The following is a 55,153-nucleotide window of genomic DNA, read 5'->3' as shown; positions in this document are numbered from 1 at the left end:
CGGACAGCAGAGCCTCGTCCGGGAGGCGGCTCACGGGGAACCGGAAACCCGACACACCTCTGTATACGGTCGAGGGCCGCCACGGGATTGCCCGACCGCCTGCCCGCCCGCCGCGGAAGATCACATTCCCATTCTGCGCCGACCGGCAGGCCGCCGCATGCGGGGTCAGTGACCGTTCTGCGCCAGCCGCAGCAGATGATCCGCCAGGGCCTGCCCCCCGGCCGGCTCGCGGCTGATCAGCAGCAGCGTGTCGTCACCGGCGATGGTGCCCAGGATGTCGTGCAGTTCGGCCTGGTCGATGGCCGAGGCCAGGAACTGGGCCGCGCCCGGCGGGGTGCGCAGGACCACGAGGTTGGCGGACGCCTCGGCGGAGATCAGCAGTTCCTGGGACAGGCGCCGCATCCGCTCCTCCTTCGCGGACTCCCCCAGCGGCGCGCGCGGGGTGCGGAAGCCGCCCTCGCTCGGCACCGCGTAGATCAGCTCGCCGTCCGTGTTGCGGATCTTCACCGCGTTCAGCTCGTCGAGGTCGCGGGAGAGCGTCGCCTGGGTGACGCTCAGCCCGTCGTCGGCGAGCAGCTTCGCCAGCTGGCTCTGCGACCGCACCGCCTGCCGGTTGAGGATGTCCACGATCCGGCGGTGCCGCGCGGTACGGGTCTGCGGCACGGCTGGTCCGGCACCCGCCGCCTGCTCGTGGTCCTGCGCCTGGCTCATCGTCGTCCTATTCTCCGGATCGTCCGTCCCCATCCACTGGGTTCGCTGTGTCGAGGATTCCGGGCAGCGCCTGGAGGAAGGCACCCACCTCGTCGTCGTGGAGGTTCAGCGGAGGCATGAGCCGTACGACGTCGGGGGCAGGCGCGTTCACCAGGAACCCGGCCTCCTGGGCCGCCTGCTGCACCTGTTGCGCGCGCGGCCCGGTGAGCACGATACCCAGGAGCAGGCCGGCACCCCGCACATAATCGATCAACGGGTGGCCCAGCCCCTCGATCGACTCGCGCAGCCGCTCGCTCTGCCGCTTGACGTTGTCGAGCAGGCCCTCGTTCGCGATGGTGTCGAGGACGGCGAGTCCGGCGGCGCAGGCGACCGGGTTGCCGCCGAAGGTGGTGCCGTGGTGACCGGGCTGGAGGAGGTCGGCGGCCCGGCCGAAGGCGACCGTGGCGCCGAGCGGCAGTCCGCCGCCGAGCTGCTTGGCGAGGGTGACGACGTCGGGCAGGACACCCTCGTGGGCCTGGTACTCGAACCAGGTGCCGGTGCGGCCGATGCCGGTCTGCACCTCGTCCAGGACCAGCAGGGCGCCGGTGGCGGCGGTGATCGCACGGGCGGCCTTCAGATAGCCGGCCGGCGGCACGACGACCCCGTTCTCGCCCTGGACCGGCTCGATGACGACGAGCGCCGTCTCCTCCGTGACCGCCGCGGCGAGCGCCTGGGCGTCGCCGTAGGGCACATGGGTGACGTCGCCGGGCAGCGGCCGGAACGGGTCCTGCTTGGCGGGCTGGCCGGTGAGCGCGAGGGCGCCCATCGTGCGGCCGTGGAAGCCGCCGGTGGTGGCGACCATGTGGGTGCGCCCGGTGAGCCGGCCGATCTTGAAGGCGGCCTCGTTGGCCTCGGCGCCGGAGTTGCAGAAGAAGACCCTGCCCTCCCGGCCGAAGAGCTGCAGCAGCCGTTCGGCGAGGGCGACGGTGGGCTCGGCCATGAAGAAGTTGGAGATGTGGCCGAGGGACGCGATCTGCGTGCTGACGGCCTCCACGATCGCCGGGTGGGCGTGGCCGAGGGCGTTGGTCGCGATACCGCCGACGAAGTCGTGGTACTCCCGGCCGTCGGCGTCCCACACCTTCACACCCTCGCCGCGGACGAGGGGCAGGCGCGGGGTGCCGTAGTTGTTCATGAGCGCGCCCTGCCAGCGCTCGGTCAGCTCTTGGTTGCCCTGGTTGCCCTGGTTGCCCTGGTGACCCTGGTGGCCCGTCACGGTGCGTCCCCCTCGCGTTCGTCGGGCACGACCATCGTGCCGATGCCCTCGTCGGTGAAGATCTCCAGCAGGATCGAGTGCTGGACCCGGCCGTCGATGACGCGGGCGGTGCGCACCCCGTTGCGCACGGCGTGCAGGCAGCCCTCCATCTTCGGCACCATGCCGGAGCTCAGCTCCGGCAGCAGCTTCTCCAGCTGGGAAGCGGTGAGGCGGCTGATCACCTCGTCGGAGTTCGGCCAGTCCTCGTAGAGTCCCTCGACGTCGGTGAGGACCATGAGGGTTTCGGCGCCCAGTGCCGCAGCGAGTGCCGCAGCCGCCGTATCAGCATTGACGTTGTAGACATGTCCGTCGTCCTGACTGCGGGCGATCGAGGAGACGACCGGGATGCGGCCGTCGGCCAGCAACGCCTCGATCGCGCCCGTGTCGATGTCGGTGATCTCGCCGACCCGTCCGAGGTCGACGAGTTCCCCGTCGACCTCGGGCTGGTGCCTGGTGGCGGTGATGGTGTGCGCGTCCTCGCCCGTGAGGCCGACGGCGAACGGCCCGTGCTGGTTGAGCAGGCCGACCAGCTCGCGCTGCACCTGCCCGGCGAGCACCATCCGTACGACGTCCATGGCGTCCTCGGTGGTGACGCGCAGGCCCGCCTTGAACTCGCTGACGATGCCGTGCCGGTCGAGGGCCGCGCTGATCTGCGGGCCGCCGCCGTGCACGACGACGGGTTTGAGGCCGGCGTGCCGCAGGAAGACGACGTCCTGGGCGAAGGCGGCCTTCAGCTCCTCGTCCACCATGGCGTTGCCGCCGAACTTGATGACGACGATCTTGCCGTGGTGCCGGGTCAGCCAGGGCAGCGCCTCGATGAGGATCTGGGCCTTCGGCAGGGCCGTGTGCTTGCGAGTGCTCATGACGAGTAGGCGCTGTTCTCGTGGACGTAGTCGGCGGTCAGGTCGTTGGTCCAGATCGTCGCGGTCTCGGTGCCCGCGGACAGGTCGGCGACGATGTGCACCTCGCGGTAGCGCATGTCGACCAGTTCGCGGTCCTCGCCGACGCTGCCGTTCCTGCACACCCAGACGCCGTTGATGGCGACGTTGAGGCGGTCCGGATCGAAGGCGGCCCGGGTGGTGCCGATCGCGGAGAGCACGCGGCCCCAGTTGGGGTCCTCGCCGTGGATCGCGCACTTGAGGAGGTTGTTGCGGGCGATGGAGCGGCCCACCTCGACGGCGTCCTCCTCGCTCGCCGCGTTGACCACCTCGACCTTGATGTCCTTGCTGGCGCCCTCGGCGTCACCGATGAGCTGCCGGCCGAGGTCGTCGCAGACCCGCGTGACGGCCTCGGCGAACTCGTCGTACCCGGGAGTGATGCCGCAGGCGCCGGAGGCGAGCAGCAGCACGGTGTCGTTGGTGGACATGCAGCCGTCGGAGTCGACACGGTCGAAGGTGACCTTGGTGGCGGCGCGCAGGGCCTTGTCCAGGGTGGCGCTGTCGAGGTCGGCGTCGGTGGTGAGGACGACGAGCATGGTGGCGAGGCCGGGGGCGAGCATGCCGGCGCCCTTGGCCATGCCGCCGACGGTCCAGCCGTCCTGCGTCACGACGGACGTCTTGTGGACGGTGTCGGTGGTCTTGATGGCGATGGCGGCCTTCTCGCCGCCGTGCTCGCTCAGACAGGCGGCGGCCGTCTCGACGCCGGGCAGCAGCTTGTCCATGGGCAGCGGCACGCCGATGAGGCCGGTGGAGCAGACGGCGACCTCGATGGCACCCCGGCCGAGCACCTCGGCCGCCTTCTCTGCGGTGGCGTGGGTGTCCTGGAAGCCCTTGGGCCCCGTGCAGGCGTTGGCGCCGCCCGAGTTGAGGACGACCGCCGAGACCTGGCCGCTCTTGAGGACCTGCTCGGACCACAGGACCGGCGCGGCCTTCACACGGTTGGAGGTGAAGACGCCCGCGGCGGCACGGCGGGGCCCGTTGTTGACCACGAGGGCCAGGTCGGGGTTGCCGTTCTCCTTGATCCCGGCGGCGACCCCCGCCGCCGTGAATCCCTTGGCTGCCGTGACACTCACGGTGCGACTCCGATCGTGGAAAGACCCGTGGTCTCGGGAAGACCCAGGGCGAGGTTCATGCTCTGGACGGCACCGCCGGCGGTGCCCTTGGTCAGGTTGTCGATGGCGCTGATCGCGATGATGCGGCCCACGGACTCGTCGTACGCGACCTGCACCTGAACGGCGTTGGAACCGTAGACGGACGCCGTCGCGGGCCACTGGCCCTCGGGGAGCAGGTGGACGAAGGGCTCGTCGGCGTACGCCTTCTCGTAGGCGGCCCGGAGGGACTCCCCCGTCACCCCCTCGGCGGCGGACGCGCTGCACGTGGCGAGGATCCCGCGCGGCATCGGCGCCAGCGTCGGCGTGAAGGAGACCGCGATCCGCCGCCCCGCCACCCCGCTGAGGTTCTGGATCATCTCCGGGGTGTGCCGGTGGCCGCCGCCGACGCCGTACGGCGTCATGGAGCCCATGACCTCGCTGCCGAGCAGATGCGGCTTGGGCGCCTTGCCCGCGCCGGAGGTGCCGGACGCGGCGACGACGACCGCCTCGGGTCCGGCGAGCCCGGCGGCGTAGGCCGGGAACAGGGCGAGGGAGACGGCGGTGGGGTAGCAACCGGGCACCGCGATGCGCCTGGACCCCGAGAGCCGGGCGCGGGCGCCGGGGAGTTCGGGGAGGCCGTAGGGCCAGGTGCCGGCGTGCCCGGAGCCGTAGAAGGCCTCCCAGTCGGCCGGGTCCTGCAGCCGGAAGTCGGCGCCCATGTCGACTACGAGGACGTCCGGGCCGAGCTGCTCGGCGACGGCGGCGGACTGCCCGTGCGGCAGCGCGAGGAAGACGACATCGTGCCCGGCGAGCGCCTCGGCCGTGGTCTCGGTCAGCACGCGGTCGGCCAGCGGCAGCAGATGCGGCTGGAGCGCCCCCAGCCGCCGGCCGGCGCTGGAGTGTCCCGTCAGGGCGCCGATCTCGACCTCGGGGTGCGCGAGGAGCAGGCGCAGCAGTTCTCCGCCCGCGTATCCGCTCGCTCCGGCCACCGCCGCACGTACCGCCATGTCCATCCTCCTCGTGATGGCATGACTATACGTAGCGCTGCAGTTTTATGCAACGACTATGCGATCGACCTGGGGAGCATCACCCAGCGCGAGACGACGAAGGTGACCGGGATCGCCGCGGCGGAGGCGACGAGCGGAGCGAAACGGCTGCCGGCGTGCAGGACGTCGACGATCACGTACACACCGGCCGTGGTGATGAGGAAGTTGGTCACATTGGTCAGCGGGAACAGCAGGAACTTCCGCCAGGTGGGCCGAATGCGGTAGGTGAAGCGGGCATTCAGGAAAAAGGATCCGACCATGCTGAGCGCAAACGCGAGAATGTGCGCCGCCAGATAGGGCAGCCAGGCGAGGAAGAGGAGGTAGAGGCAGTAATAGGTGGCGGTGTTGATCACACCGACCAAGGCGAAGGTGAGGATCTGTCGCTTCAAGGAATGAGGTCTTTCGTCCGTTCCACGTTGGTCGCCTTCACCAGGAAGTGCGGGCGACCCTTCACCTCGTAGTAGATGCGTCCGGTGTACTCCCCGATCACTCCCAGCATGACCATTTGCACGCCGGCCAGGGCCGTGACGGCGGTGATGATGGTCACATACCCGGGTGTCTGGACCCCGTGGACGAGCGCCGCGCCCACGATCCAGGCCGTGTAGAGGCCCGCGCACAGCAGCAGGCCCATGCCGAGCCAGAGGGCGGCGCGCAGCGGGCGGTTGTTGAAGGACAGCAGTCCGTCGATGCCGTAGTTGAGCAGGCCGCGCAGGTTCCAGGAGCTGCTGCCGGCCTCGCGCGCGGCGTTCTCGTACTCGAAGGAGGTGCTCGGGAAGCCCACCCAGGCGAACAGGCCCTTGGAGAAACGGTTGTACTCGGTCAGGGCCAGCACGGCGTCCACCACGCGGCGCGACAGCAGCCGGAAGTCGCCGACGCCGTCGGCGAGTTCGACGTCGACCAGGCGGTTGACGAGCCGGTAGTACAGGCGCGCGGCGAGGGTCCGGGTCAGGCGGTCGCCGGTGCGGCTGCGCCGGGCGATGACCTGGTCGTAACCCTCCTCGCGCAGCTGCACCATCCGCCTGATCAGTTCCGGCGGGTGCTGGAGGTCGGCGTCCATGACGATCACCGAGTCCCCGGAGGCGTGCCGCAGGCCGGCCAGCAGGGCGGCCTCCTTGCCGAAGTTGCGGCTGAAGGAGACGTAGCGCACGCGTGCGTCACGGTCCGCCAGGTGCTCCAGGACGGGGAGCGTACGGTCGCGGCTGCCGTCGTCCACGTACACGAACTCCGTGTCGTGGCCGAGCGGCAGCATCTCGTCGGCGATGCGCTGGACCTGGTCGTGGAAGCGCGCGAGGACGTCTTCCTCGTCGTAGCAGGGCGCGACGATCGATATCAGCATGGCGGGTCCCCCAGGGGCGCGGTCAGGGTGCGGTGGCGGTCACGCGCTCGCGCGGTGGTGTGGTGGTGGGCGGCACGGGCGCGCGCCGGCGGCGGACGGCAGGGCCCAGGGCGGTGAGCAGGACCAGGGTGACGAGCGAGACGAGCCCGACGGTCGTGCCCAGCCGCAGGCCGGGTGGGTGGAAGGTGCAGGTCAGGCTGGTCGAGGTGGCGTCCAGGGGGACGGCGATCAGACCGTGGTAGTCGCCGGCGGGCCGGGCCGCGTGGTCGCCCGTGGCGCACCGCCAGCCGGCGATGCGGGGCACGGCGACGACCGCGATGCCCTGGCCGGGGGCGGGCAGCCGGGCCCGGAGGGTGCCGTCGGAGACGGTCACCTCCGTGGCACCGCCGGCCTTCAGCCGGGCTGCGGCCGTGTGCAGCCGCGCGGTGTCCAGGCAGCCGATCGCGCCGGGCGGGAGGCGGCCGGGGCGGTCCGGGGTCAGCTCGATCCGCACCCGTCCGGAGGCCGGGGTGCGGCCGAGCGGCTCCATGGCGGCCCGGTTGCGGCCGTCCGCGGACCGGAAGACGGCGTCCGTGCCGGTGCCGGCGAGCCGTGCGGTGCCGGAGAAGTGCGGCGCCCAGAGGTTCACCTGGGTGCCGGCCGGGCAGCGGGCCGTGACCGCGGGCGCGGCCATGGCGTTCCCGGAGCCCACGGTGCGGCTGCGGACGGGCCGGCCGGCGTCGTCGTACACGCTGGTGCGGGGCACGGTGTAGACGCGGCTGCCGAGCAGCAGTTCCTGGTTGCGGTACGGCGAGGCGCCGAACGGGGTGGGGTCGGGAGCGGTCCGCACGGTCACCAGGGGCGGCACCTCGCGCCGCGTGACGGTGCTGGAGGCGCTGTCCCCGGGCAGCGCCCCCTGGTGCGGGTCCGGTGGGTTGTGCAGCCGGGCGCCGACCGAGAGGAGGACGTCGGTGACGGCGTTGTCCAGGCTCTGCACACTGCGGCCGCGGGAGGTCCAGCCGCCGCCGAGGGCGGTGAGGGTGCGGCTGAGCACGTCGGAGGTGAGGCTGCTGTAGTACTGGGCGCCCTGACCGCCGACCAGCAGCGGGTCGTTGCCGACGGTCTGTTCGCGGCCGGGGTCGGTGCGGTAGCGGGGCCAGCCGTCGGCCTCGGCGATCGCCGCCGCCTGCCGCCGCTGCCGCTCCCCCCAGGGCGCGTAGTCGTCCAGGTGCTTCATGCGCAGCTTGGTGGCGACGGCGGAGGTGGCGGCGCTCTCGCCGACCTGGGCCCCGAGGAGGAGTACGACGGCCAGGCCGGCGAGTCGGGTGCGCGGCCCGGCGCGGCCGAGGAGGACGAGTCCGCCCAGGGTGCCGCCGACGGCGAGCAGCAGCACCGGCCAGGTGTGCGCCCGTACCAGCCCGCTGGTGCTCGCGACGGCGGTGATCAGGGCGAGCGGCGCGGCCGCGGCACCGAGGGCGCGCCGGTCGGGCAGGCCGTACGCCAGGGCGTGCCAGGCGGCGATGACGAGCAGCCCGCACAGGACGAAGGCCTGCCGGTAGGAGCTGCCCTGCGGGGTGGCGAAGGCGTGCCAGAGCAGGTGGGTGGGCGCCCACTGCAGGGAGAGGGCGACCGCGAGGACCAGCGTGGTCCAGCCCGCGCGGACCCGGGTGGGGACCGCGCGGTGGAAGGGCAGGGCGAGGGCGAGCACCAGGGCTGTGCTGCCGACATAGAGGGCCGGGGAGCCGAAGCCGTACGTGGTCGGCAGCAGCCGGGCCAGCAGGTCCTCGCTCGGCACCGGCGTGAACCGCCGTACACGGCCCGGGTAGGCGTGCCGGGTGCCGAAGTAGATCACCGTGACGAGCGGGGCGGCCAGGCCCACCCCGAGGGCGGCGGTGAGGGTGGCGCGGCCGGCCGCCGCGAGCGCCTGACGGCGGGGCGGGCGGGCGAGCAGCAGGCGCAGCACCAGGACCAGGGCGGCGCCGAGGGTGGCCATGTAGGCGGTGTAGAAGTTGGCGGTCCAGGCGAGGGCGACGACCAGGACGCCCGCGAACCGCCGGCGCCCGGCGCGCGCCCACTCACCGACCAGGCACAGCAGCGGCAGGGCGATCAGGCCGTCGAGCCACATCGGGTTGTAGTCGGCGTCGGCCACGGTCCAGCCGCACAGCGCGTAGGAGACCCCGAGCAGGCCCGCGGCCCACCAGCGGCCGGGCCGCAGGGTGAGCAGCAGCCAGGCCATGGCGGCCGCGGCGGAGGCGATCTTCAGGACGGTGACGACATAGACGGCGAGGTCGATCCGGTCGCGGGGGAAGACGGCGACGAGCAGGGCGAACGGGCTGCCGAGGTAGGTGCCGAGGTCGGGCAGGAAGCTGGAGCCGTCGCCGGACTGCCAGTTGACCAGGAGGCCGCCGTCGGCGTGGCCGTGCAGCAGGTCCCACAGGTGGGCGTGGAAGGGCACGTACTGGTTGCCGAGGTCGTTGACGCTGCGGGTGCGGGGACCGAAGGGGTAGCCGCGCGCGAGGACGTCACCGCCGCAGAACGCGGTGATCGCGAGGGCCGCGGCGAGGAGGGCGGCGGCCGGCCTCGGACGGTCCGCCGGCTTCATGCCCTGTCCCTGTCCGTGCGGTGCATTTTCGGCGTTCCCCCACAAAGGTGTGCCCCGTCATTTCGCCGACGTAGACGGTTCAAGTTTCCGGTTGGTTGTCCGCGCACCGAAAAGTGACGCGGCTGCCTCCGAATACGGGAAACAGCGCGTGAATTCGATGACGTACCGGAAAACCTCTGATTTACGGGGGATGTTTTTACGGAGAACCGGCTTTGCGGGCCGCGTACGCGCGGGCGGCCCGGACCCGGTTGCCGCACTTGGTCGTGCACCAGCGGCGGGCGCCGTGGGAGCGCAGGAACCACCGGGCGCAGCCCTGGGCGGCGCACTCGGTGAGCTGGCCGGCGTCCGCGCCGGTGAGCAGGTCGGCGGCGTCCTCGGCGAGCAGCGAGAGCGCCGCCGCGGCCGGGTTTCCACTGTCGGGGAGGTCGGCGCGGCGCGGGCCGTCGGCGCTCCAGGCGAGCTGGGGGGTGGCGGGCGCGGCGGCGAGGGCGGTGTTGAGGGTGTCGAGGGCGCCGGCGGGCGGGCTGCTCGCGGCGGCGCGGGCCTCGAAGAGGGCGCGCAGCGCCTCGCGCAGGCCGCGCAGCCGGCCGGCCTGCCTGCCGTTCAGGTCCACCCGGTCGGGCAGCAGCCCGTGCCGGACCAGCCAGAGGTGCGCGGCCTCGGTGTCGTCGAGCAGGTCGACCTCGCCGTGGCTGACGGCGAAGCGCGTGTTGACCAGCGCCAGCGACAGGTACCGGTCCTCGCCCGGGACCGGGAGTCGGTGCAGGGAGACGGGGGCCTCGTGATCCACGGTCCTCATGGTAATCCTTGCGGTTCTCCGTGAGGAGGGCTTAGCGTTCCTCACGGAGAAACGCCGACAAACCCGTGAGACAGAACCGTGAGAGGTGAGCCGTCGTGACCTTCGACGTGCACGCGCTGCGCAAGGACTTCCCCATCCTGGAGCGGACCCTGGACGGCGGCACCCCGCTCGTCTACCTGGACTCCGGGGCCACCACCCAGAAGCCGCTGCAGGTCCTCGACGCCGAGCGGGACTTCTATCTGCGCCACAACGCGGCCGCGCACCGCGGCGCGCACCAGCTCGCGGGCGAGGCGACGGAGGCGTACGAGCAGGCCCGGGACACCGTCGCCCGGTTCGTCGGCGCCGACGCGGGCGAGGTGGTCTTCACCCGGAACACCACCGAGGGCATCAACCTCGTCGCCTACGCGCTGGGCAACGCCGGCCGGCTCGGCCCCGGCGACCGGATCGTGGTGACGGAGATGGAGCACCACGCGAACCTGGTGCCCTGGCAGCAGCTCGCCGAGCGGACCGGGGCCCGGCTCGACTGGTTCGGGCTCACCGACGACGGCTGGCTCGACCTGTCCCGGGCCGATGAGCTGCTGGACGAGCGCACCAGGGTGCTCGCCCTCAGCCACCAGTCCAACGTCCTCGGCACGATCAATCCGGTCCGTGAACTGGCCGACCGGGCCCACGCGTTCGGCACCCTGGTGGTCGTGGACGGCGCCCAGTCCGTGCCGCACCGCCCGGTCGACGTGGCGGAGCTGGGTGCGGACTTCCTCGCCTTCTCCGGGCACAAGATGCTCGGCCCGAACGGTGTCGGCGTGCTGTGGGGCCGGGCGGACCTGCTCGCCGGCCTGCCACCCTTCCTCACCGGCGGCTCGATGATCGAGATCGTGGAGATGGACCGCACCACGTTCCTGCCGCCGCCGCAGCGTTTCGAGGCGGGCGTGCCGATGACCTCGCAGGCGGTGGGGCTCGCGGCGGCGGTGGGGTACCTGGAGCGGCTGGGCATGGCGGAGGTGGCGGCGTACGAGGACACGCTCACCGCCCGCGCCCTTCAGCTGCTGGCCGAGGTCCCGGGCGTCCGGATCGTCGGCCCCACCGGCCTCGCCGACCGTGGTTCGGCCGTGTCCTTCACGGTCGACGGCATCCATCCGCACGACGTCGGCCAGGTGCTGGACGAGCGGGGCGTGGCCGTCCGCGTCGGCCACCACTGCGCCCGGCCGATCGTCAAGCGGTACGGCATCCCGGCGACGACCCGGGCGAGCTTCTACGTCTACAACACCCCGGACGAGGTGGACGCGCTGGTGGAGGGCGTCCGGGCGGCCCAGAAGTACTTCGGAGGATGATCGGCGAACCGGCTTGACCTGGAGCGCACTCCAGGTTCTACCGTTCTTGTCATGACCAGCGGACACCCCCTCCCGCGGGACCCGGAACCGTCGTTGACCATCGCCCAGGTGGCCGAGCGGACGGGCCTGAGCCACGACACCCTGCGCTACTACGAGAAGGCCGGGCTGATCGAGCGGGTCGGCCGGACCACCGGCAACCAGCGGCGGTACGACACCGCCGACCTGGCCTGGCTGGAGTTCCTGCTGCGGCTGCGCGAGACCGGCATGTCGATCGCCGACATGCAGTGCTTCGCGCGGCTGCGGGCGGAGGGGGACACGACGGTCGCCGACCGGCTCGCGATGCTCCGTGAGCACCGCGCCGACCTGGCCGGGCGTATCCGGGCGCTCAGGCGCAACGCGGCCGCGCTGGACGACAAGATCGATCACTACGAACGACTGCTGCACGAGCGGCAGACGGGGACGGACGGACCGGCATGAGCGAGAGCACCACCCGTGACGAGCGTTTCACCCGCGGCCTGGAGGTTCTGAAGAACGTCGACGGCGAGGCCGGGCAGCGGGTCGTCGACTCGCTCGCCGACATCAACCCCGAGCTGGGCCACCAGATCGTCGCCTGGGCCTTCGGGGAGATCTACGACCGGCCCGCACTCGCCCCGCGCGACCGCCAGCTGGTCACCCTGGGTATGCTCACCGCGCTCGGCGGCTGCGAGGCCCAGCTGGACGTCCATGTGAACGCGGCCCTGAACGTGGGCCTCACCCCGGAGCAGATCACCGAGGCGCTGCTGCACTCGGCCGTCTACTGCGGCATACCGAAGGCGCTGAACGCCACCTTCGCGGCGAAGAAGGTCTTCGCCGAGCGCGGGCTGCTGCCGCTCGGACAGCAGCCCGCGGACGAGAACGCGGCTGCCTCTGTCTGATCAGCGCTGTCTGATCAGCGCCGGCTGATCCTGAGGAACGTGACGGAGTTCGCCGGGAAGGGGTATGAGCACGTCGATGGGGCGGGCACGACAGGGAGGCATGACGATGGGCTCGTTCTGGCCCGTGGCCGACGTCCTCGCCCATCTCGCCGGGCGCTGGCAGGTCGAACGCGGCGTGCGGGACCTGGCGAGCGGCGACGAGGGACGCTTCGAGGGGATCACCGTGTTCCGTCCGCTGCCGGACGGCGGGCTGCTGCACGAGGAGTCCGGAACCTTCACCTGGCGGGGCGTGGCGCGCCCGGCGAGCCGCACGCTCCGCTTCCTGCCGGGACCCACGCCGGGCACGGCGGACGTGCGCTTCGCGGACGGCCGGCCCTTCCACGAGCTGGACCTGACGTCGGGGCGGTACATCACCGGCCACCCCTGCGCGGCCGACCTCTACCGGGGCGAGTTCACCGTCCGGGACGCCGACCACTGGCGCACCGTGTGGCGGGTCAGCGGTCCGGCGAAGGATCTGGTGCTGACCACGGACTACGTGCGCGAGGACTGAGCGCGGACCCCGTCGAGGCGCAGGTTCCAGCGGCCCGCGCGGCCGGTGACGGTGGACGCGGACAGCGGGCGGACGTCGATGTTCCAGTAGGTGGAGGGCGGCGCCTTCAGGGCGTAGACCAGGGCCGCACGGATCACGGCGGGCTCGGCCACGGCGACGATCCGGCCGGCGTCGTCCACCGGCCGGGTGTCCAGCCAGCCGCCGACCCGGGAGATGAAGCCCAGCAGGGACTCGCCACCGTGCGGGGTGGCGCGCGGGTCGGCGAGCCAGGCGTCCACCGCCTCAGGCTCCCGGGCCATCGCCTCACCCAGGGTCAGCCCGCGCCAGCGGCCCATGTCGCAGTCCCGCAGGGCGAGCTGGACCAGCGGGGCGTACCCCAGCGCGTCGCCGGTGGCCCGGCTGCGCGGGGTCGGCGAGCAGTAGCGCAGCTCGGCCGCCGCCAGCGGCAGCAGGTCCCCGGCGACGCGCTGGACCTCGTCCCAGCCGGCCTGGTCCAGCGGCCGGTCGTCATCGAAGCGCTCCGCGAGCAGCGGGGCGCTGCGCGCGGCGGCGACGAACGTCACCCTCAGTGGCATGCGGTGATGGTGAGCCGAGAGTGAGGACAGGTCAAGGGCTGTCGGATGTGCGTTACAGCGGGTGTGCGGCCGGTCACCGCGGCGGCGGTCTACGCGAAGGGGTGCACCATCCACTGGCCGGGGCGGTCCAGGGGCCGGAAGCCCGCCTTCTCGTACACCCCGTGGGCGTCCGCCGTGGCGAGCAGCATGCGGCGCAGACCGTAGGGCGCCAGGTGGTCGCGGATGCGGCCGACGAAGGCGGTGCCGACGCCCTTGCCGCGCACGGAGGGATCCACGTACACATCGGCGAGCCAGGCGAACAGCGCCTGGTCGGTGACCACGCGGGCGTACGCCACCTGCTCCCCCGAGGCCCGGTCGTACACGCCGAAGTTCAGCGAGGACGCCATCGCCCGCTCGTGCTTCTCGCGGGGCCGGCCGATCGCCCAGTAGGCGTCGGCCGACAGCCACCCGTGGACGCGGTCGACGTCGACGCGGGCGGTGTCGGCGGAGAACTCGTAGCAGTCGGGGAGGGCGGGTGTGTCGCTCATGGTCCGGATCCTCACAGGCCGGCGCAGGGGCGTCGACCGGATTTCGCCGTCCGCGCGCCCTGGAACACCTCGTCGCAGGCCGTCCGCAGGCGCCGTACCCCTTCGGTGATCTCCCCGGTCCCGGCGACCGCGGCGAAGCTCAGGCGGAGGTGGGCGGCGGGGGGTTCGGCGCTGAAGTAGGGGCGGCCGGGGGTGAGGGCGACGCCCACCCGAAGGGCGGCCGCGGTCAGCGCGGACTCGCCCTCGGTGCCGTCGGGCAGGCGCAGCCAGAGGTGGTAGCCGCCGGAGGGGATGTGGGGCAGGGCGAGCTCGGGCAGGTGTGCCGCGAGCGCGCCCGTCATGGCGTCGCGGCGGACCTTCAACTCGGCCGACAGGTTCCGCAGATGGCGCGGCCAGGCCGGGGAACCGACCAGTTCCAGGGCCGCCTCCTGCAACGGCCGGGGGACGAAGAAGCTGTCCACGACCTGGATGGCGCGCAGCCGTTCCAGCACCGGGCCGCGCGCGGCCAGTGCGCTCACCCGGAAGCTGGGCGAGGTCGCCTTGGTCAGCGAGCCGACGTGCACGACCACCCCGTCCGGGTCGTCGGCGGCCAGCGGGCGGGGCAGCGGGCCCGCGTCGGCGTGCACCAGGCGCCGCACGAAGTCGTCCTCGATGACGAAGGCGCCGGCCTCGCGGGCGATGCGCAGCACCTCGGCGCGCCGGCCGGGGGCCAGGACGGCACCGGTCGGGTTCTGGAACAGCGGCTGGCAGACGAACACCCGGGCGCCGCTGGCCCGGAAGGCGTCGGCGAGCAGTTCGGGGCGTACGCCGTCGGGGTCGACGGGCACCGGTACGGGCCGCAAGCCGGCGGCGCGGGCGAGGGCCAGCATCCCGGGGTAGGTGGGCGACTCGACGAGGACCGGGGCGCCGGGCTGGGCGAGCGCGCGCAGGGCGGTGGCCAGCGCGGCCTGACCGCCCGCCGCGATCAGCACCTCGGCCGCCGTGACGGCGCCGCCGATACCGCGCGCGAACCACTCGCGCAGCTCCGGCAGCCCCTCCAGCGGCGGCCTGCCCCAGGCGCCCGGCCGCCGCCCGGCCCGGGCCAGCGCCGCCGCCATGGCCCGCTCCGGCTGGAGGGAGGGATGCGGATAGCCGCCGTTGAACTCCAGCACGCCGGGCGGCGGCGCCGCCAGCGAGACGGTGACCCCGGAGGCGTCGACCGTGCGCGGTACGAGGTCGGCGGCGCCGTCGGCGCTCAGCGCGACCTCCTGCCAGGAGGTGTCCCCGGCCGGCGTCTCCGCCGGACGCGGCCCGGCCCGGTACGCACCGGCTCCGGGGCGGGTCACCACGAGCCCCTCGGCCGCCAGCTGGGCGAGGGCGCGCGAGACGGTCACCGGGCTCACGCGGAACCGCTCGACCAGCGCCCGACTCGACGGGAGCTTTCCACCTGGGGAGTAGCGGTGGAGGTCCCGACGAAGCTCTTCTGCCAGTTCACTGACACTGCTACGCTGGTTCATGAGAACACAGAGTAGCGCTACTATTCCGAGCCCGATAGCAGTCACCGCTCCCCGTGAGCGCCGTGGCCTCGGCACCGGTCTCGCCGCCCTCGGCGTCGCCTCCTTCTCCCTGACCTTCCCGGCCACCGCCTGGGGCCTGGAGAGCTTCGGCCCGTGGTCGCTGGTGGCCGTGCGCAGTGTCCTCGCCGCTCTCGTGGCGGGCGGCTGTCTGCTCGCCCTCCGGGTTCCGCTGCCCGAGCGCCGGCATCTGCCGGGGCTCGCCGTGGTCGCCGCCGGTGTGGTGCTCGGCTTCCCGATGCTGACCACCCTCGCCCTGCAGACCTCCACCACCGCGCACGCCGCCGTCGTGGTGGGCCTGCTGCCGTTGACCACCGCCGTGTTCTCCGCCCTGCGCACCGGCAGCCGCCCCTCGCGCCGCTTCTGGCAGGCCGCGCTGGCGGGAGCCGCGGCCGTGGTCGCCTTCACCGTCGCGCAGAGCGGCGGCGCGCTCACGGCCGCCGACGGCTGTCTGTTCGCGGCCCTGCTGGTGTGCGCGGCCGGCTACACCGAGGGCGGCCGCCTCGCCCGGGTCATGCCGGGCTGGCAGGTCATCGGCTGGGCGCTGGTGCTGTGCCTGCCGCTGAGCGTGCCCGCCGCCGCGGTGGCGCTGACGTACGAACCCGTGAGTCTCACCGGGCACGGCATCGCGGGTCTGCTGTGGGTGGCGCTCGGCTCGCAGTTCCTCGGCCTGGTCGTCTGGTACCGGGGCATGGCGGCGATCGGGATCCCCCGGGCGAGCCAGTTGCAGTTGGCTCAGCCCCTGCTCACACTGGTGTGGTCGGCGCTGCTGCTGGGCGAGCATTTCACCGCGGCCGCACCCCTGACCGCCGTCGCCGTGCTCGTGTGCATCGCCGTCACCCAGCGGTCGTGATCATGAGGAGGGCCTGCAGATGCATGCATCCAAGGGTGACCGTCTTGTCCAGCACGGCAGGGTGGTCGGCCAACACGACCAGGTCTCGGAAGTGGTCGAGGTCCTGGGCTCGGAGGGCAACCCGCCGTACCGCGTCCGGTTCGAGGACGGGCATGAGGCGATCATGTCCCCCGGACCCGACTGCCAGGTCAAGCACCGGGACGAGCGGGCGCTCGATCAACGGGGCGGCTTCGCCGATCGCCCGTAGTGGTCGGCGATCACACGTGACATCGCCCCGATCGGGTCGGCCGCCACGTCCTTGGCGGCGAAGAACACATGCCCGCGCACCTGCGGGTGGCGGGCGGCGAGGGTGAGGTGCCGGGACAGTTCGACCGGGTCCTGCCAGGCCGAGGGCTGCCCGGCGACCCCGGCCTTGTACAGGGCCTCGCCGAGGTACAGGTGTGTGGCGGTGCCCTCCGCGACCGACGCCCACCAGTCGGCGAGCTTCGCGTAGTCGGCGGCGGCGAATCCGATGTTCCAGTAGAGCTGCGGGACGATGTAGTCGATCCAGTGCTCGCGCACCCAGGTACGGGTGTCCGCGTACAGGTCGTCGTACGTCTGCACGCCCGCCCGGGTGTCCGAGCCCAGCGGGTCGGTGGCGGCGTTGCGCCACACCCCGAAGGGGCTGATCCCGAACCGGGTGCCGGGCCGGACCTCCTGGATGCCGGCGGCCATCTCCTTCACCAGCCGGTCGACGTTGTCCCGCCGCCACGCCGCGCGGCTGGAGAAGTCGACGCCGTACCGGTCGTAGGCGTCGTCGTCGGCGAAGGTCTGCCCGGCCACCGGATAGGGGTAGAAGTAGTCGTCGAAGTGGACCGCGTCGACCGGGTACCGGGCGACCGCGTCGAGCATCGCCTGCTGGACGAAGGCGCGGACCTCCGGCAGGCCCGGGTCGTAGTACAGCTTCCCGCCGTAGCCCACCACCCAGTCGGGGTGCTCGCGGGCCGGGTGCGAGGCGGCGAGCCGGCCGGGGTCGGCGTGGTTCGCGATCCGGTACGGGTTGAACCAGGCGTGCAGTTCCAGACCCCGGGCGTGGGCCTCCTGCACGGCGGTGTCCAGCGGGTCCCAGCCGGGGTCGCGGCCCTGGGTGCCGGTGAGGTACTCGGCCCAGGGCTCGTACGGGGACGGCCACAGGGCGTCGGCGGTCGGCCGCACCTGGAAGATCACGGTGTTGAGCCGGTCGCGGGCGGCCTTGTCGAGATGCGCGATCAGCTCCTTGCGCTGCTCGGCGGCGGTGAGCCCGGGCCGCGAGGGCCAGTCCCGGTTGGACACCGTCGCGAGCCACACGCCCCGCATCTCGCCGCCGGCGCGCGTCCGGCGAGCCGGTGCCGCCGCCGCGCCCGGCGCCATGACCAGCGGCGACAGCGCCGCCAGAGTGAAGGCCCGCCGTGACAGCCGCTCCATCCGCACACCCCCGTACACTCCGGATCCGCTCCGTCACGGATCGTTCCGCGCCCCAGGATGCCCCCACCCGGGCGATCGATCATCGATACTTGGCGGTAACGTGCACGATCGGAGCAGGCGCCGAACCCGGAGGTCTGCCAGCGAGTGCGGGAACACCAGCGAAGGGGACGATGTGACGGGCTTCCCATCGGGAGACATTGCGCGGGTCGGAGTCGTGGGCTGCGGCCAGATGGGCGCGGGCATCGCCGAGGTGTGCGCCCGCTCCGGACTGGACGTGAGGGTCGCCGAGACCACCGGCGAGGCCCTGGAGATCGGCCGCACCCGGCTGCTCAACTCCCTGACCAAGGCCGCCGAGCGCGGCAAGATCACCGAGGAGGAGCGGGACGCCACGCAGGCGCGGCTGAGCTTCACCACCGACCTGGGCGAGTTCGCCGACCGGGACCTGGTGATCGAGGCCGTCGTCGAGAACGAGCAGGTGAAGACCGAGATCTTCCAGGTGCTCGACCAGGTGGTGACCCGCGCGGACGCGATCCTCGCCTCCAACACCTCCTCGATCCCGCTGGTGAAGCTGGCGGTCGCCACCTCCCGCCCGGACCACGTGGTCGGCATCCACTTCTTCAACCCGGCCCCGGTGCAGAAGCTGGTCGAGCTGATCCCGGCGCTCACCACCTCCGAGGGCACCCTCAGCCGCGCTCAGGTCTTCGCCGAGAAGGTGCTCGGCAAGCACGCGATCCGCGCCCAGGACCGCTCCGGTTTCGTGGTCAACGCGCTGCTGGTGCCGTACCTGCTCTCCGCGATCCGGATGTTCGAGTCGGGCATCGCCAGCCGTGAGGACATCGACAACGGCATGGAGATGGGCTGCGCCCACCCGATGGGCCCGCTGAAGCTGTCCGACCTGATCGGCCTGGACACCATCGTCTCCATCGCCAACTCGATGTACGCCGAGTACAAGGAGCCGCTGTACGCCGCTCCCCCGCTGCTGCAGCGGATGGTCGAGGCGGGCCGGCTCGGCCGGAAGACCGGCTCGGGCTTCTACACCTATGGCTGATCGCCGCATGTGAGGGCTGTGGGCCCGGCACCTGGACCAGGTGCCGGGCCCATCTGTTTCACACGCGGTGTGCGCGCCGGGCCCGCATATGCCCCTCGCACACACTACCCAGCCGCCCACCAGGCGAGTTCACTCTTTATGCCCATGCAAGGAATGCGGGACCCACACGTTCGACTACACAAAGGAGTGGACACGTGACCGCCGATCGGGAGCTTCCCGTGGTCCATGGAGAACTCGCAGAGTTACGGCGCCGCCTCGACGTGGCCTACGCCCGTGTCGAGGGAGGGCTGGCGCTGCTCAGTCACCGCACCGAGGAGACCACCAAGGAACTGGACGAGTTGAACACCCGCTTGACCTCGCTGGAACAGGCGCGCTGGCCGCTGCCCTCGCTCGCCGCACTCACCTCGCTGGCCGCACTGCTCGTGACGGTCTGGCAGGCGGTGGCCCACTAACCGTCCGCCAGCCTGAGGTGGTGCAGCAGGAGTAACGCGGCCGCCATGTTGGCGGCCGGAACCTCCCCACGGGCGATCAGGTCGGGGACGACTTTGAGGGGGACCCATTCACGGCGGTCCGACTCGAAGTCGTCCACGGGGTGCCCGACGTACTCGCCCTGGTCGGACCAGTAGACGTGGTGCCGGGCGTCGGTCAGACCGTTGGACGGCTCCACGGTCATGAGGTGGTGCAGCGGTCCCGGCCGCCAGCCTGTCTCCTCCTCCAGCTCCCGGGCCGCCGCGCTCACGACGTCCTCGCCGTCCTCGACGACGCCGGCCGCCAGTTCCCAGCCCCAGCTGTCGGTGATGAAACGGTGCCGCCACAGCAGGAGAACCTCGTTGGCCTCGTTGACCACCGTAGCCACGGCCACCGGCCGGAGCCGGATCAGGAAGTGGTCGAGGTGCCTGCCGTCCGGTAGCTCCACATCCGCCAGGTTGACACTGAACCAGCGGTTTGCATACACAGTTTGTTCGCTCTGTTTCGTCCACTGCACGGTTCTGCCACCTTCCGCCGCGTAAGTGGCAATATCGCAGCAGAGACTTGCTCAGGCCTACACCACGGCCGACGGAGTCCTAAAGCGGTACGCGCAGTGCCCCGTCGATGAGTTCGGCGGCCTCGGCGGTGTCGGCCGAGTCGCAGCGCGCCAGATGGTCGCGTACCGCGCGCAGTCTGTCGCGCAGCCGCTGGGACTCCATCCCGCGGGCCTGCTCGGCCATCTGCACGGCGGTCGCCGACGCCTTGTCGGCGTTGCCCTGGCGCAGCTCGATGGTGCTGAGCATGGCGAGCCGGTGCACGCGCCCGCGGTCGTGGGCGGGGTTGTCGACCGCCGCCGCGGCATGCTCCCGGGCGGCGGCCAGCTCGCCGAGGCTCAGCAGCGCCTCGGCCACCTGCACATTGACCAGTCCCGGCTGGACATAGCCCGTCTCGTCGGGCTCGTACCCGCGCCGGATGCGTTCAGCCGCCGTCTCCGCGCGCCGGATGCAGGACAGGGCGCTGCCGGAGTCGCCGAGGTGGGCATAGGCCTTGGCCTGCATCGCGTACAGGTCCGAGGCCAGCGCCGGGGTGATGTGCTTGCCGGCGGCCCGCAGCGCGGCCTCGGCGAAGGCGACGGCCTGCCGGAACTCCCGCATGAACAGCGACTGGTTGACCAGCAGGGCTATCACATACGCGCCAAGGCCCCGGTCGCCACTGGCCTTTGCCAGCCGCAGGGCCTGGTGGAAGTAACGCTGGGCGAGTCCGTGGGCGTCGGAGTCGTACGCGCAGATACCCGCGATGGCCACCAACCCGCCCGTGGCCCGGTGCAGTTGGCGTCCGGTCGCGTCGGTGTAGCTGCCGCGCAGCAGGGGGGCCGCCTCGGCGTTGAGGAAGCCGACGATCCGGGTGCGGGTCGCGATGCCGCCGGCCTTGCGGTACATCTGCTCGTAGTGCGTACGGGCCGCGCGCAGCGTGTCGATGTCGGCCGCGGTGACCCGGTGCAGGCCGCCCCGGGAGACATCCACGTCCTCGGGCGGGTTCTCCCACTCCCACACCGGCATGACGGCCGGGGTGCCGGTGACGGCGGGGGCGCCGAGCACATGCGGCCGCTCCTGTTCGTCGGACCGCCACAGCGCGGTGGCGCGTTCGACGAACCCGTTGAGCGACCCGGCGTGCGGTGTGCTCGGCTCACCCGGCACTCCGAGGCCGATGTCGTCCAGGGTGACCGGCCGGTGCAGGCGCGCCGCCAGCACCTCGCAGATCAGGTCGGGCACCTGGCCGCGCGGTCGCTGGCCCTTCAGCCAGCGCGCCACGGCGGTGTGTTCGTACCGCAGAGCGAGGCCCCGTTTCCGGCCCGCCTGGTTGACGTGGGCGGCGAGACCGGCGTGCGAGATCCCCGCCTCGTCCAGGATCGCGTCGAGCAGAGTGTTCGGCTGCATGGGATGCCCCCCGGGTGGCCTGGTGCGGTCAGCGTAGTGACTCCGCCTTCACACGGGGTGTGAACGAAGTACTCGCATCCGCGCTGTACACGTGTTGTCGCTCAGCGTGTTCCGCCGGTTGACTGGGGATCCGGCCAAGCCGCCGGCTCCCCCTCGAAAAGCGGTGGCTTGGCCGGGTCGGACGACCACGGGCTAGCGGTGCGTGGTCGGCTGCGGATCCGTGGGTGCCTGCCGGGCCGTTCCCCGCGCCCCTGGACAGGAGAGCCTGCCTCTCGTGCGATCGTTCCGCAGGACCAGGACCGCTATGTCGTCCCTCGGGCCGTTGGCCGTGTGGTGCAGGAGGGCGGCGAAGAGCGTGCGCAGGACCGTCTGGGGCGAGACCGGCTGATCGCGTACGGCCTCACGCAGGGCCGTCGGCAGGGAGAAGAACCGGCCCTTGGCGTCCCGTGCGTCCTCCACACCGTCGGTGAAGAGGACCAGGCAGTCACCGGGGAGCAGGTGGCCACAGGGGTGGGCCTCCAGGTCCTTCGGCAGCGGGAAGGGGCCCAGCGGCGGAAGCGGATCCACCCCGCTCAACGGCTCGACCCGCGCACCGTTGATGCGATACGGCCATGGATGGCCGCAGTTGAGGGCCCGAAGCCCGCCCTCCCCGTCGATCTCCAGGAGCACCAGGGTGACGAACTCCTCGGCGACCGGGTGGTCGGGGTCCGGGCCGTCGTGCGCAGGGTGTTCCGCGCGGGCCCGTTCGCGCAGGTGCCGGCCGAGCGCACGCTCCAGCCGGCGCAGGACGCCGCCGAGTTCGGGCTCGTCGTGGGCCGCCTCGCGGAAGCTGCCGAGGACGGCGGCGACGGTACCGAGGGCGGCCAGACCGTGCCCGCGTACGTCCCCCATCACCACCCGCACCCCGTGCTCGGTGGCGATCGCCTCGTACAGATCGCCGCCGACGCACGCGCCCCGCTCCGCGGAGAGCTGGGCGGCGGCGAGGACCAGCCCGTCGAGACGTGGCGGCAACGGACGCAGGACGACGCTCTGCGCCGCCCGTGCCACCCGGCGGGCCTGCCGCAGCTCACGCAGCAGGGCGCGGCGGACGTGGAGTATCAGCCCGGCACCGACGGCGAAGAACACGGCGCTGGTGACGACACGCGCGCCGAAACCGTCCTGCTGGGCGCTCGGACAACCCCACTTATAGCCGACCGCCACGGCTCCCCAGAGCATGGTCAGTACGACTCCACGCGCGGTGGGCGCCCGTGCCTTGATGCGGTTCATGCCTCTGGTCCCCCAAGTGGGCCCTGACAGAGCAGACGGACCGACCCCGAAAGGCCGGTCCGATTCTGTCCACGGCAGGGCTCCGGGCGGACCGGATCACCTCCGATGACCACCCGAACGAGTGAGGACACCCAGGCCAACCTGCATTTATGCAGCTGGCGGTGGGGAAAGGGTCCCCGCGGCGCTCAGCCCCTCAGCACCGCACCCGTACGCTCGCCCGCGAGGGCGACCGCCGCGTCCCGGGCAGCCGAGGCCTCGTCCACGGTCAGCGTCCGGTCGCCCGCACGGAACCGCAGCGCGTACGCCAGCGACTTCTTGCCGTCCCCGAGCTGCTCGGCGTTCTCGTAGACGTCGAACAGCCGGATGGACTCCAGCAGTTCACCCGCGCCCGCGCGCAGCGCCGCCTCGACCTCGGCGGTCGGGACGGGCAGGTCGACCACGAGGGCGACGTCCTGCGTGGCGACCGGGAACGTGGAGATCCGCGGCGCCTGCGGAACGCCGTCGCCCACCGCCTCCAGGGCGTCCAGGTTCAGTTCCATCGCGCAGGTGCGCTCGGGCAGTCCCAGGGCCTTCAGGACACGCGGGTGCAGTTCTCCCGCGTGGCCCACGACCGTCTCCGCACCGTCGGCGACGACCACCAGCTCGGCGCAGCGGCCGGGGTGCCAGGGACCGTACTGCCCCTTGCGCACGACCAGCTCGGCGCCGGCCTCGCGCGCGACGACACGCGCCGCCTCGACCGCGTCGGCCCATGCGGCCGGACGGCCCTTGCCCCACCAGCCGGCCTGCTCGCGGGCGCCGGTGAGGACGACGGCCACGTGCCGCGGCTGCTCGGGCAGCGCGGCGTTCAGCGCGGCGATCTCCTCGTCGGTGGGACGCCGGTCGACGGGCAGGTGCGTGGCGGCGGGCCGCTCCTCGCGGGGGTGGAACACCAGCCCCGTCTCGAACAGGGCCAGGTCGTGGCCACCCCGCCCGTCGTTGCGCCGCAGCGCACCGAGCAGCCCCGGCAGCAGCGTCGTGCGCAGCGCGGGCTCCTCGTCACTGAGCGGGTTGACCAGCTTGACGACGCGGCGGGCCGGGTCGTCGGACTCCAGGCCGAGCTGGTCGAAGACCTGCTCGCTGACGAAGGGGTAGTTCGGCGCCTCGACGTAGCCCGCTCCGGCCAGCGCGCGGCCGACCCGGCGGTGCAGCCGCTGGCGGTGGGTCAGGCCGCGGCCCGAGGGGAGCTTGGGCAGCGTGGAGGGCAGGTTCTCGTAGCCCTCCAGACGGATGACCTCTTCGGCCAGGTCGTTCGGGTCGGCCAGGTCGGGGCGCCAGGACGGGACGGTGACGATCAGCTCGTCCTGCCCGTACACGTCGCAGCCGACCTCCTGGAGGCGGCGGACGACCGTCTCACGGCCGTAGTCGACGCCCGCCACCCGGTCCGGGTGGTTGGCCGGGAGGGTGATGGTGTGCGGGGCCGAGGGCGCGATGACCTCGGTGACACCGGCCTCGGCCGTGCCGCCCGCGAGCAGCACCAGCAGGTCCACGGTGCGCTGCGCGGCGGCCGCGGCGGCCGCGGGGTCGACACCGCGCTCGAAGCGGCGGGACGCCTCGGACAGCAGCTTGTGCCGGCGGGCCGTGCGGGCGATGGAGACGGCGTCGAAGTGGGCCGCCTCGATCACCACGTCGGTCGTGCCGTTGACGCCGTCCTCGCCGACCTCGTGGTCGGCGATCTCCGTGTTGGCGCCGCCCATCACGCCGGCGAGGCCGATCGGGCCGCGCTCGTCGGTGATGACCAGGTCTTCGGCGTGCAGCTTGCGCTCCACACCGTCGAGGGTGACGAGCTTCTCGCCCTCCTGGGCGCGGCGCACACCGATGGTGCCCTGGACCAGCGTGCGGTCGTAGGCGTGCAGCGGCTGGCCCAGCTCCATCATCACGTAGTTGGTGACGTCGACGGCGAGCGAGATCGGGCGCATGCCGACCTTCTGCAGCCGGCGCTGCAGCCAGATCGGGGAGCGGGCCTCGGGGCGCAGGCCGGTGACCGTGCGGGCGGTGAAGCGGTCGCAGCCGAACGGCTCGGAGACCTGCACCGGGTAGCCGAAGGCGTTCGGGGCGGGTACGTCGATCAGCGCCGGGTCGCGCAGCGGCAGGCCGTAGGCGATGGCGGTCTCGCGGGCGACGCCGCGGATGGACAGGCAGTCGCCGCGGTTGGCGGTGACGGCGATGTCCAGGACCTCGTCGACCAGCTCCAGCAGCTCGATGGCGTCCTTGCCGACCTCGGTCTCCGGCGGCAGCACGATGATGCCGTGGGTGCCGTCGTCGCCCATGCCCAGCTCGTCGGTGGAGCAGATCATGCCGTGGGACGTCTTGCCGTAGGTCTTGCGGGCGGCGATGGAGAAGCCGCCGGGGAGCGTGGCGCCGGGCAGGACCACGACGACCTTGTCGCCGACCGCGAAGTTGCGGGCGCCGCAGACGATCTCCTGGGGCTCGCCGGTGCCGTTGGCCTGGCCGACGTCGACGGTGCAGAAGCGGATCGGCTTCTTGAAGCCCTCCAGCTCCTCGATGGTCAGTACCTGGCCGACGACCAGCGGGCCCTTGAGGTCGGCGCCGAGCTGTTCGACGGTCTCGACCTCCAGGCCGGCGGAGACGAGCTTCTCCTGGACGTCGCGGCCGGTTTCCGTCGCCGGCAGGTCGACGTACTCCCGCAGCCAAGAAAGCGGGATCCGCATCAGATCTCCATCCCGAACGGCCGGGTGAACCGGACGTCACCCTCGACCATGTCTCGCATGTCCTCGACGTTGTGGCGGAACATCAGCATCCGCTCGATGCCGAACCCGAAGGCGAAGCCGCTGTACTTCTCCGGGTCGACCCCGCAGGCGGTGAGCACCCGCGGGTTGACCATGCCGCAGCCGCCCAGCTCGATCCAGCCCTCGCTGGAGCAGGTGCGGCAGGGCCGGTCGGGGTTGCCGACGGACTCGCCCTTGCAGACGTAGCAGAGCATGTCCATCTCGGCGCTCGGCTCGGTGAAGGGGAAGAAGTTCGGCCGCAGCCGGGTCTTCATGCCCTCGCCGAACAGGGACTGGACCATGTGGTCCAGGGTGCCCTTGAGGTCGGCCATGGTCAGGCCCTCGTCCACGGCGAGCAGCTCGACCTGGTGGAAGACGGGCGTGTGCGTGGCGTCCAGCTCGTCGGTGCGGTACACGCGGCCGGGGCAGATCACGTAGACCGGCAGCTCGCGGTCGAGCAGCGAGCGGATCTGGACCGGCGAGGTGTGGGTGCGCAGCACGACACCGCTCTCGGTGCCGCCGTCGGGGCCCTGCACGAAGAACGTGTCGGCCTCGCCGCGGGCCGGGTGGTCCGGGCCGATGTTGAGGGCGTCGAAGTTGAACCACTCGGCCTCGACCTGCGGGCCCTCGGCGACCTCGTAGCCCATGGCCACGAAGATGTCCTCGATGCGCTCCGAGAGGGTGGTGAGCGGGTGGCGGGCGCCGGCCGGGACGCGGTCGTACGGCAGCGTGACGTCGACGTCCTCCTCCACCAGCACGCGGGCGTCGCGCTCGGCCTCCAGCTCGGCCTGGCGGGCGGCGAGGGCCTTGTTCACGGCGCCGCGGGCCATGCCGACCCGCTTGCCGGCCTCGGCCTTGGCGTGCGGGGGCAGGGCGCCGATCTCGCGGTTGGCCAGGGCCAGCGGGGAGGCCGGGCCGGTGTGGGCGACCTTGGCCTCGTGGAGCGCGTCGAGGGAGCTCGCTGCGGCGAAGGCGGCGAGCGCCTCGTCCCGCATGCGCTCGATCTCTTCCGGTTTCAACGCCTCGACCTCGACTGGGTCGTACGACTTATTGGGTGCCGACATCTCTTCCCGTGCTTCCGATTGCTGGCGGATGGTCCCCGAGACCGTGGGTGGGCCGTGTGAAGGACACAAAGGTGCCAAAGGCCGAGTCTAACGGGGCGGAGGTAGGCGAATGCGCCCGTGGGCCACTAGGCGAGATACGCCGGGGCCGCCACGGGCAACGTAAATCGGAACTCGGCGCCGCCGACGGAGGCGCGGCCGACCGTGATGGTGCCGCCGTGGGCCTCGACGATGCCCTTGACGATGTACAGCCCGAGGCCGGTGCCGCCGCGCTTGCTGCCCCGCCAGAAGCGGGTGAAGACGCGGTTCATGGACTCCTCCGGGATGCCGGGCCCCTCGTCGCTCACCGTGACCGATGTGCCGGTTTCCTCGCCCTCGCGCGGGGATGCGCAGGGCGTGACGTCAATGGTGACGGTTCCCTCGCCGTGCCGCACCGCATTTTCGATGAGGTTGCTGAGCACCTGGTCGATCTTGTCGGGGTCGGCCCACAGGGCGGGCAGCGGCTGCTCGATGCGGAGCAGGAAGCGGCCGGCGGGCTGGCCGGCGGCGACGTAGGCCTGGATGTGCCGGGAGACGGCGGCCCCGATGTCGACGGGCTGCCGGCGCACCTCCAGGCGCCCGCTGTCGATCCGGGAGATGTCGAGCAGCTCGGCGATGAGCCGGGTGACGCGGTCGGCGTCGGCGTCGACGGTCTCCAGCATCAGCCGCTTCTGGTCGTCGGTGAAGCGTTCCCACTTGGCGAGGAGCGTGGCGGTGAAGCCCTTGACGGAGGTCAGGGGCGAGCGCAGTTCATGGGCGACGGTCGCTATCAGCTCGGCGTGGCTGCGCTCGGTGCGGCGGCGGGCCTCGGTGTCCCGCAGCGAGACGACGACCTGCCGGACGGGTCCGAGCGGCTCGTCGCGCACGTACCGCGCGGAGACCAGCACCTCCCTTCCGCCGGGCAGCAGCAGATTGCGCTCCGGCTGCCGCACCCGGATCGCGAGCCCGCGGTAGGGGTCGGTGAGCTGCCACCAGCGGCGGCCCTCCAGATCCTCCAGCGGCAGCGCCTTCTCCAGGGGGCGGCCGAGGGCGTCGGCGGCGCGCTGGGCGGTGATGCGGGCGGCGGCGGCGTTGAAGCAGACGACACGGCCGTGCTCGTCGGCGACGACGAGGCCGTCGGGCAGCTGGTCGGGGTCGAAGCCCGCGTGATCGCCGTGCCGGGGCAGGGGAGCGCGCCGCCCGTCCCGTCCCCCCGGCGCGGTGCTCGTGCCGGCCACACTCATCCCCGTACCCCACCTCTCAGACGGCGCAGGGCCCCGCACTGGTCACCCTACTAGCTCTCGGTGACGGAGCGGCACCCTCCGGAGGCGCGCTGTGCACGGGCCGACGCGTAGAGACATACGGCGGCTGCCGTGGCGAGGTTCAGGCTCTCGGCCTTTCCGTGGATGGGGACGCGGACGACGGCGTCGGCGAGCGCCCGGGTCTCCGCCGGCAGCCCCCAGGCCTCGTTGCCGAACACCCAGGCGGTGGGCCCGCCCATGCTCCCCTTGTCGAGTTCGTCGTCGAGGTCGTCGGTCCCCGCGCCGTCGGCGGCGAGGATCCGCACGCCGGCGCCCTTCAGCCCCTCGACGGCCCGCTCGACGGGCACGCCCACGGCGACGGGCAGATGGAAGTGGGAGCCCACCGAGGCGCGTACGGCCTTGGGGTTGTACAGGTCCACGGAGGCGTCGGTGAGGATCACGGCCTCGGCGCCGGCGGCGTCGGCGCAGCGCAGCACGGTCCCGGCGTTGCCGGGGTCGCGCACATGGGCGAGCACGGCGACCAGTTTCGGCCGGGCGGCGAGGATCTCCTCGAACGGCGTGTCCAGGAACCGGCACACCCCGACCAGGCCCTGCGGGGTGACGGTGGTGGAGATCTCGGCGATGACCTCTTCGGAGGCGAGGTGCACGCGGGCGCCGGCGGTCCGTGCGGCCCCGATGATGTCGGCGTAGCGCTCCGCGGCCTCGACGGTGGCGAACAGCTCGACGAGGGTGGAGGCGCCGTCTGCCCGGTGCCCGGCCGCTTCCCTGACGGCCTGCGGCCCCTCCGCGAGAAACAGCCGGTCCTTGCCCCGGAAGTTCCGCTTGGCGAGCCGCCGGGCGGCGGCGACACGGGCGGACCGGGGGGAGATCAGCTCGGGGGTGGGCATCCTGTCCCTCACCTTCAAGAAAGTCTTCGTGGTGCGGCGCCGGCGCGCCGCAACGCCCGTAAGGGGCGCGGGGACCTGCCCGATCAGCCCGCACCGAGCCGCAGCCGAACGGAAGGGCCGGGCCACCCCCCAACAGCAGGACCCGCAAGCCATGAAGCCTGCGGGTCCTCCAGTGAACGTCGGCCTAAGGCCAGCGCAGCGTCACGCAGCCTTGGGCGCGTTGACGTCCGACGGCAGCGCCTTCTGCGCGACCTCGACGAGCGCGGCGAACGCGTTCGCGTCGTTCACGGCCAGCTCGGCCAGGATCTTGCGGTCGACCTCGATGTTCGCGGCCTTCAGGCCCTGGATGAAGCGGTTGTAGGTGATGCCGTTGGCGCGGGCAGCGGCGTTGATGCGCTGGATCCACAGCTGACGGAAGTCGCCCTTGCGCTTCTTGCGGTCGTTGTAGTTGTAGACCAGCGAGTGGGTGACCTGCTCCTTGGCCTTGCGGTACAGGCGCGAGCGCTGACCGCGGTAGCCGGAGGCCTGCTCGAGGATCGCCCGGCGCTTCTTGTGGGCGTTGACTGCCCGCTTGACGCGTGCCACTTGTTAACTCCTTGTAGCGGGGTCGTGGGGGTACTCACACGACCCGGAATCGATTCGGTCCCGGTCCAGACGCACGGCGCTCAGCGCGCCGCGCCGTCACTTGCCGAGAAGCTTCTTGATCTTCGCGGCGTCGCCCGGGGCCATCTCGGCGTTGCCGGTGAGGCGACGCGTGACGCGGGACGACTTGTGCTCGAGCAGGTGGCGCTTGCCGGCACGCTCGCGGAGCACCTTGCCGGAGCCGGTGATCTTGAAGCGCTTGCTGGCACCGCTGTGCGACTTGTTCTTCGGCATAGCGCCGTTATCTCCTCGTCGGTGGCGCTCCGGTGCCCGGTCGTGAAACCGGGCACGATGGAGCGTCGCTCTCTTGTATCGGTTACATCCTCGGGGACGTACGTCCCCCGGGATCACGCCTCGGCGGGCTCCTCGGCGGACGCCTCAGCCTCGGCAGGGTTCTGCGACCGACCGGGGTTCGCCTTCGCCTCGGCCTTGCGGGCCTCCTGCGCCTGGCGGGCCTCGGCCATGGCCTCGGTCTTCTTCTTGTGCGGACCGAGGACCATGATCATGTTGCGGCCGTCCTGCTTCGGGTTCGACTCGACGAAACCGAGGTCCTGGACGTCCTCCGCGAGCCGCTGCAGCAGCCGGTAGCCCAGCTCGGGCCGGGACTGCTCGCGACCACGGAACATGATCGTGATCTTGACCTTGTCGCCCTGCTTGAGGAACCGGACGACGTGACCCTTCTTGGTGTCATAGTCGTGCGGGTCGATCTTCGGCCGGAGCTTCATCTCCTTGATGACCGTGTGCGCCTGGTTCTTGCGCGCCTCACGGGCCTTCATGGCCGACTCGTACTTGAACTTCCCGTAGTCCATGAGCTTGCACACGGGCGGACGGGCGTTCGCCGCGACCTCGACCAGGTCCAGGTCGTACTCCTGCGCAAGCTCCAGTGCCTTAGCGAGGGGGACGATGCCCACCTGCTCGCCACTGGGACCGACAAGTCGCACCTCGGGAACGCGAATCCGGTCGTTGATGCGGGGCTCGGCGCTGATGGATCCTCCTCGGTAGCACCACGCGACGGTCTGGCGGACAGCCGCGTAACGTCTTTGTTCGTAAGACCTAACCGCGCCGACGCACAAAAAATGCCCCGGACGATCACAGGCGGGGCTCCAACGGCAACCGGAGCACCGCCGCGGTGACCGCGGGGCGCAGTTCGGGCGGCTCCATCGTCCGTACGGAACGATGGTGGCCGCCTGACCGGGTGACCCGCCGCCCCGGGGGACGGTCAGGTGGGAGTTCGGAGCCTCCACTTGTGGGCTGGGCGCCCTGTTGTTAGCAGGGGATGTCCAGCCGGTCGTCACACAAGGTTAGCAGGACCGCCGGGGAAGGGCTAATCGAGGACCTCGCCGGCGGACCGCCTATGGTGTGGGGCATGAGTGAGACCCCTCCTGAGAACCCCGACTTCGACGCGATGACCCGGGACATCGCCGAGGTCCCCGCCGTCGAGGTGATCGTGACGGTCGCCGTCAACCTGATGAGCGCCGCCGCCGTGAAGCTCGGGCTGAGCGAGGAGGGCGAGAAGTACAAGGACCTGGACGAGGCCCGCAAGCTGATCACCGCGCTCGCCGGTCTGCTGGACGCGAGCGCGACCGAGATCAGCTCCTTCCACGCGGCCCCGCTGCGCGACGGCCTGAAGTCGCTGCAGCTGGCGTTCCGCGAGGCGTCGATCGTCCCGGACGACCCGGGCCAGGGACCGGGCGAGAAGTACACCGGCCCGGTCTACGGCTGACCTACTCCTTGATGTACAGGGGCTCGCCCGGAGGCGTGGTCCCGGCCGGCAGCAGTGCCAGGTCGAGGCCGCGCACCAGGCGGGCCCTCAGTGTTTCGTCGGCGGCGAGACGCGCGGCGACCGCACGGGCGGCCGGGGCGGGCGCCACGGCCGGGTCGAGGACGAGGGCGAGGGTGCCGTCGGCCTGTCCGGGCCCGAGGTGGGCGCGCAGCACGGCGGGCTCCGCCGCCACGACGGCACGCACCGCCGTCACGACGGCCGGGTCGGCGAGCGGGTCGGTGCTGGTGCGGCCCTCGGCGAGGGCGAGCAGCGCCGGGCCGGTCAGCTCGAACGGCACCGGTCCGGCGAGGTCCAGCACGAGCGTGTCGGCCTTCTCGTGGGCGGCGGCCTGAAGCGCCTGGTGCAGGGGTACGGCGACCGGGCGGGCCTCGGGGTCCCAGCGGGCGAGGGCGTCGGTGGAGGTGAACGCGGGCAGGGCGGTGCGGTGACCGGACTTCAGGGTGGGGACGGCCATGTCGCTGGTCTTCTCGCGGCGCAGCCCGTTCTCGTCCTCCTCGACCTCGCCGAGCACGGCGACGACGGGGACGAGCAGGCGGGCGCCCTTGAGCGCCTGGAGCACCGGGCCCAGGGCGCCGCGGTCCTCGGCCCAGGCGGCGAGCGCGGCACTCAGTGCGGGGTCGGCGGAGCCGTCGTCGTCGGAGAAGCCGGGGTCGGGAATGTTCTTGTTCGCCACGGTCACCGACCCTATAGGCACCTCCCCGGACCGCCGCACAGGAGCCTTCACCGAAGTCTCAGCGTTCCCTGATCCCCGTCTCATGCGCGTCCCACGCGGCGCACAGTCCGCGCCCCGAGCATCGCGGCCATGGAGTCCTCCGGAGCCCGCCGGGGCCGTCGTGCGCGTCCGCCCCGGCGCCGTCCGCTGCTGTACGCCGCGCCGGCCGTGGTCGCGGCGGGCGGGGTCACGGCCGGCGGCACCGCCTGTGTGAAGGCGCGGGCGCGCCCGGGGCCGGCGGCCGTATCGTCGGCGGCGCCCCCGGTCGCCTCCCCGGCCGGGGCGGGAAGGGAGGCATCCGTGACGGAGCCGGCGGTGGACCGGGACGCGCTGCTGGGCAAGGCGATGGCGAGGGTGGGCGTGCCGTCGGGCGCGCGGGTGTCGGCGGCGGTGCGGGCGGTGGACTCCGGTGAGAGCGCCGCGTACGGCGACGCGGCCTTCGACACGGCGAGCATCGTCAAGGTCGACATCCTGGCCGCGCTGCTGCTCCAGGCGCAGGACGCGGGACGGCGGCTGACGGCGGCGGAGCAGGCATGCGCCACGAAGATGATCGAGAACAGCGACAACGCGTCCGCGACGACGCTGTGGCACACCATCGGGCGGGCGGCCGGCCTGGACGCGGCCAACCAGCGCTTCGGGCTGACCGCGACCCAGGGCGGCGAGGGTGAGCTGTGGGGTCTGACCCAGACCACGGCGGCGGACCAACTCCGTCTGCTGCAGCAGGTGTTCACGGCGGACTCCCGGCTGAGCGCGGCCTCCCGGACATCCCTGCAGGGGCTGATGAAGTCGGTCGAGGCGGACCAGCAGTGGGGGGTGTCGGCCGCCGCGGAGGGCAACGCGTGGGCGCTGAAGAACGGTTGGCTGGCGCGCAGCACGACCGGGCTGTGGGACGTGAACAGCATCGGACGGGTGACGGTGGACGGCACCGACCATCTGGTCGCGGTGCTGTCGGAGGGCACGCGGAGCCAGGCCCGGGGCATCGCGCTGGTGGAGGAGGCGGCGCAGGCGGCGGTGTCGGCGTTCATCGGCAAGTGATTCGCTGTGAACCGGCAGGTGATCGAGGTCCGGGCGTCAAGCGATCTGGAGCGCGGTGCTTCCCGTACGCCCAACTCGCCGATCTCTCCTGGCCGGTGGCCTCGCGGCCGCCGCGGCAGCCGCCGCTCCCCTGTCGGTGTCCGCTCCGGCAGGCCCTCGCCGCACGGCTGCCGGAGCCGGTGCGGAGGACGCCGCGCCCTCAGCCCGTCTCCCTGCGGCCCCGCCACAGCACCACGCCCGCCACCAGCAGGACCCCGCCGGCGCTGCCGGCCAGCGGGCCCGCCCAGTCGGAGGCCGAGGAGGTGGCCTGGGGGGCGTCCGGGCCGGCGCCGAAGTACTTCTCGCCGTACGACGCCACCTGCAGGCCCTGCGGTCTCAGACGTCCGGCCGCCTTCAGCGCCGCCGCCGGGTCGATCATGCCGAAGCCGCGGGAGTCGTCCCGGCCGCCGGCCGGCGCGTCCCGGGCGGTGTCCTCCAGGAGCGACTTGACCTGGGCCGGGCTCAGGTCCGGGTGGGCGGCCTTGATCAGCGCCGCCGCGCCGGAGACGAAGGCGGAGGCGGCCGAGGTGCCCCAGCCCTCGTAGTACTTGTGGTCGGGGTCGGCGATGACCACGTTGACGCCGGGCGCGCTGACGGCCGAGTACCAGCGGCGGGTCGAGAAGGAGGCGCGGGTGCCGTACTTGTCCACGGCGGTCGCGGCGATGACGCCGGGGTAGGCCGCCGGGTAGGAGATGTGGTCGCCCTTGTCGCCGCCGTTGCCCGCGGAGGCGACGACCACCACGCCCTTCTTCAGGGCGTACTGCACGGCCTCGTCCTCGCTGGGCTCGGGGTGCGCGGAGTTCGAGTCGTCGCCGAGGGAGAGGTTGATGACGTCGGCACCGTGGTCGGCGGCCCAGCGGATGCCGTCGGCGAGGGCGTTGCCGCGGCTGGTACGGGCCTTGGCGCGGGCGGGGTCGCCGTCCTCCAGGATCACCCGCACGGGCAGGATCTTCGCCTCGGGAGCGACGCCCATGACGCCGGCGGTGCCGCCCGGGCCGTGGCCGTGCCCGGCGATGATGCCGGCCATGGCCGTGCCGTGCCGTGCCCACGTGCGGTCGCCGGGCCCGGCGCCGAAGCCGATCATGTCCTTGGCGGGCAGGACGTTGCCGGCGAGGTCGGGGTGGCCGGCCTCCACGCCGGTGTCCAGGACGGCGACCGTGACGCCGCGGCCCTTGGTGGTGTGCCAGGCCTCGTCCAGGTGCAGCGCCGACAGGGCCCACTGCTGGACGCGGATGCCGTCGGCGTGGGCCGCGGTGGACGGCAGCAGGGCGAGAGAGCCGCCGAGCAGCAGGCTCAACGCCGCTCCGGCCCGGTGCACGCGGGCGCGGGCGCATATCGATCGCCTCATGAAGGTTTCTCCGTGGCCGTGCCGATGCTCTGGCGCAGGCGCCGCTCGATGCGGTCGGCCAGGCCCTGGGCCTCGTTTCCGAGACCTGCCTGGGCCGGTGCGGTGGTGGCACCGTCGCTGACGGCGTCGGCGGCGGCCTGGGGCGCGTCGACGCTGCGGCCGTCGGCCCAGCCGGAGACGGCGTAGGCGACGACGGGGGCGTCGGTGAGGACGGAGATGGTCCAGGAGGCGCGCTGCTCGTCCCCGAAGCCGGCCGCGGGGGTGCCCTCGGCCGCGTACGGGCGGGGCATCAGATCGGTCCGCCGGTCCAGGCGCTCGGTGCGGAAACGGTGGGCGAGCGCGGACATGGCGGCGGGGTCGGCCTTGGTGAACAGCAGGCCGACCGTGGTGACGTAGCTCTGGGTGGCGTCGGTGTAGGTGGCGCGCAGCAGCCGCTGGCAGCCGAGGGGGGCCAGGACCTTCCCCAGCAGCGGGTCGAAGGCGTGGGCGCAGCCGCTGTCCGGGGCCACGGCGATCCTGGTCCAGGTGCGGTCGGCGCCGCCGGGGCCGGCACCGGTGCCCTGGACGGTGGGCGGGAAGAGCTGGTCCACGGGGGCGTTGTGCCAAAGCGTCCCGGCGGTGGCGAAGCGGTCGCCCGGGGCGTCGTCCCCGTCGCCGGTGAGCCAGATCCCGGTCACGGCACCGCCGATGAGGCCGAGGCCGAGCACGAGACAGGCGGCGGCCACGGCGGTGCGGCGCCCGGCCAGGTGTGGGGTCGGCTCGCCGAAGGCCTCGGGCTCCGCGAACGACACGACGGGCCGCGCGGCCGCGGCGGCACTCCAGGACAGCGCCGGGTCCGGCACGGCCGAGGCCGGGGACGCCGCCGGGCCGACCGGACGGGCGGGCGCGAGGGGACTCCACGCCGCGGCCTGCGCGCGCCCGGCGGACACGGCGGCGGTACGGCGCTCACCACCGCGCGCGGCAGGCACGGGCGCGCCGCCGGAGCTCCCGGGCTCCGCGGACCCGGTGACCGGCCGGACCTGGGCCGTCGTCTCCGCGGAGGTCTCCGCCGGACGTCCCGGCCGCCGGGGCGCAGGGTCCGTGCGGTGGACGGAGCCGTCGCTACGCGGCTCACGCCCCGTGCTGGGCGGAGCATCGGGGAACCGGGCCGAGGCGGGCGGCGGGGGCGGAACGACGGGCTCTGCGCCCTCGGGCCCCACGGGGTACCGGCCACGCACGCCGACACCCCTGTCGGAGCCCTCCCCCGCCAAGGGGCCCTCGCCCGCGGCCCGTCCGGAGCCACCGGCGGACGGGCGTCCGGCACCGCCGGCGGTCGTCCGGTCGTCCCGCCCGTCAGCACCGGCGGAGGACGAGCCGGTGCCCGCAGCCGGACCGGGGCGCACGAACCCCGCGGCGGACTCCCGGCCGTCACGCGCGAAGCCACCGGTGCCGGTCAGGCCGTCGTGGGCGAAGTCACCCGTGGACGGCCGGCGCTCGTGGGCGAAGCCCCGGGCGACGGGCGAGCCGCCGCGTGCCGGACCGTCGCCCGCGGCCGGGGGGCCGTCGGCGGGTGCGGTGCCCCCGGCGGGCGGCAGTCCGGTCCGGGCCGGGGCGCCGGCGGGCGGGCGGGGTGTGCGGGGGGTGAAGACCGACGGCTCGTCGTCGGGGTCCTCGGGCAGCGCTGCCGGAGCCGGCTGGGGCGCCGGGGTGGGTGCCGGCGGGCCCTGGGGTGTGCGTGGTGCGGGCGGCTCGGTGCCCGCGCCGGCCGGGCGGGCGGGCGGGGTCGAGGGGCGTGGCGGGACGGACGGGCGGGGTGGGGCCGCGGGGCGCGGGGGGATGGGTGCGTGGCGCGCTTCCGTGCTCATGCACCCCCCGTTTCCTCGTGCCCGGGCGTCCTCACGTACGCGGGCCGCTGCGCTGCTCGGCCGCACCCGGTGCGGAAGCTCCGTCCCGGGCACGCATACCCGTACGGCCGGACCGGCATCCCGGTTCAGGTGAAAGCGGCCGAGCGCCTTCCGCCGTACGTGCGCGTCACTCTACGGCTTGTCCGGGGCGGAGACCGAACCTGTCCGGGGCCCCGGGGCATCTGCCCGGAACGTCCCCCTACCCTGCGGTAATCCTGTCTGGCACGCTTCCGTCATGACTGCGCGCGCCGCCGACCGGGCCCGTTACGACCGGGCCACCGCCCATCTCGACGCCCCTCTCGCGATCGTGGACCTGGACGCCTTCGACGCCAACGCGGCCGATCTCGTCCGCCGGGCCGCCGGCAAGCCGGTCCGGGTCGCCAGCAAGTCCGTGCGCTGCCGTGCCCTGCTGGAGCGCGTCCTGGCGAAGGACGGCTTCCAGGGCATCATGTCGTTCACCCTGGCCGAGTCCCTGTGGCTGGCCCGCTCCGGGTTCGACGACGTCCTGTTGGCCTATCCGTCCGCCGACCGCGGCGGGTTCGCGGAGCTGGCCGCCGATCCCAAGCTCGCCGGTGCGGTGACCGTGATGGTGGACGACCCGGCGCAGCTCGACCTCATCGACGCCGCCCGCGACGGCGGACGTGAACCGGTGCGCGTGTGCCTGGAGTTGGACACCTCGCTGCGGCTGCTGGGCGGCCGGGTCCGGGTCGGGGCGCGGCGCTCCCCGCTGCGCTCCCCCGCCCAACTCGCCGAGCTGGCCCGCTCGGTGGCCCGGCGGCCGGGCTTCCGGCTGGTCGGGATCATGGCGTACGAGGGGCACATCGCGGGCGTCGGGGACGCGGTGGCCGGACGGCCGTTGCGGTCCCGGGCGATCCGGCTGATGCAGGCGGCGGCCCGCCGGGAGCTCGCCGAGCGGCGCGCCGCGGTCGTGCGCGCGGTGCGGGCCGTCGTCCCCGGCCTGGAGTTCGTCAACGGCGGCGGCACGGGCAGTGTGCAGCACACCGCCGCCGAGGACGCCGTGACGGAGATCGCCGCCGGTTCGGGGCTGTACGTGCCGCGGCTCTTCGACAACTACACGTCGTTCACCGGCCGTCCGGCGGCCCTGTTCGCCCAGCCCGTCGTACGGCGCCCCGGGGTCGGCGTGGTCACCGTGCTCGGCGGCGGGTATCCGGCCTCCGGCGCGGCCGGCCCCGACCGGCTGCCGGTGCCGTACCTGCCCGAGGGACTGGCGTACGACCCGCAGGAGGGGCCCGGCGAGGTGCAGACCCCGCTGCTGGGCTCGCCCGCCGACGACCTCCTCATCGGCGACAAGGTGTGGTTCCGGCACGCGAAGGCGGGCGAGCTGTGCGAACGGTTCGACGCCCTGCACCTGGTCGAGGGGGGCACGGTCACCGCGACCGTGCCCACCTACCGGGGTGAGGGACACACGTTCCTCTGACGGGCCGCGCCCTACACGGGCGTGACGTACGCGCCCGCGATGCCGCCGTCCACCAGGAAGTCGGTGGCGTTGACGAAGGAGGAGTCGTCGCTGGCCAGGAAGGCGACGGCGGCGGCGATCTCCTCGGCCTCGGCGAACCGCCCGACCGGGATGTGCACGAGCCGGCGGGCGGCCCGCTCCGGGTCCTTGGCGAACAGTTCCTGCAGGAGCGGGGTGTTCACCGGGCCCGGGCAGAGGGCGTTGACCCGGATGCCCTCCCGGGCGAACTGCACGCCCAGCTCGCGGGACATGGCGAGCACGCCGCCCTTGGACGCGGTGTACGAGATCTGCGACGTCGCCGCGCCCATCCGCGCCACGAAGGACGCGGTGTTGATGATGGACCCCCTGCCCTGCCGGCGCATGTAGGGGATGGCGGCCTTGCAGCACAGGTAGACGGAGGTGAGGTTGACCTCCTGGACCCGCTTCCAGGCCTCCAGGCCGGTCTCCAGGATGGAGTCGTCGTCGGGCGGGGAGATACCGGCGTTGTTGAAGGCGACGTCGACGCTGCCGTAGGTGTCGTACGCCGTCTTGAACAGCGCCTCGACCTGCTCGGGGTCGGTGACGTCGACCTTCACGAAGAGTCCGCCGACCTCGTCGGCGACGGCCTTGCCGCGGACCTCGTCCACGTCCGCGCAGACCACGTGGGCGCCCTCGGAGGCGAGCCGGCGGGCGGTGGCGAGGCCGATGCCGCTGCCGGCTCCGGTGACGACGGCGGTACGGCCGACCAGGCGGCGGCAAACAGATTCTGCGGTCACTGTGCGGGGCCCTCCGTGCTGGGGGAGACGTTGCTGATGAAGACGTTCTTGGTTTCGGTGAAGGCGGTCAGGGCGTCGGGGCCCAGTTCACGGCCGAGGCCGGACTGCTTGTAGCCGCCGAACGGGGTCCAGTAGCGGACGCTGGAGTGGGAGTTGACGGACAGGTTGCCCGCGCGGACGGCCTGGGAGACGCGCAGGGCGCGGCCGAGGTCCCGGGTCCACAGGGAGCCGGAGAGGCCGTAGGGGGTGTCGTTGGCGAGGCGGATCGCGTCCTCCTCGTCGGTGAAGGGCAGCAGGACGGCGACGGGGCCGAAGATCTCCTCGCGCGCCGCCGGGCTGTCGTGCCGCTCGCCGGTGAGGACCGTCGGCGGGAACCAGAAGCCGGGGCCGTCGGGGGCGCTGCCGCGCAGGGCCGGGGCGTCGTCGGGGACATGTGCCCGTACGCGGTCCAGCTGCTGCCGCGAGATCAGCGGGCCCATCTGCGTCTTCTCGTCGGCGGGGTCGCCCACGACGACGGCGGCCAGCGCGTCGGCGAGGAACTCGCGGGCCTCCTCGAACACCGACGCGTGGACGAGGACGCGGGTGCGGGCGCAGCAGTCCTGGCCGGAGTTGTCCAGGAAGGAGAAGGGGTCCAGCGCGGCTCTGAGGTCGGCGTCGGCGAAGACGATGTTGGGGCTCTTGCCGCCGAGTTCGAGGGTGACCGGCTTGACCAGCCGGGCGCAGCGCTCCATGACCTCGCGGCCGGTGCGGGTGGAGCCCGTGAACACGATCTTGGCGACGTCCGGGTGGTCGACCAGGGCGCGTCCGGCGGTGTGGCCGTACCCGGGCAGCACCTGGAAGACGTGCTCGGGCAGGCCCGCCTCCAGGGCGAGTTCGGCGAGGCGGAGCGCGGTGAGCGGGGTGGTCTCGGCGGGTTTGAGGACGACGGCGTTGCCGGCCGCGAGCGCCGGGAAGGAGCCCCAGGCGGCGATCGGCATGGGGAAGTTCCAGGGGGCGATCACACCGACGACGCCGAGGGGTTCCTGGAAGGTGACGTTCCAGCCGCCGGGCACCGGGATCTGCCGGCCGAGGAGGCGCTCCGCACCGCCGGCCGCGTACAGCAGCAGGTCACGGGCGTTGCCGGCCTCCCAGCGGGCGTTGCCGACGGTGTGACCGGCCTCGCGGACCTCCAGCTGGGCGAGTTCCTCGACGTGGGCGTCGACGGTGTCGGCGAAGCGGCGCAGCAGCCGGGCCCGGTCGGCGGGGGCGAGTGCGGCCCAGCCGGTCTGGGCGCGCGAGGCCCGTACGACGGCGGCGGCCACGTCCTCCTCGCTCGCGGCGGGGACGGTGGCGACGACCTCTTCCGTGGCGGGGTCGAGGACGGTCAGCTCGTGCGGGTCGGACACGTGATCACCTTTCACAGGCGTTGTCACAGGCGTTTTCACAGGCGTTCGAAGGAACGGCGCAGTTCCCAGTCGGTGACCGCGGCGTCGAAGGCCTCCAGTTCGACGCGCGCCATGTTGCGGTAGTGGGCCACGACCTCGTCGCCGAAGGCGGCCTTGGCGATCGGGCTGTTCTCCCACAGCTCGGCGGCCTCGCGCAGGGTGGTCGGGACGTGCTCGAAGCCGGCGGTGTAGGCGTTGCCGGGGCAGGGGGCCGGGAGTTCGAGTTTGTGCTCGATGCCGTACAGGCCGGCCGCGACGAGGCCGGCGACGGCCAGGTACGGGTTCACGTCCCCGCCGGGGAGGCGGTTCTCGAAGCGCAGGGAGCGGCCGTGGCCGACCACACGCAGGGCGCAGGTGCGGTTGTCGTGGCCCCAGGCGACGGCGGTGGGGGCGAAGGAGCCGGGCTGGAACCGCTTGTAGGAGTTGATGTTCGGGGCGTACAGGAGGGAGAAGTCGCGGAGGGCGGCGAGCTGTCCGGCGAGGAAGTGCCGCATGACGTCGGACATGCCCCCTTCGCCGTCTCCCGCCATGGCGTTGTTCCCGTCGGCGTCGGCGAGCGAGAGGTGGATGTGGCAGGAGTTGCCCTCGCGCTCGTTGTACTTGGCCATGAAGGTGATCGAGACGCCTTCCTGGGCGGCGATCTCCTTGGCGCCGGTCTTGTACAGCGCGTGCTGGTCGCAGGTGACGAGGGCCTCGTCGTAGCGGAAGGCGATCTCGTGCTGGCCGGGGTTGCACTCGCCCTTGGCGGACTCGACGGTGAGGCCGGCGCCGGCCATGTCGTTGCGCAGCCGGCGCAGCAGGGGTTCGATGCGGCCGGTGCCGAGGATGGAGTAGTCGATGTTGTACTGGTTGGCGGGGGTCAGGCCCCGGTAGCCCGCGTCCCAGGCCGCCTCGTAGCTGTCCTTGAAGACGATGAACTCGAGTTCCGTGCCGGTCTGGGCGGTGTAGCCGAGCTCGGCGAGCCGCTCCAGCTGGCGGCGCAGGATCTGGCGGGGCGCGGCGACGACCGGGGAGCCGTCGTTCCAGGCGAGGTCCGCGACGAGCAGGGCGGTGCCGGGGTGCCAGGGGATGCGGCGCAGGGTGGCGAGGTCGGGGCGCATGGCGAAGTCGCCGTAGCCGCGTTCCCAGGAGGACATCGCGTAGCCGTCGACGGTGTTCATCTCGGTGTCGACGGCGAGGAGGTAGTTGCAGCCCTCGGTGCCGTGGTGCAGGACGTCGTCGAGGAAGAAGCGGGCGGCGAACCGCTTGCCCTGGAGACGCCCTTGCATATCGGGGAAGGCCAGGACGACAGTGTCGATCTCACCACTCGCGACGAGGGCGTGCAGTTCCTCGACGCTGAGCGGGGGTGTGCGGTCTGCCACGGGAGAGCCTCCTTCGGCGCCTTCGCGCTTTTTCGGCCGGGCCGGGAGCCATAAGGTATTGCTCAGAACCATTGCTTGGGAAGGGGGTACGGCCGGATGTCCTGGGAGAGCGACACTCAGGGGGTGGGTGACCGGCTCGCTCCGGTGCTGCGGCCGGTGCGGGCGGGCAACGGCTTCGAGGAGGCGCTGGAGCAGATCCTCCAGGTCGTGCGGCTCGGCCTGGTGCCGGGCGGGGAACGGCTGCCGGCCGAGCGGGAGCTGGCGGAGCGGCTCGGCATCAGCCGGGTGACGCTGCGCGAGGTGCTGAAGGTGCTCCACGACCAGGGGCTGGTGGAGGCGCGGCGCGGGCGCTACGGCGGGACGTTCGTGCTGCCGCGCACGGACGCCGGCGGCGAGGACGAGCTGCGGCGCCGGATCGCCGAGGTCGACATCGAGGACGTGCTGCGGTTCCGCGAGGTCCTGGAGGTGGGCGCGGCCGGGCTGTGCGCGGCGCACGGACTGACGCAGGAGCAGGCGGACCGGCTGCGCGTGGCGCTGGAGCGCACGCACGAGGCGCCGCTGGCGGACTACCGGCGCGCGGACACCCTGCTGCACCTGACGCTGGCCGAGCTGTGCGGGTCCCCCTCCCTGACCGCGCAGTACGCGGCGGTCCGGGCCACGGTCAACGACCTGCTCGACTGCATCCCGCTGCTGGTGCGCAACCTGGAGCACTCGCAGCGCCAGCACACCGCGCTGGTGGAGGCGGTGCTGGACGGGGACGCGGACGGCGCGCGGGAGATGATGCGCGAGCACTGCGCGGGCACGGCGGCACTGCTGCGGGGCTTCCTGACATGACCCCCGCTCTGCAAAGGTATGAGCGTGAACCTTTGGATGACTGGGAGGGCGGCGTGACCGGACGGCCGTTGATCGGTGTGAGCACGTATCTGGAGACCGGTGCCCGCTGGGGCGTGTGGGAACTGGAGGCGGCCCTGCTGCCCGCCGCCTACCCGCGGCTGGTGCAGCGGGCCGGCGGGCTGGCCGCCATGCTGCCGCCGGACGCGCCCGGGCAGGCGGCGGCGACGGTGGCCCGGCTCGACGGGCTGGTCATCGCCGGCGGCCCGGACGTGGACCCGGCCCGGTACGGCGCCGAGCGCGACCCCCGCAGCGGCCCGCCCGCACCGGCCCGCGACGCCTGGGAACTCGCCCTGATCGAGGCCGCCCTGGCCGCGGGGACACCGCTGCTGGGCGTCTGCCGGGGCATGCAGCTGCTGAACGTGGCGCTCGGCGGGACGCTGGTGCAGCACCTGGAAGGCCACACGGAGGCGGTCGGCGTGTTCGGCGGCCACCCGGTGAAGCCGGTGCCGGGCAGTCTGTACGCCGGGATCGTCCCGGAGGAGACGACGGTGCCCACGTACCACCACCAGGCCGTGGACCGGCTCGGCGCGGGACTGGTGCCGTCGGCGTACGCGGCGGACGGCACGGTGGAGGCGGTCGAGCTGCCGGCGGACCGCGGCTGGGTGCTGGGCGTGCAGTGGCACCCCGAGATGGGCGAGGACCCGCGCGTGATGCGGGCGCTGGTCACCGCCGCGGGCTGAGCGGACAGCGCCGGCGGGGACGCGGCCGTGCGAGGGCGCGGGTGCCCGAGGGGCGGCCGCTGCCCGGGCCGGCCCGGGGCCCCCGCCGCGGTGGATCCGGCTGCCGGCCGCGGCGCCACCGTGACCGGCCGGGCGGCGGCAGCCGCACGGCGAACCCTGTCCCGCGCCCCGTCGGGAGGCTCCTTCGGGAGGTGGTCACAGCCGCTTCCCGAGCCACTCCAGGGCTGCCTCGCCCTGGGCGCGCTGGAAGGGGCGCAGGGTGGGCAGGCCCGGTGGCGGCGGGTTCAGGGAGCTGCGCAGGAAGTAGCCCGTGAGGGCGGCCAGCGCGGCGGTCACGGCGTCCGGGTCGGCGTCCCGGCCCAGCGGGTGCGCGGTGAAGACCTCCTCGGGATCGGGCCCGCCCTGCGCCCGCACGCACGGCAGCATGACGAGCAGGTCGAACCAGGGCGCGGCGCGCAGGGCGTGCGGCCAGTCCACGAAGACGACGCCGCCGTCGGCCGTGAGCAGCACGTTGTCCGCGCGCAGGTCGCCGTGGGCCAGGGTGTCCCCCGAGGCGCCTTCGGCCCAGCGGGCTTCCAGCGCGGCGAGGTCGGGCAGCCGGGCGGCGGCCTGGGCACCGAGCCGGTCGCGCACGTCACCGGCCTCGCCGTCCAGGAGCCTGCGAAAGCCGCTGAAGTCCTCGGCCAGGTCGTCGGCGACGGACGGAACGTCGAGGGGACACGGCGTGCCGGTGCGGCCGAGCACGGTCACGGCGTCAAGCACCCGGCGCAGCTCGTCCGGCCGCCAGGGCACATGCGGCTGCCGCCCCGCCACCTCCTCGAAGACCAGCGCCACCCAGGTGCCGTCGTCGTACGTCCCGAGCAGCCGGGGCGCGGGTACGGCGGCCGGGAGCGCGGCGGCGTTGCGTGCTTCCCGGCGGTGCAGGCCGGGGCTGTGCGGGTTGGCCTCGGCGCTCACCGCCTTGACGAAGCCGGTGCCGCCCGCCGCGGTGCGCACCCGCGCGGCCACGCCGGGCGAGAAACCGCCGCGCTGTGTCCGCGCCCGTACGACCGGTGCTCCGAGCATCTCGCCGACGGCGTGCCGGACGGCGGCGGGGAGGTCTTCCCAGGGGGCACGGATGCCGGTGGCGGGCGGGGCGGTGAGAGACATGCCGGCCATGTTGGCGGGCCGACGAGCGGCGTGGCCAGCGGTTTTACGCGGGCGCCGTAGGGGTCGCGGGACGCTCCCGGATGCGTGGGGGCGGGGTGCGCCCTAACCTCGCGTCAGCGACAGCAACTCCCGTGCGGGCCCCGTCGGCCGATGCCCCGTCGGCCAGACCGCGCGCAGCTCACGCCGCAGCGAGACGTCCTCCACGGGAATGCTGACCAGGCGCCGCGTCGACAGCTCCTCCCCCACCACCAGCTCGCTGAGGACGGAGGGGCCGGCACCGCTGACCGCCGACGCCTTGACCGCCGTGGTGGAGGACAGCTCGATCAGGGGACGGGCGAGGCCGCCGAGCGCCGCGTCCAGGACCTGGCGGGTACCGGAGCCGCGCTCACGCAGGATCAGCGGGGTGACCGCCAGCTCCTGGGCCGTCAGGGGACGCCGGCGGCGGGCCCACGGATGGCCGGGGGCCGTGACCACGATCAGCCGGTCATGGGCGATGACGGCGGAGTCCAGGCCCGTCGGTACCGTCAGCCCCTCCACGAACCCGAGATCCGCCTCCCCGGACAGCAGCAGTTCGGCGACCTTCGCCGAGTTGCCGGCGAGGAGGGACACCGCCGTGTCAGGGCGTTCGGCGTGCAGCGCGAGGAGCCAGCCGGGCAGCAGGTACTCGGCGATGGTCATGCTCGCCGCGACCCTCAGGCGTGAGTCCCGCCGGTCCCGCAGCGCCCGCGCCCCCGCGTCGAAGGCCGCCGCCGCCTCCACGACCCGGCGGGCCCAGTCCGTCACCAGGGCCCCGGCGTCCGTGAGCCGGGAGCCGCGCGGCGAACGGTCGACCAGGGCCACGCCCAGCTGCCGTTCCATGGAGCGGATCCGGCTGCTGGCGGCGGGCTGGGTGATGCCGACCTCGCGTGCCGCCGCACCGAGGCTGCCCAGCCGCGCCACCGCCAGCAGCAGTTCGAGTGCGGCCAGGTCCGGCACCCGGTGGGCCAGTGATTCCGCGCGCTCCCGCCGCCCCTGCTCCTCGCTCATAAAACCAGCTTATGCCCCCATAGACAGGAACCTCCTGGTCAGGGACGGGCGGGGGCGCGACCTTGGATGTGTGGTCACCGTAGCCGAGCGCCTCCCCGTCCCCTCCGTCCCCCGCGCCCGGGTCCGCCGCCTCGGGCCCAACTGGTACGCCTCCGTCATGGGCACCGCCATCCTCGGCTCGGCCGGACTCACGCTGCCCGCGCACGCGGAAGCGCTGCGCGATCTCTTCGAGGGCGCCTGGGCGCTGTCCCTGATCATGCTCGTCGCCCTGCTGGCGGCCCGGACCCTGCACTGGACCCGCCACCGCGACCAGGCCCACGCCGATCTCCTCGACCCGGCCATGGCCCCCTTCTACGGCTGCCTGTCCATGGCCCTGCTGTCGGTCGGCGGCGGCGCCCTGACGGCCGGGCAGGACCTGATCGGCGCCGGCACGGCGGTCGCCCTGGACACGGTGCTGTTCACCGCGGGTACGGCGGTCGGGCTGGCGGCCGCCGTGGCCGTGCCCTACCTGATGGCCGTACGGCATCGCGTCGAGCCCGCGCAGGCGACGCCGGTGTGGCTGCTGCCGCTGGTCGCGCCGATGGTGTCGGCCGCGCTCGGCCCGCTGCTCGTGCCGCACCTGCCGGCCGGCCAGCCCCGCGAGACCCTGCTGCTGGCCTGCCTCTCGCTGTTCGGCCTGAGCCTGTTCGCGACGCTGCTGATGCTGCCGCTGGTCTTCGCCCGGCTGGTCACCTGCGGCCCGCTGCCGCTCGCGCTCACCCCGACCGTGTTCCTGGTCCTGGGTCCGCTCGGGCAGTCCACCACCGCGGTCGGCAGGATCGCGGACGCCGCTCCCGGGGTCGTACCGGCCCCGTACGACCGCGGCCTCGGCGTCTTCGCCGTGCTGTACGGGGTGCCGGTGATGGGGTTCGCGCTGCTGTGGCTGGCGCTGGCGAGCGTGCACGTGGTGCGGGCCCGGCGGCAGGGCATGGGGTTCGCGATGACCTGGTGGGCGTTCACCTTCCCGGTGGGCACGTGTGTCACCGGCGCCGCGGTGCTCGCCCGGCACACCGGGCTCGCGGTCTACGACGGGCTGGCCGTCGGGCTGTACGCGCTGCTCGCCGTCGCCTGGTCGGCGGCGGCCGTCGGCACCGTGCGCGGCCTGCTCAGCGGCGAGCTGCCGACAGCGCCTCGGCCAGCACCCGGGGTGCTTCGGCCAGCGACGGGCCGTACCAGGTCAGGTGCCGCCCGCTGACCAGGGCGCAGGGCAGCCCGGGGAAGGACTCCGGGCCGTCGTCGGCGGTGAAGCGGTAGGGCTCGTCGGGCAGCACCACCAGGTCCGGGGCCGCGGCGCGCAGTTCCTCCAGCGGCACGCGGGGGTAGCGCTCGGGGTGGCCGGCGTAGCGGTGGTCGACGCCGAGCCGGGCCAGGACGTCGCCCGCGAAGGTGTCCCGGCCCAGGACCATCCACGGCCGGCGCCAGATCGGTACGACCGCCCTCGTACGGCCCTGCGGCCGCGGCGGCGCCGTCCAGGCGGCCTCCGCCCGTGCCAGCCAGCCCGGACGCCGCGGCGCACCGCACGCGGCGAGCACCCGGTCCAGCTCCGCGAAGGCCTGCGGCACGCTCCGCACCTCGGTGACCAGCACGCGAAGGCCCGCGGCGCGAAGGGCGTCGAGGTCCGGGGCGCGGTTCTCCTCCTCGTTGGCGATCACCAGGTCGGGGGCGAGGGCGAGGATACGGTCGAGCTGCGGGTTCTTCGTGCCGCCGATCCGGGTGACGTCCAGGCCGGCCGGGTGGGTGCACCAGTCCGTGACGCCGACGAGGGCTCCGGGGAGCGTGACGGCCACCGCCTCGGTGAGGGACGGCACCAGGGAGACGACCCGCGCCCCGACGGGGGGACGTGCGCGACCGGCCACGACGAAATCCTCCGGCCACCGACTAGCGTGAGCGGTCCTGTACGGCCTCGATGTGTTCGGCGACCGCCACCACGATGACCCGCGTATCCGGCACCGTCGCCCGCCACCGGTGCCGTACCCCGCCGGTCAGATACAGGGTGTCGCCGCGACCGAGGCGATACGCGCGCCCCTCCGCCTCGATCTCCACCGCACCGTCGGCGACGTACATCAGCTCGTCGTTGCGGTGCTGGAACTCGCGGCCGGCGTCGTGGTCGCCGATGAACTCGGAGGCGTGCAGCTGGTGGTGGCCGCGCACCAGCGAGCGGGTGCGGGGCTCGAAGTCGTCCGGGTCGGCCGGGTCGGCGCGCACGACGTCCACGCTGGCCGCCGGATCGGCGGCGGCGAGGAGTTCGACGGCCGTGGTGCGCAGGGCGTCGGCCAGCTTCTCCAGCGAGGTGCGGCTGGGGCGGGCCCGGTCGTTCTCGACCTGGCTGAGGAACGGCACCGACAGACCGGTGCGCTCGGCCACGACGGCGAGGGTCAGCTCCAGGGCCCGGCGGCGCCGCCGGACGGCCGCGCCCACCCGCACGGGCTGTTCTTTGTGGTCGCCCATCGCTCCGGCTCCCTCCCTCGCTCGTCGTGCCGCTGTCCGGGTGCCCGGGTCGGGACGGACCCGTCTGATGACTTCTCTGCACCCTACGCATGTTCGGCAAACCGTTTCACGCCCCTGTCACATCCCCGGCACACCGCCGAGCCTCCACCCTCACGGTTCGCGCCAGCATGACGGGGGCTCGGGCTCTCCTGGGGCCGAGTACCCAACGGGGGTGAATATGCCGACCAGCTGGGCCGCACGCCTCCGCACAGGCCAACGGTCATCACCCTCAGTGATTGGCCGGATTCTTGCCGTACCGCGCGACGCCGCGAGGGGCGGACCCGCCGGACGCCCTGCGGCGTACGGCGGCGCCCGCCCCTCGGGTGGCGGTCCGGGAGGGTCAGGTCACCCGGCCGCCTGGCTCCGGGCGTCCTTCCCGGCGACCGGGGCCCAGTGGTCGAGCAGCCCGGGGTGCCGGCGGAGCCAGCCGCGGACGGCGTCCTGCTCCTCGCCCTTGCCGGCCTTCTGGATCTGCGACTCCAGGCCGGTGAGCTGCTTCTCGGTCATGGAGAAGTCCTTCAGCCAGCGCCCGACCTGCGGGTTGTCGGCAGCGAAGCCCTTGCGGGCCAGGGTGTGCACGCCGTCGCCCTCGCCCCAGGCGCCCCGGGGGTCCTTGAGCTTCTTCAGGTCGTAGTCGCTGTAGGCCCAGTGCGGGGACCAGAGGGTGACGACGACCGGCTGCTTCTTGGTGTAGGCGCGCCTCAGCTCGGAGAGCATGGCCGACGTGGAGCCGTCGATCACGTCATAGCTGCCCTGAAGGCCGTACTCCTTGAGGACCTTGCTCTTGAGCAGGCCCATCATGCCCGCGCTGGGCTCGATGCCGACGATCTTCCCGCCGAACTCGGAGGCGTGGTCCTTGAGGTCCGCCAGAGAGTTCACGTCCCTGACATACGACGGGACGGTCAGCTCCAGGGAGGTGGGGCCGTACCACTTGCCGAGGTCGTCGAGCTGCGTGCCGTACTTCTTCCAGTACTCGGCGTGGGTGGTGGGCAGCCAGGAGTCGGTCTGGAAGTCGAGCTGGCCGGTGGCGAGGCCGGTGTAGAGCGGGCCGGCCGTGTACTGGGTGGTGGTGACCTTGAAGCCGCGCTCCTCCAGGATCTCCTTCCAGAGGAAGGTGGAGGCGATGCCCTCGTCCCAGGGGATGTAGCCGATCCTGATCTCCTTGCCCTTGCCGATGTCCGGGCCGGCGGCCTCGGAGGTGCCGGCGGAGCGGCCGAAGACGCCCATGCCGCCCGCGACCAGGGCGAGCACGACCACGCCGACGACCGCGACGGCCGGGCGCGGGCGGTACGACCACACGCGCGTGCGGGCCTTCGCGGCGGCCCTGCGGCCCAGCGGGGAGAGCTGGGTGCCGAGCGCGCCGGTGATCCGGTCCAGGTAGATGGCGAGGACGACGATGCCGACGCCCGCCTCGAAGCCGTGGCCGATGTCGACCTGGCCGATGGCCTCGTTGACGGCACCGCCGAGGCCGCCGGTGCCGACCATGCCGGCGATGACGACCATGGACAGGCCCAGCATGATCACCTGGTTGACGCCCGCCATGACGGTCGGCAGGGCGAGCGGCAGCTGGACGCGCCAGAGGATGCGGCGCGGGGTGGTGCCGAACGCCTCGGCGGCCTCGACCAGTTCGGCGTCGACCTGCCGGATGCCCAGCTCGGTCATGCGGACGCCGGGGGCGAGCGCGAAGATCAGGGTGGCGACGACCCCGGGGGCGGTGCCGAGGCCGAAGAAGAGCATGGCCGGGATCAGCAGCACCATCGACGGCATGGTCTGCAGCAGGTCCAGGACGGGTCGCACGGTCGCGCTGACCGTCCTGGAGCGGGCCGCCCAGATGCCCAGCGGGACGGAGATCACCAGCGCGAGCACGGTGGCCACCAGGACCAGGGAGAGCGTGGACATGGCCTCGTCCCACAGGGCGAGCGAGTCGACCAGCGCGAACCCGGCGAAGGCGAGGACACCGGCGGTGAGGCCGCGCAGCCACCAGGCGAGGACGGCGAGGATGCCGGCCATCAGCAGCGGCTGGGGCGCGCCGAGCACGGCGTCGGTGCCGTCGTACATGCTCTCCATGACCGCCTTGACGGCGTCGAAGAGCCAGGAGAGGTGGTCGAGCAGCCACTTGACGCCGGAGTCGACCCAGTCGCCGAGGTGGATCCTAGGCACGGCTGATCACCTTCCCCTCCGGGTTGTCGCAGGGGGCGGGAGCGGCCGTCTCGTCGCCGAGGAAGCCGACCAGTCGCTGCCTGGGAACGACACCGACGACCCGGTTCGCCGCGTCCACCACCGAGACGCGGTGGGACAGCCGGGCGCTGATCGCGCACAGCTGCGCGAACGGGGTCTCGCGGGTCGCGGTCTCGCAGCCGCACGAGGGGGCGGCGGCCGTGACCGAGGTGTCCATGAGGGCGCCCGCCGTCAGCACGCGCGAGCGGTCGACGTCCTGGATGAAGGAGGCGACGTAGTCGTTCGCGGGGCGCAGCAGGATGTCCTCGGCGGCGCCGGTCTGCACGATGCGGCCGTCGCGCATCACGGCGACGCGGTCGCCGAGGCGCATGGCCTCGTTGAGGTCGTGGGTGATGAAGACGATGGTCTTCTTCAGGGTCTTCTGCAGCTCCAGCAGCTGGTCCTGCATGTCGCGGCGGATCAGCGGGTCCAGGGCGCTGAAGGACTCGTCCATCAGCAGCAGGTCGGCGTCGGTGGCGAGGGCGCGGGCGAGGCCGACGCGCTGCTGCATGCCGCCGGACAGCTCGTCGGGCCAGGACTTCTCCCAGCCGGCCAGGCCGCACAGGGCGAGCGCCTCGTCGGCGCGGCGTTCGCGCTCGGCGCGGGGCACGCCCTGCACTTCCAGGCCGTAGGCGGCGTTGTCGCGGACGCAGCGGTGCGGGAACAGCGCGAAGTGCTGGAACACCATGCTGATCTTCTTCGAGCGCAGCTCGCGCAGTTCGCGGGCGGTGAGCGCGGTCAGGTCCTGGCCGTCGAAGCGGACGCTGCCCGCGGTCGGTCCCAGCAGTCCGTTGAGCATGCGCAGCAGGGTGGACTTGCCGGAGCCCGACAGGCCCATGACCACGAAGATCTCACCGGCCTCCACGCGGAACGAGGCGTCGATCACGGCGGCGGTGGTGCCGCCGGCGCGCAGTTCCTCTCTCTCGGCGCCCTGCCGCAGGCGTTCCACCGCGTCGTCCGGTCGTCTGCCGAACACCTTGAACAGGTGCTCGGCCTCAAGCCTCGATTGCACGCGTACCTCTCGTCTCGGGGGCAGGGACACAACTGGCCGCGCCTCCCCGAGATCAACATGGTCAAACTTTTAAGTGACTTACCTCACATCATCGTGACGGTCCGTGGCGTACGGCATGATGCGAACGTGACCGGACGACTCATGCTCCTCGACACCGCATCGCTGTACTTCCGCGCCTACTTCGGCGTCCCGGACTCCGTGAAGGCCCCGGACGGCACGCCCGTGAACGCCGTGCGCGGACTGCTGGACTTCATCGACCGGCTGGTCAAGGACCACCGGCCGGACCAGCTGGTGGCCTGCATGGACGCCGACTGGCGGCCGCGGTGGCGGGTGGACCTCATCCCCACCTACAAGGCGCACCGGGTCGCCGAGGAGCACGAGGGCGCGCCGGACGAGGAGGAGGTGCCGGACACCCTCTCCCCGCAGGTGCCGGTCATCGAGGACGTGCTGGACGCGCTCGGCATCGCCCGGGTCGGCGTCGCGCGGTACGAGGCGGACGACGTGATCGGCACGTTCACGGCGCACGCCGCGGGCCCGGTGGACATCGTCACGGGCGACCGCGATCTGTACCAGCTGGTGGACGACGCGCGCGGGATCCGGGTGCTGTACCCGCTGAAGGGCGTCGGCACGCTGCAGCTGACCGACGAGGCGGTGCTGCGCGAGAAGTATGGGGTCGACGGGCGCGGGTACGCGGATCTCGCACTGCTGCGCGGTGACCCGAGCGACGGCCTGCCGGGCGTGGCCGGGATCGGCGAGAAGACGGCCGCCAAGCTGCTCGCCGAGTTCGGCGACCTGGCCGGGATCATGGCGGCGGTCGACGACCCCCAGGCGAAGCTCACGCCGTCGCAGCGCAAGCGGCTCACCGAGGCCCGGCCCTATGTCGCGGTCGCGCCGAAGGTGGTGCGGGTGGCCGACGACGTGCCGCTGCCGGATGTCGACACCACCCTGCCGCACACCCCACGGGACGCGGCGGCGCTGGAGCAGCTGGCCAGGCGGTGGGGGCTCGGCGGCTCGCTGCAGCGGCTGCTGGCCACGCTCGCCGGGTGACCCGGCCCGGAATATTCCGGCAAAGGGCTCCCATCCCGCGCTCGCGAAAGAGGTGTTGACCCGGAGAGAGATGCTAACTTAGGTAAACCTAACCAATCCGCAGGAGGTCGTGATGGCAGAGCGTCCGGTACGAAAGCCGCGCAAGGCCCGTACCGCCCATGTGATCCGCACCGAGCGCCTGACCCCGCACATGCAGCGGGTCGTGCTCGGCGGCGACGGCCTGGCCGACTTCACGGCGGACACCTGCACCGACCACTACGTCAAGCTGCTCTTCGGCCCCGAGGGCGTCACCTACCCCGAGCCCTTCGACCTGGAGCGGATCCGCGCCGAGTTCCCGCGGGAGCAGTGGCCGGTGACCCGGACCTACACGGTGCGCGCCTGGGATCCCCAACACCGGGAACTGACCCTGGACTTCGTCGTCCACGGCGACGAGGGCCTGGCCGGCCCGTGGGCCACCCGGGTGCGGCCGGGCGAGCCCGTGCGCTTCATGGGCCCCGGCGGCGCCTACGCCCCCGACCCGGCCGCCGACTGGCACCTGCTCGCCGGCGACGAGAGCGCGCTGCCCGCGATCGCCCGGGCCCTGGAGACGCTGCCCCCCGGTGCCCGGGCGCACGCCTTCGTGGAGGTGTCCGGCCCCGAGGAGGAGCAGAAGATCGACTCCGAGGTGGAGGTCGTCTGGCTGCACCGCGGGGACCGGCCGGTCGGCGAGGCGCTGCTGCAGGCCGTACGCGCGCTGGAGTTCCCCGAGGGCCGGGTGCACGCGTTCGTGCACGGCGAGGCGGGCTTCGTGAAGGAGCTGCGCCGGCTGCTGCGGGTCGAGCTCGACATCCCCCGCGCGGACCTGTCGATCTCCGGGTACTGGCGCCTGGGCCACAACGAGGACGGCTGGCAGGCCTCCAAGCGCGACTGGAACGCCCGCATCGAGGCCGAGCAGGAGAGCGGCGCGGCGGCGGCCTGAGCCCCGGGCTCAGGTCTCGTTGATCCTGCCGAACGGGATGTGCACGCTCGGCGTGGTCCGTGACGTGCTCTGCAGGTGCGTGACCTGGTCGTCGAAGAAGATGTGCGGATCCAGCACCCGCATGACCGCGCCCTTGTCGATGCCGCCGAGGAAGAAGGCGCCGTTGACCGCCACGCCCCACTTCTTGAGGCTGTTGACGGCGCGTTCGTGGGCGGGGGCGTTGCGCGCGGTCACGATGGAGACGTGGACCCGGAGCGCGTAGCCCGGATCGCTCCTGCGCCGCTCCTCCTCCCGGCGCTGTATCCGGTTCACCCCGGCGAGGAAGTCACGCAGCGGCCCGGGATCGTGCGGGGTCGCCGCGTTACGGGCCTCGTGCGCGCGGAACTCCTCCAGTCCGCCGGACTGGTACACCTGCTCGGCGGCGTCACTGGCGAGCACCCCGTCGAAGTCGAACGCGATCCGCAGCTCCCGGTCGGCGAGGTCGTCCGGGCACGGCGCTCCGAGGACATGTCCCGCGGGCAGTCCGGCGGCGACGGCCTCCCGCACGTCGTCGCCGTTCGCCGACAGGAACAGCGACATGTTCAGCGCGGGCATGAACGTGTACGGGGACCGGCCCTGCATGAAGACGGCCCGGCTGATCGGCAGCCCGTGCGTCTGGATCGACCGCATGACCCTGAGCCCCGTGTCGGGGTCGTTGCGGGACAGGATGATGACCTCGACCAGCGGGTCCCCCGGCTCGCCGAGGTCGTTGAGCGACAGCAGCCGCCGGATGAAGGCGAAGGCGACACCCGGCCGCAACGTGGTGTCGCGGTTCTCCTCCTGATAGGCCCGGTAGGCCTCCTCGCCCTGCTCGCGGAAGACGGCGTCCGACTCGCGCAGATCGAACAGGGCACTGGAGGCGACACCGACGACGAGTCGGCCGGCGAGATCGTAGGCGGGCATGGACCACATCTTCACACCGACCGGTCCCCGCCCGGTGCTCAGTCGCCGCGTATGCGGGCGTGCAGGTGCATGTCGTGCCAGCCGTCGGGGTGGAGCAGGGCGCTGCGCTTGGTGCCCTCCAGGGCGAAGCCGGCCTTCACGGCGACGCGGCAGGAGGCCTCGTTGGCGGCGGCGTGCAGGAGTTCGAGGCGGTGGAAGCCGATCTCGTCCAGGGCCCAGCGGCTGAGCGCGGTCGCCGCGCGGGCCGCGACGCCGCGCCCCCGGGCCTGTGCCACCGTCCAGTACGCGATCTCGGCGTATCCGTCACCGAGCAGGAGCTGGCGCAGCGCCATCCGGCCCAGCAGTTCGTCCGTCGCCTCGTGGACGACGGCCCACTGGGCGCTCCGTTCCGCCGCCCAGTACGTCTGCCACTGCTCGATCCAGCCGGCTACCTCCGCCACGGAGTCCGCGGACCTCAGGTGCCACTGCTGCATGACCGGATCCTGCATGGCCGCGTACACGGCGGGCGCGTCCTCGGCCCGCCACGGGCGCAGCAGCAGACCGTCACCGGTCGGCAGGGTCGGCTGGGGGCGCCGGGCGAGGGTTCCGGTGGCCAGCACCGGACTGGTGAGAAAAGGCATGATCGACATCCTGCCGACCGCCGGGCCGTCGCGCACCCCCTTTCCGCCTCGTACCCTTGACCCCGATGAGACGCCGTACCCCGCCCCCGCCCGCCCCGCTCCCCCAGATCGACGGTGTCGACCCCGTGCGGGTGCGGCTGCCGCATGCCGGGACGTGGGCCACGGCGCGGGAGTACCTGGTGGCGCGGCTGACGGGGGCCGGGCCCGGGATGGTCGAGTCGATGTTCGCCGCGGGGCGGGTCGTCGGCGCCGACGGGCGGGCGGTGCCGCCGGACGCGCCGTACCGGCCGGGGATGTTCGTGTGGTTCCACCGCGAACTGGCCCCCGAGGTGCCGGTGCCGTTCCCGGTGGGGGTGGTGTACCGGGACGACCACATCGTCGTCGCCGACAAGCCGCACTTCCTCGCGACGACCCCGCGCGGCACGCATGTGGCCGAGACCGCGCTGGCCCGGCTGCGCCACGAGCTGGGCCTGCCGACGCTGACCGCCGCGCACCGGCTGGACCGGCTGACGGCGGGCCTGGTGCTGTTCATCGTGCGTCCCGAGGAGCGCGGCGCGTACCAGACGCTGTTCCGGGACCGGCGGGTGCGCAAGGAGTACGAGGCGGTCGCCGCGTACGACGCCTCACTGGTCCTGCCCCGGACCGTGCGCAGCCGGATCGTGAAGGAGAGCGGGGTGCAGGCGGCCCGGGAGGTCGAGGGCGAGCCGAATGCCGAGACCCTGGTGGAGCCGGCCGGGCGCCAAGGCGGCCTCGCCCGGTACCGGCTCTTTCCGGCGACCGGGCAGACCCATCAGCTGCGGGTGCATCTGAACGCGCTCGGCGTGCCCATCCTCGGCGATCCGCTGTACCCGGAGGTGACCGGCCCGGTGCGGGCCGGTGACTTCCGGCGCCCGCTGCAACTGCTCGCCCGCAGGCTGGAGTTCACCGACCCGGTCACCGGAGCGGAGCACACGTTCGTCAGCGGGCGTGCGCTCCGCGCCTGGTCGTCCTACGCCGACTGGGCCGACGGGAACTGAGCACCCCGAAGGGGCGCGAGGAGGTGCGCGACCGGCCACCGCGCAGCCGCGGGCGGCTGACGGCTCAGCGCGGAGCGCTTCCTCACTCGCCCCGCCACCAGTGCAGCAGCCGCCGCCAGATGCCCCGCGGACGCGCTGCCGGTCGCGGAGCCGCGGGGTGGGGCGCGACGGGGTGCGGCGCGGCGGCCGGGGCCTCCTGGCCGGGACGCGCCGGGGCGGCCTGCCGGGCGGGGTACGGCGACGGGACGGCCAGGGGCCGGGGCGGGCCGTCGACGTCCTGCTGCGGCTTCGGCTCGAAGCGCACGGGCAGGGACACCAGGTGCCGGGAGGCGATGGACGAACGCCAGCGCAACTCCTCT

Annotated in this window: 56 protein-coding genes (2 of these 56 running past the window's edge); 17 read left to right on the top strand and 39 right to left on the bottom strand. The window is 73.0% G+C overall.

Features of this window, described 5'->3' with window-relative positions:
* The 10 genes from IE244_RS16715 to IE244_RS16670 all read right to left on the bottom strand — a co-directional run.
* On the bottom strand, positions 1-55 hold the start of the coding sequence (locus IE244_RS16715; protein WP_191874314.1) for an RNA polymerase sigma factor. The gene continues 533 nt to the left of window position 1, outside the view; the window shows 55 of its 588 coding nt (coding positions 1-55); the start codon lies at positions 53-55; the stop codon falls past the left edge of the window.
* Positions 56-165: 110 nt separating this feature from the next.
* Positions 166-711, bottom strand: coding sequence for an arginine repressor (locus tag IE244_RS16710; RefSeq protein WP_031161948.1), 546 nt, complete (start codon positions 709-711; stop codon positions 166-168).
* Between the two features lie 7 nt (positions 712-718).
* Positions 719-1,963, bottom strand: coding sequence for an acetylornithine transaminase (locus IE244_RS16705; RefSeq protein WP_191874313.1), 1,245 nt, complete (start codon positions 1,961-1,963; stop codon positions 719-721).
* Positions 1,960-2,865, bottom strand: a complete 906-nt coding sequence (gene argB / locus IE244_RS16700; protein WP_191874312.1) for an acetylglutamate kinase — start codon at positions 2,863-2,865, stop codon at positions 1,960-1,962. The genes IE244_RS16705 and argB overlap by 4 nt, the downstream gene beginning before the upstream one ends.
* Positions 2,862-4,013, bottom strand: coding sequence for a bifunctional glutamate N-acetyltransferase/amino-acid acetyltransferase ArgJ (argJ, locus tag IE244_RS16695; protein ID WP_191874311.1), 1,152 nt, complete (start codon positions 4,011-4,013; stop codon positions 2,862-2,864). The genes argB and argJ overlap by 4 nt, the downstream gene beginning before the upstream one ends.
* On the bottom strand, positions 4,010-5,038 hold the full coding sequence (argC, locus tag IE244_RS16690) for an N-acetyl-gamma-glutamyl-phosphate reductase (protein WP_191874310.1): 1,029 nt from the start codon (positions 5,036-5,038) through the stop codon (positions 4,010-4,012). The genes argJ and argC overlap by 4 nt, the downstream gene beginning before the upstream one ends.
* Before the next feature lie 56 nt (positions 5,039-5,094).
* Positions 5,095-5,466: a GtrA family protein gene (locus IE244_RS16685; RefSeq protein WP_191874309.1), complete on the bottom strand. Its 372-nt coding sequence runs from the start codon at positions 5,464-5,466 to the stop codon at positions 5,095-5,097.
* Positions 5,463-6,413, bottom strand: a complete 951-nt coding sequence (locus tag IE244_RS16680) for a glycosyltransferase family 2 protein (RefSeq protein WP_191874308.1) — start codon at positions 6,411-6,413, stop codon at positions 5,463-5,465. The genes IE244_RS16685 and IE244_RS16680 overlap by 4 nt, the downstream gene beginning before the upstream one ends.
* A gap of 22 nt (positions 6,414-6,435) precedes the next feature.
* On the bottom strand, positions 6,436-8,994 hold the full coding sequence (locus IE244_RS16675) for a YfhO family protein (protein ID WP_191874307.1): 2,559 nt from the start codon (positions 8,992-8,994) through the stop codon (positions 6,436-6,438).
* A gap of 196 nt (positions 8,995-9,190) precedes the next feature.
* Positions 9,191-9,793: an ABATE domain-containing protein gene (locus IE244_RS16670; protein ID WP_229854154.1), complete on the bottom strand. Its 603-nt coding sequence runs from the start codon at positions 9,791-9,793 to the stop codon at positions 9,191-9,193.
* 95 nt (positions 9,794-9,888) lie between these two features.
* Here IE244_RS16670 and IE244_RS16665 point away from each other — a divergent pair, with 95 nt between their 5' ends.
* The 4 genes from IE244_RS16665 to IE244_RS16650 all read left to right on the top strand — a co-directional run bounded on the left by IE244_RS16665 (position 9,889) and on the right by IE244_RS16650 (position 12,585).
* Positions 9,889-11,121: a cysteine desulfurase gene (locus IE244_RS16665; protein WP_191874305.1), complete on the top strand. Its 1,233-nt coding sequence runs from the start codon at positions 9,889-9,891 to the stop codon at positions 11,119-11,121.
* A 51-nt stretch (positions 11,122-11,172) separates the two neighbouring features.
* Positions 11,173-11,598 carry a MerR family transcriptional regulator gene (locus tag IE244_RS16660; RefSeq protein ID WP_191874304.1) on the top strand — a complete coding sequence of 142 codons (426 nt, stop codon included), beginning with the start codon at positions 11,173-11,175 and terminating at the stop codon, positions 11,596-11,598.
* A complete protein-coding gene (locus IE244_RS16655; RefSeq protein WP_191874303.1) occupies positions 11,595-12,035 on the top strand; it encodes a carboxymuconolactone decarboxylase family protein in 441 nt (146 codons plus the stop codon). Before IE244_RS16660 ends, IE244_RS16655 begins: the two co-directional genes overlap by 4 nt.
* Positions 12,036-12,141: 106 nt before the next feature.
* Positions 12,142-12,585, top strand: coding sequence for a DUF6314 family protein (locus IE244_RS16650; RefSeq protein WP_191874407.1), 444 nt, complete (start codon positions 12,142-12,144; stop codon positions 12,583-12,585).
* Here IE244_RS16650 and IE244_RS16645 read toward each other — a convergent pair.
* From IE244_RS16645 to IE244_RS16635, 3 genes are all read right to left on the bottom strand, one after another.
* The gene (locus IE244_RS16645; protein WP_191874302.1) at positions 12,567-13,160 is read right to left on the bottom strand and encodes a histidine phosphatase family protein; all 594 of its coding nucleotides are present in this window, start codon (positions 13,158-13,160) and stop codon (positions 12,567-12,569) included. The genes IE244_RS16650 and IE244_RS16645 overlap by 19 nt on opposite strands.
* A gap of 89 nt (positions 13,161-13,249) precedes the next feature.
* Positions 13,250-13,687 carry a GNAT family N-acetyltransferase gene (locus IE244_RS16640; protein ID WP_191874301.1) on the bottom strand — a complete coding sequence of 146 codons (438 nt, stop codon included), beginning with the start codon at positions 13,685-13,687 and terminating at the stop codon, positions 13,250-13,252.
* A gap of 11 nt (positions 13,688-13,698) precedes the next feature.
* Positions 13,699-15,183, bottom strand: a complete 1,485-nt coding sequence (locus IE244_RS16635; RefSeq protein WP_191874300.1) for an aminotransferase-like domain-containing protein — start codon at positions 15,181-15,183, stop codon at positions 13,699-13,701.
* On the opposite strand from IE244_RS16635, the gene IE244_RS16630 reads away from it, so the two are divergent.
* Positions 15,182-16,093, top strand: coding sequence for a DMT family transporter (locus IE244_RS16630; protein ID WP_191874299.1), 912 nt, complete (start codon positions 15,182-15,184; stop codon positions 16,091-16,093). The two genes, IE244_RS16635 and IE244_RS16630, sit on opposite strands and share 2 nt — an antisense overlap.
* 19 nt (positions 16,094-16,112) lie before the next feature.
* Positions 16,113-16,340, top strand: coding sequence for a DUF1918 domain-containing protein (locus IE244_RS16625; protein ID WP_191874298.1), 228 nt, complete (start codon positions 16,113-16,115; stop codon positions 16,338-16,340).
* On the opposite strand, the gene IE244_RS16620 is transcribed toward IE244_RS16625, so the two are convergent.
* On the bottom strand, positions 16,310-17,536 hold the full coding sequence (locus IE244_RS16620) for a glycoside hydrolase family 10-like protein (protein ID WP_191874297.1): 1,227 nt from the start codon (positions 17,534-17,536) through the stop codon (positions 16,310-16,312). The two genes, IE244_RS16625 and IE244_RS16620, sit on opposite strands and share 31 nt — an antisense overlap.
* A 172-nt stretch (positions 17,537-17,708) precedes the next feature.
* Here IE244_RS16620 and IE244_RS16615 point away from each other — a divergent pair, with 172 nt between their 5' ends.
* Both IE244_RS16615 and IE244_RS16610 read left to right on the top strand, forming a co-directional pair.
* Positions 17,709-18,584 carry a 3-hydroxybutyryl-CoA dehydrogenase gene (locus tag IE244_RS16615; RefSeq protein WP_031161991.1) on the top strand — a complete coding sequence of 292 codons (876 nt, stop codon included), beginning with the start codon at positions 17,709-17,711 and terminating at the stop codon, positions 18,582-18,584.
* Positions 18,585-18,778: 194 nt separating this feature from the next.
* Positions 18,779-19,036, top strand: coding sequence for a hypothetical protein (locus IE244_RS16610; RefSeq protein WP_191874296.1), 258 nt, complete (start codon positions 18,779-18,781; stop codon positions 19,034-19,036).
* Here IE244_RS16610 and IE244_RS16605 read toward each other — a convergent pair.
* The 10 genes from IE244_RS16605 to infC form a co-directional block, all read right to left on the bottom strand.
* Positions 19,033-19,569: an NUDIX hydrolase gene (locus IE244_RS16605; protein ID WP_031161995.1), complete on the bottom strand. Its 537-nt coding sequence runs from the start codon at positions 19,567-19,569 to the stop codon at positions 19,033-19,035. The two genes, IE244_RS16610 and IE244_RS16605, sit on opposite strands and share 4 nt — an antisense overlap.
* A gap of 79 nt (positions 19,570-19,648) precedes the next feature.
* The gene (locus tag IE244_RS16600) at positions 19,649-20,989 is read right to left on the bottom strand and encodes an NsdA family TPR-like regulatory protein (RefSeq protein ID WP_191874295.1); all 1,341 of its coding nucleotides are present in this window, start codon (positions 20,987-20,989) and stop codon (positions 19,649-19,651) included.
* Between the two features lie 192 nt (positions 20,990-21,181).
* Positions 21,182-22,255, bottom strand: a complete 1,074-nt coding sequence (locus IE244_RS16595; protein WP_191874294.1) for a PP2C family protein-serine/threonine phosphatase — start codon at positions 22,253-22,255, stop codon at positions 21,182-21,184.
* 185 nt (positions 22,256-22,440) lie between these two features.
* Positions 22,441-24,963, bottom strand: coding sequence for a phenylalanine--tRNA ligase subunit beta (gene pheT, locus IE244_RS16590; RefSeq protein WP_191874293.1), 2,523 nt, complete (start codon positions 24,961-24,963; stop codon positions 22,441-22,443).
* The gene (gene pheS / locus IE244_RS16585; RefSeq protein ID WP_191874292.1) at positions 24,963-26,084 is read right to left on the bottom strand and encodes a phenylalanine--tRNA ligase subunit alpha; all 1,122 of its coding nucleotides are present in this window, start codon (positions 26,082-26,084) and stop codon (positions 24,963-24,965) included. Before pheS ends, pheT begins: the two co-directional genes overlap by 1 nt.
* 125 nt (positions 26,085-26,209) lie before the next feature.
* Positions 26,210-27,343: a sensor histidine kinase gene (locus IE244_RS16580; RefSeq protein ID WP_191874291.1), complete on the bottom strand. Its 1,134-nt coding sequence runs from the start codon at positions 27,341-27,343 to the stop codon at positions 26,210-26,212.
* A gap of 50 nt (positions 27,344-27,393) precedes the next feature.
* The gene (locus IE244_RS16575; protein WP_191874290.1) at positions 27,394-28,248 is read right to left on the bottom strand and encodes a TrmH family RNA methyltransferase; all 855 of its coding nucleotides are present in this window, start codon (positions 28,246-28,248) and stop codon (positions 27,394-27,396) included.
* Positions 28,249-28,449: 201 nt separating this feature from the next.
* Positions 28,450-28,833, bottom strand: coding sequence for a 50S ribosomal protein L20 (rplT, locus tag IE244_RS16570; protein WP_016642495.1), 384 nt, complete (start codon positions 28,831-28,833; stop codon positions 28,450-28,452).
* Between the two features lie 96 nt (positions 28,834-28,929).
* Complete coding sequence (rpmI, locus tag IE244_RS16565; RefSeq protein WP_003977225.1) at positions 28,930-29,124, bottom strand: 50S ribosomal protein L35; 195 nt, start codon at positions 29,122-29,124, stop codon at positions 28,930-28,932.
* Between the two features lie 113 nt (positions 29,125-29,237).
* Positions 29,238-29,876: a translation initiation factor IF-3 gene (infC, locus tag IE244_RS16560; RefSeq protein WP_229854162.1), complete on the bottom strand. Its 639-nt coding sequence runs from the start codon at positions 29,874-29,876 to the stop codon at positions 29,238-29,240.
* A gap of 380 nt (positions 29,877-30,256) precedes the next feature.
* Between infC and IE244_RS16555 the strand changes: the two genes are divergently transcribed.
* On the top strand, positions 30,257-30,613 hold the full coding sequence (locus IE244_RS16555; RefSeq protein WP_191874288.1) for a DUF1844 domain-containing protein: 357 nt from the start codon (positions 30,257-30,259) through the stop codon (positions 30,611-30,613).
* A gap of 1 nt (position 30,614) precedes the next feature.
* Here IE244_RS16555 and IE244_RS16550 read toward each other — a convergent pair whose 3' ends face one another.
* A complete protein-coding gene (locus IE244_RS16550) occupies positions 30,615-31,346 on the bottom strand; it encodes an SseB family protein (RefSeq protein ID WP_191874287.1) in 732 nt (243 codons plus the stop codon).
* A 129-nt stretch (positions 31,347-31,475) separates the two neighbouring features.
* Between IE244_RS16550 and IE244_RS16545 the strand changes: the two genes are divergently transcribed.
* Positions 31,476-32,420 (top strand): serine hydrolase, encoded by a 945-nt coding sequence (locus IE244_RS16545; RefSeq protein ID WP_191874286.1) that lies wholly within the window; start codon positions 31,476-31,478, stop codon positions 32,418-32,420.
* Between the two features lie 199 nt (positions 32,421-32,619).
* Here the strand turns inward: IE244_RS16545 and mycP are convergent, their stop codons facing one another.
* Both mycP and IE244_RS42030 read right to left on the bottom strand, forming a co-directional pair.
* The gene (gene mycP / locus IE244_RS16540; RefSeq protein ID WP_191874285.1) at positions 32,620-33,807 is read right to left on the bottom strand and encodes a type VII secretion-associated serine protease mycosin; all 1,188 of its coding nucleotides are present in this window, start codon (positions 33,805-33,807) and stop codon (positions 32,620-32,622) included.
* Positions 33,804-35,651 carry a hypothetical protein gene (locus tag IE244_RS42030; protein ID WP_229854153.1) on the bottom strand — a complete coding sequence of 616 codons (1,848 nt, stop codon included), beginning with the start codon at positions 35,649-35,651 and terminating at the stop codon, positions 33,804-33,806. The genes mycP and IE244_RS42030 overlap by 4 nt, the downstream gene beginning before the upstream one ends.
* Before the next feature lie 274 nt (positions 35,652-35,925).
* On the opposite strand from IE244_RS42030, the gene IE244_RS16530 reads away from it, so the two are divergent.
* Entirely contained in the window at positions 35,926-37,128 is a 1,203-nt protein-coding gene (locus IE244_RS16530) for an amino acid deaminase/aldolase (protein WP_191874284.1), read from the top strand.
* An 11-nt stretch (positions 37,129-37,139) separates the two neighbouring features.
* Here IE244_RS16530 and IE244_RS16525 read toward each other — a convergent pair whose 3' ends face one another.
* Genes IE244_RS16525 through IE244_RS16515 form a run of 3 tightly spaced genes read right to left on the bottom strand, consistent with a single transcriptional unit; the run spans position 37,140 to position 40,707 of the window.
* Positions 37,140-37,922, bottom strand: coding sequence for a 3-oxoacyl-ACP reductase (locus tag IE244_RS16525; RefSeq protein ID WP_191874283.1), 783 nt, complete (start codon positions 37,920-37,922; stop codon positions 37,140-37,142).
* Positions 37,919-39,307 (bottom strand): aldehyde dehydrogenase family protein, encoded by a 1,389-nt coding sequence (locus IE244_RS16520; protein ID WP_191874282.1) that lies wholly within the window; start codon positions 39,305-39,307, stop codon positions 37,919-37,921. The genes IE244_RS16525 and IE244_RS16520 overlap by 4 nt, the downstream gene beginning before the upstream one ends.
* A 35-nt stretch (positions 39,308-39,342) precedes the next feature.
* Entirely contained in the window at positions 39,343-40,707 is a 1,365-nt protein-coding gene (locus IE244_RS16515) for a glutamine synthetase family protein (protein WP_191874281.1), read from the bottom strand.
* Positions 40,708-40,803: 96 nt separating this feature from the next.
* Between IE244_RS16515 and IE244_RS16510 the strand changes: the two genes are divergently transcribed.
* Both IE244_RS16510 and IE244_RS16505 read left to right on the top strand, forming a co-directional pair.
* Positions 40,804-41,541 carry a FadR/GntR family transcriptional regulator gene (locus IE244_RS16510; RefSeq protein WP_191874280.1) on the top strand — a complete coding sequence of 246 codons (738 nt, stop codon included), beginning with the start codon at positions 40,804-40,806 and terminating at the stop codon, positions 41,539-41,541.
* Between the two features lie 53 nt (positions 41,542-41,594).
* Positions 41,595-42,281, top strand: a complete 687-nt coding sequence (locus IE244_RS16505) for a gamma-glutamyl-gamma-aminobutyrate hydrolase family protein (RefSeq protein ID WP_191874279.1) — start codon at positions 41,595-41,597, stop codon at positions 42,279-42,281.
* Positions 42,282-42,476: 195 nt separating this feature from the next.
* Here the strand turns inward: IE244_RS16505 and IE244_RS16500 are convergent, their stop codons facing one another.
* The gene (locus IE244_RS16500; protein WP_191874278.1) at positions 42,477-43,430 is read right to left on the bottom strand and encodes a phosphotransferase; all 954 of its coding nucleotides are present in this window, start codon (positions 43,428-43,430) and stop codon (positions 42,477-42,479) included.
* Between the two features lie 102 nt (positions 43,431-43,532).
* The gene (locus tag IE244_RS16495) at positions 43,533-44,456 is read right to left on the bottom strand and encodes a LysR family transcriptional regulator (RefSeq protein ID WP_191874277.1); all 924 of its coding nucleotides are present in this window, start codon (positions 44,454-44,456) and stop codon (positions 43,533-43,535) included.
* A 70-nt stretch (positions 44,457-44,526) separates the two neighbouring features.
* Here IE244_RS16495 and IE244_RS16490 point away from each other — a divergent pair, with 70 nt between their 5' ends.
* Positions 44,527-45,690 (top strand): TDT family transporter, encoded by a 1,164-nt coding sequence (locus IE244_RS16490; protein ID WP_191874276.1) that lies wholly within the window; start codon positions 44,527-44,529, stop codon positions 45,688-45,690.
* Here IE244_RS16490 and IE244_RS16485 read toward each other — a convergent pair.
* The 4 genes from IE244_RS16485 to IE244_RS16470 all read right to left on the bottom strand — a co-directional run bounded on the left by IE244_RS16485 (position 45,602) and on the right by IE244_RS16470 (position 50,211).
* Complete coding sequence (locus IE244_RS16485) at positions 45,602-46,351, bottom strand: helical backbone metal receptor (protein ID WP_191874275.1); 750 nt, start codon at positions 46,349-46,351, stop codon at positions 45,602-45,604. The two genes, IE244_RS16490 and IE244_RS16485, sit on opposite strands and share 89 nt — an antisense overlap.
* 22 nt (positions 46,352-46,373) lie before the next feature.
* A complete protein-coding gene (locus tag IE244_RS16480; protein ID WP_191874274.1) occupies positions 46,374-46,943 on the bottom strand; it encodes a helix-turn-helix domain-containing protein in 570 nt (189 codons plus the stop codon).
* Between the two features lie 384 nt (positions 46,944-47,327).
* The gene (locus IE244_RS16475) at positions 47,328-49,142 is read right to left on the bottom strand and encodes an ABC transporter permease/substrate binding protein (protein ID WP_191874273.1); all 1,815 of its coding nucleotides are present in this window, start codon (positions 49,140-49,142) and stop codon (positions 47,328-47,330) included.
* Entirely contained in the window at positions 49,135-50,211 is a 1,077-nt protein-coding gene (locus IE244_RS16470) for a quaternary amine ABC transporter ATP-binding protein (protein WP_191874272.1), read from the bottom strand. Before IE244_RS16470 ends, IE244_RS16475 begins: the two co-directional genes overlap by 8 nt.
* Positions 50,212-50,337: 126 nt before the next feature.
* Here IE244_RS16470 and IE244_RS16465 point away from each other — a divergent pair, with 126 nt between their 5' ends.
* Both IE244_RS16465 and IE244_RS16460 read left to right on the top strand, forming a co-directional pair.
* Entirely contained in the window at positions 50,338-51,258 is a 921-nt protein-coding gene (locus tag IE244_RS16465) for a 5'-3' exonuclease (RefSeq protein WP_229854152.1), read from the top strand.
* A gap of 112 nt (positions 51,259-51,370) precedes the next feature.
* The gene (locus IE244_RS16460) at positions 51,371-52,216 is read left to right on the top strand and encodes a siderophore-interacting protein (protein ID WP_191874271.1); all 846 of its coding nucleotides are present in this window, start codon (positions 51,371-51,373) and stop codon (positions 52,214-52,216) included.
* Between the two features lie 9 nt (positions 52,217-52,225).
* On the opposite strand, the gene IE244_RS16455 is transcribed toward IE244_RS16460, so the two are convergent.
* Positions 52,226-53,158: a 5'-nucleotidase gene (locus IE244_RS16455; RefSeq protein ID WP_191874270.1), complete on the bottom strand. Its 933-nt coding sequence runs from the start codon at positions 53,156-53,158 to the stop codon at positions 52,226-52,228.
* A 38-nt stretch (positions 53,159-53,196) separates the two neighbouring features.
* Complete coding sequence (locus tag IE244_RS16450; protein ID WP_191874269.1) at positions 53,197-53,778, bottom strand: GNAT family N-acetyltransferase; 582 nt, start codon at positions 53,776-53,778, stop codon at positions 53,197-53,199.
* Positions 53,779-53,843: 65 nt separating this feature from the next.
* On the opposite strand from IE244_RS16450, the gene IE244_RS16445 reads away from it, so the two are divergent.
* Positions 53,844-54,794 carry a pseudouridine synthase gene (locus IE244_RS16445; RefSeq protein WP_191874268.1) on the top strand — a complete coding sequence of 317 codons (951 nt, stop codon included), beginning with the start codon at positions 53,844-53,846 and terminating at the stop codon, positions 54,792-54,794.
* Between the two features lie 82 nt (positions 54,795-54,876).
* On the opposite strand, the gene IE244_RS16440 is transcribed toward IE244_RS16445, so the two are convergent.
* On the bottom strand, positions 54,877-55,153 hold the 3' end of the coding sequence (locus IE244_RS16440; protein ID WP_191874267.1) for a cytochrome P450. Its footprint extends 1,196 nt past the window's final position; only the last 277 of its 1,473 coding nucleotides appear in the window; its start codon lies beyond the right edge, outside the window; the stop codon is at positions 54,877-54,879.

This window comes from Streptomyces filipinensis, from assembly GCF_014649495.1.
GTDB lineage: Bacteria > Actinomycetota > Actinomycetes > Streptomycetales > Streptomycetaceae > Streptomyces > Streptomyces filipinensis.
This window is presented reverse-complemented; position numbering and strand designations above follow the sequence as displayed.

What these genes read in the sequence shown, in the direction of transcription:
- IE244_RS16500 (WP_191874278.1), bottom strand. Translation starts at nt 43,430, where the DNA reads ATGTCTCTCACCGCCCCGCCCGCCACCGGCATCCGTGCCCCCTGGGAA.
- IE244_RS16635 (WP_191874300.1), bottom strand. Translation starts at nt 15,183, where the DNA reads ATGAACCAGCGTAGCAGTGTCAGTGAACTGGCAGAAGAGCTTCGTCGG.
- IE244_RS42030 (WP_229854153.1), bottom strand. Translation starts at nt 35,651, where the DNA reads ATGAGCACGGAAGCGCGCCACGCACCCATCCCCCCGCGCCCCGCGGCC.
- IE244_RS16645 (WP_191874302.1), bottom strand. Translation starts at nt 13,160, where the DNA reads ATGCCACTGAGGGTGACGTTCGTCGCCGCCGCGCGCAGCGCCCCGCTG.
- pheT (WP_191874293.1), bottom strand. Translation starts at nt 24,963, where the DNA reads ATGCGGATCCCGCTTTCTTGGCTGCGGGAGTACGTCGACCTGCCGGCG.
- rpmI (WP_003977225.1), bottom strand. Translation starts at nt 29,124, where the DNA reads ATGCCGAAGAACAAGTCGCACAGCGGTGCCAGCAAGCGCTTCAAGATC.
- IE244_RS16530 (WP_191874284.1), top strand. Translation starts at nt 35,926, where the DNA reads ATGACTGCGCGCGCCGCCGACCGGGCCCGTTACGACCGGGCCACCGCC.
- argB (WP_191874312.1), bottom strand. Translation starts at nt 2,865, where the DNA reads ATGAGCACTCGCAAGCACACGGCCCTGCCGAAGGCCCAGATCCTCATC.
- IE244_RS16480 (WP_191874274.1), bottom strand. Translation starts at nt 46,943, where the DNA reads ATGGGCGACCACAAAGAACAGCCCGTGCGGGTGGGCGCGGCCGTCCGG.
- IE244_RS16630 (WP_191874299.1), top strand. Translation starts at nt 15,182, where the DNA reads ATGAGAACACAGAGTAGCGCTACTATTCCGAGCCCGATAGCAGTCACC.
- IE244_RS16710 (WP_031161948.1), bottom strand. Translation starts at nt 711, where the DNA reads ATGAGCCAGGCGCAGGACCACGAGCAGGCGGCGGGTGCCGGACCAGCC.
- IE244_RS16675 (WP_191874307.1), bottom strand. Translation starts at nt 8,994, where the DNA reads ATGAAGCCGGCGGACCGTCCGAGGCCGGCCGCCGCCCTCCTCGCCGCG.
- IE244_RS16460 (WP_191874271.1), top strand. Translation starts at nt 51,371, where the DNA reads ATGGCAGAGCGTCCGGTACGAAAGCCGCGCAAGGCCCGTACCGCCCAT.
- IE244_RS16545 (WP_191874286.1), top strand. Translation starts at nt 31,476, where the DNA reads ATGGAGTCCTCCGGAGCCCGCCGGGGCCGTCGTGCGCGTCCGCCCCGG.
- IE244_RS16625 (WP_191874298.1), top strand. Translation starts at nt 16,113, where the DNA reads ATGCATGCATCCAAGGGTGACCGTCTTGTCCAGCACGGCAGGGTGGTC.
- IE244_RS16510 (WP_191874280.1), top strand. Translation starts at nt 40,804, where the DNA reads ATGTCCTGGGAGAGCGACACTCAGGGGGTGGGTGACCGGCTCGCTCCG.
- IE244_RS16655 (WP_191874303.1), top strand. Translation starts at nt 11,595, where the DNA reads ATGAGCGAGAGCACCACCCGTGACGAGCGTTTCACCCGCGGCCTGGAG.
- IE244_RS16580 (WP_191874291.1), bottom strand. Translation starts at nt 27,343, where the DNA reads ATGAGTGTGGCCGGCACGAGCACCGCGCCGGGGGGACGGGACGGGCGG.
- IE244_RS16680 (WP_191874308.1), bottom strand. Translation starts at nt 6,413, where the DNA reads ATGCTGATATCGATCGTCGCGCCCTGCTACGACGAGGAAGACGTCCTC.
- IE244_RS16600 (WP_191874295.1), bottom strand. Translation starts at nt 20,989, where the DNA reads ATGCAGCCGAACACTCTGCTCGACGCGATCCTGGACGAGGCGGGGATC.
- IE244_RS16575 (WP_191874290.1), bottom strand. Translation starts at nt 28,248, where the DNA reads ATGCCCACCCCCGAGCTGATCTCCCCCCGGTCCGCCCGTGTCGCCGCC.
- IE244_RS16450 (WP_191874269.1), bottom strand. Translation starts at nt 53,778, where the DNA reads ATGCCTTTTCTCACCAGTCCGGTGCTGGCCACCGGAACCCTCGCCCGG.
- argC (WP_191874310.1), bottom strand. Translation starts at nt 5,038, where the DNA reads ATGGCGGTACGTGCGGCGGTGGCCGGAGCGAGCGGATACGCGGGCGGA.
- IE244_RS16670 (WP_229854154.1), bottom strand. Translation starts at nt 9,793, where the DNA reads ATGAGGACCGTGGATCACGAGGCCCCCGTCTCCCTGCACCGACTCCCG.
- mycP (WP_191874285.1), bottom strand. Translation starts at nt 33,807, where the DNA reads ATGAGGCGATCGATATGCGCCCGCGCCCGCGTGCACCGGGCCGGAGCG.
- IE244_RS16660 (WP_191874304.1), top strand. Translation starts at nt 11,173, where the DNA reads ATGACCAGCGGACACCCCCTCCCGCGGGACCCGGAACCGTCGTTGACC.
- IE244_RS16555 (WP_191874288.1), top strand. Translation starts at nt 30,257, where the DNA reads ATGAGTGAGACCCCTCCTGAGAACCCCGACTTCGACGCGATGACCCGG.
- IE244_RS16455 (WP_191874270.1), bottom strand. Translation starts at nt 53,158, where the DNA reads ATGCCCGCCTACGATCTCGCCGGCCGACTCGTCGTCGGTGTCGCCTCC.
- IE244_RS16640 (WP_191874301.1), bottom strand. Translation starts at nt 13,687, where the DNA reads ATGAGCGACACACCCGCCCTCCCCGACTGCTACGAGTTCTCCGCCGAC.
- IE244_RS16495 (WP_191874277.1), bottom strand. Translation starts at nt 44,456, where the DNA reads ATGAGCGAGGAGCAGGGGCGGCGGGAGCGCGCGGAATCACTGGCCCAC.
- IE244_RS16650 (WP_191874407.1), top strand. Translation starts at nt 12,142, where the DNA reads ATGGGCTCGTTCTGGCCCGTGGCCGACGTCCTCGCCCATCTCGCCGGG.
- pheS (WP_191874292.1), bottom strand. Translation starts at nt 26,084, where the DNA reads ATGTCGGCACCCAATAAGTCGTACGACCCAGTCGAGGTCGAGGCGTTG.
- IE244_RS16595 (WP_191874294.1), bottom strand. Translation starts at nt 22,255, where the DNA reads ATGAACCGCATCAAGGCACGGGCGCCCACCGCGCGTGGAGTCGTACTG.
- IE244_RS16445 (WP_191874268.1), top strand. Translation starts at nt 53,844, where the DNA reads ATGAGACGCCGTACCCCGCCCCCGCCCGCCCCGCTCCCCCAGATCGAC.
- IE244_RS16620 (WP_191874297.1), bottom strand. Translation starts at nt 17,536, where the DNA reads ATGGAGCGGCTGTCACGGCGGGCCTTCACTCTGGCGGCGCTGTCGCCG.